The organism is Nocardia vermiculata NBRC 100427, from assembly GCF_001613265.1.
GTDB lineage: Bacteria > Actinomycetota > Actinomycetes > Mycobacteriales > Mycobacteriaceae > Nocardia > Nocardia vermiculata.
Window position 1 is genome coordinate 1 of the sequence record NZ_BDCA01000045.1, and the last position, 49,517, is coordinate 49,517.

The 49,517-nt window shown below is 65.7% G+C and carries 49 protein-coding genes, 1 tRNA gene and 2 pseudogenes; 26 read left to right on the forward strand and 26 right to left on the reverse strand.

Features of this window, described 5'->3' with window-relative positions; genetic code table 11:
* The first annotated feature begins 81 nt into the window (after window positions 1-81).
* The 4 genes from NV2_RS28950 (at window position 82) to NV2_RS28965 (ending at window position 3,706) form a co-directional block, all read left to right on the forward strand.
* A protein-coding gene (locus tag NV2_RS28950) for an IS3 family transposase (RefSeq protein ID WP_157103144.1) occupies window positions 82-1,214 on the forward strand; the annotation gives its coding sequence in 2 pieces (ribosomal slippage) (window positions 82-343 and window positions 343-1,214; 1,134 coding nt in all).
* Window positions 1,215-1,503: 289 nt separating this feature from the next.
* A complete protein-coding gene (locus tag NV2_RS28955) occupies window positions 1,504-2,886 on the forward strand; it encodes a helix-turn-helix domain-containing protein (protein ID WP_210749849.1) in 1,383 nt (460 codons plus the stop codon).
* 4 nt (window positions 2,887-2,890) lie between these two features.
* Window positions 2,891-3,361, forward strand: coding sequence for a hypothetical protein (locus tag NV2_RS28960; RefSeq protein ID WP_210749850.1), 471 nt, complete (start codon window positions 2,891-2,893; stop codon window positions 3,359-3,361).
* 39 nt (window positions 3,362-3,400) lie between these two features.
* Entirely contained in the window at window positions 3,401-3,706 is a 306-nt protein-coding gene (locus NV2_RS28965) for a hypothetical protein (RefSeq protein ID WP_067881701.1), read from the forward strand.
* Between the two features lie 227 nt (window positions 3,707-3,933).
* Here the strand turns inward: NV2_RS28965 and NV2_RS28970 are convergent, their stop codons facing one another.
* The 9 genes and pseudogenes from NV2_RS28970 to NV2_RS29005 form a co-directional block, all read right to left on the reverse strand.
* Window positions 3,934-5,634, reverse strand: a complete 1,701-nt coding sequence (locus NV2_RS28970; RefSeq protein ID WP_084475675.1) for a class I adenylate-forming enzyme family protein — start codon at window positions 5,632-5,634, stop codon at window positions 3,934-3,936.
* Window positions 5,631-5,891 (reverse strand): annotated as a pseudogene (locus NV2_RS32525) (MFS transporter); the annotation flags it as partial. The pseudogene NV2_RS32525 and the gene NV2_RS28970, both read right to left, overlap by 4 nt.
* A gap of 161 nt (window positions 5,892-6,052) precedes the next feature.
* The gene (locus NV2_RS28975; protein ID WP_084475677.1) at window positions 6,053-6,694 is read right to left on the reverse strand and encodes a Fic/DOC family protein; all 642 of its coding nucleotides are present in this window, start codon (window positions 6,692-6,694) and stop codon (window positions 6,053-6,055) included.
* Window positions 6,625-6,942, reverse strand: coding sequence for an antitoxin VbhA family protein (locus NV2_RS32015; protein ID WP_084475679.1), 318 nt, complete (start codon window positions 6,940-6,942; stop codon window positions 6,625-6,627). Before NV2_RS32015 ends, NV2_RS28975 begins: the two co-directional genes overlap by 70 nt.
* A 98-nt stretch (window positions 6,943-7,040) precedes the next feature.
* A complete protein-coding gene (locus NV2_RS28985; protein ID WP_067881578.1) occupies window positions 7,041-8,714 on the reverse strand; it encodes a class I adenylate-forming enzyme family protein in 1,674 nt (557 codons plus the stop codon).
* Window positions 8,711-10,060 (reverse strand): MFS transporter, encoded by a 1,350-nt coding sequence (locus tag NV2_RS28990; RefSeq protein ID WP_067881581.1) that lies wholly within the window; start codon window positions 10,058-10,060, stop codon window positions 8,711-8,713. The genes NV2_RS28985 and NV2_RS28990 overlap by 4 nt, the downstream gene beginning before the upstream one ends.
* Window positions 10,057-10,593 carry a 3-isopropylmalate dehydratase small subunit gene (locus NV2_RS28995; protein WP_067881584.1) on the reverse strand — a complete coding sequence of 179 codons (537 nt, stop codon included), beginning with the start codon at window positions 10,591-10,593 and terminating at the stop codon, window positions 10,057-10,059. The genes NV2_RS28990 and NV2_RS28995 overlap by 4 nt, the downstream gene beginning before the upstream one ends.
* Window positions 10,590-11,831 carry a 3-isopropylmalate dehydratase large subunit gene (locus NV2_RS29000; RefSeq protein ID WP_067881706.1) on the reverse strand — a complete coding sequence of 414 codons (1,242 nt, stop codon included), beginning with the start codon at window positions 11,829-11,831 and terminating at the stop codon, window positions 10,590-10,592. The genes NV2_RS28995 and NV2_RS29000 overlap by 4 nt, the downstream gene beginning before the upstream one ends.
* A 17-nt stretch (window positions 11,832-11,848) precedes the next feature.
* On the reverse strand, window positions 11,849-12,715 hold the full coding sequence (locus NV2_RS29005) for an isocitrate lyase/PEP mutase family protein (protein WP_067881587.1): 867 nt from the start codon (window positions 12,713-12,715) through the stop codon (window positions 11,849-11,851).
* Between the two features lie 159 nt (window positions 12,716-12,874).
* Between NV2_RS29005 and NV2_RS29010 the strand changes: the two genes are divergently transcribed.
* On the forward strand, window positions 12,875-13,663 hold the full coding sequence (locus NV2_RS29010; protein ID WP_245662823.1) for an IclR family transcriptional regulator: 789 nt from the start codon (window positions 12,875-12,877) through the stop codon (window positions 13,661-13,663).
* A gap of 245 nt (window positions 13,664-13,908) precedes the next feature.
* Complete coding sequence (locus NV2_RS29015) at window positions 13,909-14,799, forward strand: Vgb family protein (RefSeq protein ID WP_067881593.1); 891 nt, start codon at window positions 13,909-13,911, stop codon at window positions 14,797-14,799.
* 20 nt (window positions 14,800-14,819) lie between these two features.
* Here NV2_RS29015 and NV2_RS29020 read toward each other — a convergent pair whose 3' ends face one another.
* The 4 genes and pseudogenes from NV2_RS29020 to NV2_RS32890 form a co-directional block, all read right to left on the reverse strand.
* A complete protein-coding gene (locus tag NV2_RS29020; protein ID WP_067881596.1) occupies window positions 14,820-15,446 on the reverse strand; it encodes a LysE family translocator in 627 nt (208 codons plus the stop codon).
* A 93-nt stretch (window positions 15,447-15,539) separates the two neighbouring features.
* Complete coding sequence (locus tag NV2_RS29025) at window positions 15,540-16,349, reverse strand: AraC family transcriptional regulator (RefSeq protein ID WP_210749851.1); 810 nt, start codon at window positions 16,347-16,349, stop codon at window positions 15,540-15,542.
* 34 nt (window positions 16,350-16,383) lie between these two features.
* Window positions 16,384-16,884 carry an MmyB family transcriptional regulator gene (locus tag NV2_RS32885; RefSeq protein WP_307613587.1) on the reverse strand — a complete coding sequence of 167 codons (501 nt, stop codon included), beginning with the start codon at window positions 16,882-16,884 and terminating at the stop codon, window positions 16,384-16,386.
* Window positions 16,885-17,053: 169 nt separating this feature from the next.
* Window positions 17,054-17,254: pseudogene (locus NV2_RS32890) on the reverse strand (helix-turn-helix domain-containing protein); the annotation flags it as partial.
* A 168-nt stretch (window positions 17,255-17,422) separates the two neighbouring features.
* Between NV2_RS32890 and NV2_RS29035 the strand changes: the two are divergent.
* The 7 genes from NV2_RS29035 (at window position 17,423) to NV2_RS29065 (ending at window position 24,215) form a co-directional block, all read left to right on the forward strand.
* On the forward strand, window positions 17,423-18,286 hold the full coding sequence (locus NV2_RS29035; RefSeq protein ID WP_067881600.1) for an SDR family oxidoreductase: 864 nt from the start codon (window positions 17,423-17,425) through the stop codon (window positions 18,284-18,286).
* A 229-nt stretch (window positions 18,287-18,515) separates the two neighbouring features.
* Window positions 18,516-19,400 carry an alpha/beta fold hydrolase gene (locus NV2_RS29040; protein WP_067881709.1) on the forward strand — a complete coding sequence of 295 codons (885 nt, stop codon included), beginning with the start codon at window positions 18,516-18,518 and terminating at the stop codon, window positions 19,398-19,400.
* Window positions 19,401-19,541: 141 nt separating this feature from the next.
* Window positions 19,542-20,558 (forward strand): linear amide C-N hydrolase, encoded by a 1,017-nt coding sequence (locus NV2_RS29045; RefSeq protein ID WP_067881603.1) that lies wholly within the window; start codon window positions 19,542-19,544, stop codon window positions 20,556-20,558.
* Between the two features lie 156 nt (window positions 20,559-20,714).
* Entirely contained in the window at window positions 20,715-21,131 is a 417-nt protein-coding gene (locus NV2_RS29050; protein ID WP_067881606.1) for a Zn-ribbon domain-containing OB-fold protein, read from the forward strand.
* 18 nt (window positions 21,132-21,149) lie between these two features.
* Window positions 21,150-22,292 (forward strand): thiolase family protein, encoded by a 1,143-nt coding sequence (locus tag NV2_RS29055; RefSeq protein ID WP_067881609.1) that lies wholly within the window; start codon window positions 21,150-21,152, stop codon window positions 22,290-22,292.
* A gap of 150 nt (window positions 22,293-22,442) precedes the next feature.
* On the forward strand, window positions 22,443-23,276 hold the full coding sequence (locus NV2_RS29060; protein WP_067881612.1) for an SAM-dependent methyltransferase: 834 nt from the start codon (window positions 22,443-22,445) through the stop codon (window positions 23,274-23,276).
* 36 nt (window positions 23,277-23,312) lie between these two features.
* Complete coding sequence (locus tag NV2_RS29065; RefSeq protein ID WP_084475683.1) at window positions 23,313-24,215, forward strand: alpha/beta fold hydrolase; 903 nt, start codon at window positions 23,313-23,315, stop codon at window positions 24,213-24,215.
* A 28-nt stretch (window positions 24,216-24,243) separates the two neighbouring features.
* Here NV2_RS29065 and NV2_RS29070 read toward each other — a convergent pair whose 3' ends face one another.
* The 3 genes from NV2_RS29070 to NV2_RS29080 all read right to left on the reverse strand — a co-directional run bounded on the left by NV2_RS29070 (window position 24,244) and on the right by NV2_RS29080 (window position 26,257).
* The gene (locus NV2_RS29070) at window positions 24,244-24,669 is read right to left on the reverse strand and encodes a hypothetical protein (protein ID WP_067881618.1); all 426 of its coding nucleotides are present in this window, start codon (window positions 24,667-24,669) and stop codon (window positions 24,244-24,246) included.
* Window positions 24,670-24,785: 116 nt separating this feature from the next.
* Window positions 24,786-25,115, reverse strand: a complete 330-nt coding sequence (locus tag NV2_RS29075) for a hypothetical protein (protein ID WP_067881620.1) — start codon at window positions 25,113-25,115, stop codon at window positions 24,786-24,788.
* 41 nt (window positions 25,116-25,156) lie between these two features.
* Window positions 25,157-26,257: a linear amide C-N hydrolase gene (locus NV2_RS29080; RefSeq protein ID WP_067881623.1), complete on the reverse strand. Its 1,101-nt coding sequence runs from the start codon at window positions 26,255-26,257 to the stop codon at window positions 25,157-25,159.
* Between the two features lie 635 nt (window positions 26,258-26,892).
* Between NV2_RS29080 and NV2_RS29090 the strand changes: the two genes are divergently transcribed.
* From NV2_RS29090 to NV2_RS29100, 3 genes are all read left to right on the forward strand, one after another.
* Window positions 26,893-27,090, forward strand: coding sequence for a hypothetical protein (locus NV2_RS29090; protein ID WP_067881628.1), 198 nt, complete (start codon window positions 26,893-26,895; stop codon window positions 27,088-27,090).
* A gap of 336 nt (window positions 27,091-27,426) precedes the next feature.
* Window positions 27,427-27,894 (forward strand): hypothetical protein, encoded by a 468-nt coding sequence (locus NV2_RS29095; RefSeq protein WP_245662824.1) that lies wholly within the window; start codon window positions 27,427-27,429, stop codon window positions 27,892-27,894.
* Window positions 27,895-27,913: 19 nt separating this feature from the next.
* Window positions 27,914-28,567, forward strand: a complete 654-nt coding sequence (locus NV2_RS29100) for a Uma2 family endonuclease (RefSeq protein ID WP_067881631.1) — start codon at window positions 27,914-27,916, stop codon at window positions 28,565-28,567.
* A 111-nt stretch (window positions 28,568-28,678) separates the two neighbouring features.
* Here the strand turns inward: NV2_RS29100 and NV2_RS29105 are convergent, their stop codons facing one another.
* Window positions 28,679-29,431: a glycoside hydrolase family 19 protein gene (locus NV2_RS29105; RefSeq protein ID WP_067881634.1), complete on the reverse strand. Its 753-nt coding sequence runs from the start codon at window positions 29,429-29,431 to the stop codon at window positions 28,679-28,681.
* Between the two features lie 823 nt (window positions 29,432-30,254).
* On the reverse strand, window positions 30,255-30,779 hold the full coding sequence (locus tag NV2_RS29115; RefSeq protein ID WP_067881640.1) for a hypothetical protein: 525 nt from the start codon (window positions 30,777-30,779) through the stop codon (window positions 30,255-30,257).
* Between the two features lie 127 nt (window positions 30,780-30,906).
* Between NV2_RS29115 and NV2_RS29120 the strand changes: the two genes are divergently transcribed.
* From NV2_RS29120 to NV2_RS29135, 4 genes are all read left to right on the forward strand, one after another.
* Window positions 30,907-31,497 (forward strand): TetR/AcrR family transcriptional regulator, encoded by a 591-nt coding sequence (locus NV2_RS29120; protein WP_067881643.1) that lies wholly within the window; start codon window positions 30,907-30,909, stop codon window positions 31,495-31,497.
* Between the two features lie 402 nt (window positions 31,498-31,899).
* Window positions 31,900-32,958 (forward strand): alcohol dehydrogenase catalytic domain-containing protein, encoded by a 1,059-nt coding sequence (locus tag NV2_RS29125; RefSeq protein ID WP_210749852.1) that lies wholly within the window; start codon window positions 31,900-31,902, stop codon window positions 32,956-32,958.
* 28 nt (window positions 32,959-32,986) lie between these two features.
* On the forward strand, window positions 32,987-33,802 hold the full coding sequence (locus NV2_RS29130; RefSeq protein ID WP_067881650.1) for a mycofactocin-coupled SDR family oxidoreductase: 816 nt from the start codon (window positions 32,987-32,989) through the stop codon (window positions 33,800-33,802).
* Between the two features lie 66 nt (window positions 33,803-33,868).
* Window positions 33,869-35,113, forward strand: a complete 1,245-nt coding sequence (locus NV2_RS29135; protein ID WP_067881711.1) for a cytochrome P450 family protein — start codon at window positions 33,869-33,871, stop codon at window positions 35,111-35,113.
* Between the two features lie 3 nt (window positions 35,114-35,116).
* Here NV2_RS29135 and NV2_RS29140 read toward each other — a convergent pair whose 3' ends face one another.
* Genes NV2_RS29140 through NV2_RS29150 form a run of 3 tightly spaced genes read right to left on the reverse strand, consistent with a single transcriptional unit; the run spans window position 35,117 to window position 38,246 of the window.
* On the reverse strand, window positions 35,117-35,698 hold the full coding sequence (locus NV2_RS29140; RefSeq protein ID WP_218019037.1) for a TetR/AcrR family transcriptional regulator: 582 nt from the start codon (window positions 35,696-35,698) through the stop codon (window positions 35,117-35,119).
* A 20-nt stretch (window positions 35,699-35,718) separates the two neighbouring features.
* Complete coding sequence (locus NV2_RS29145; protein WP_067881656.1) at window positions 35,719-37,326, reverse strand: AMP-binding protein; 1,608 nt, start codon at window positions 37,324-37,326, stop codon at window positions 35,719-35,721.
* Window positions 37,323-38,246, reverse strand: a complete 924-nt coding sequence (locus NV2_RS29150; RefSeq protein WP_067881658.1) for a crotonase/enoyl-CoA hydratase family protein — start codon at window positions 38,244-38,246, stop codon at window positions 37,323-37,325. Before NV2_RS29150 ends, NV2_RS29145 begins: the two co-directional genes overlap by 4 nt.
* 256 nt (window positions 38,247-38,502) lie before the next feature.
* Here NV2_RS29150 and NV2_RS29155 point away from each other — a divergent pair, with 256 nt between their 5' ends.
* Window positions 38,503-39,345, forward strand: a complete 843-nt coding sequence (locus NV2_RS29155) for a mycofactocin-coupled SDR family oxidoreductase (protein WP_067881661.1) — start codon at window positions 38,503-38,505, stop codon at window positions 39,343-39,345.
* Window positions 39,346-39,486: 141 nt separating this feature from the next.
* On the opposite strand, the gene NV2_RS29160 is transcribed toward NV2_RS29155, so the two are convergent.
* Window positions 39,487-40,614, reverse strand: coding sequence for an NDMA-dependent alcohol dehydrogenase (locus NV2_RS29160; RefSeq protein WP_067881664.1), 1,128 nt, complete (start codon window positions 40,612-40,614; stop codon window positions 39,487-39,489).
* Window positions 40,615-40,899: 285 nt separating this feature from the next.
* Between NV2_RS29160 and NV2_RS29165 the strand changes: the two genes are divergently transcribed.
* On the forward strand, window positions 40,900-41,763 hold the full coding sequence (locus tag NV2_RS29165; protein WP_210749853.1) for an alpha/beta fold hydrolase: 864 nt from the start codon (window positions 40,900-40,902) through the stop codon (window positions 41,761-41,763).
* Window positions 41,764-42,046: 283 nt separating this feature from the next.
* Window positions 42,047-42,355, forward strand: a complete 309-nt coding sequence (locus tag NV2_RS29170; RefSeq protein WP_067881667.1) for an SH3 domain-containing protein — start codon at window positions 42,047-42,049, stop codon at window positions 42,353-42,355.
* A gap of 161 nt (window positions 42,356-42,516) precedes the next feature.
* Here NV2_RS29170 and NV2_RS29175 read toward each other — a convergent pair whose 3' ends face one another.
* From NV2_RS29175 to mihF, 3 genes are all read right to left on the reverse strand, one after another.
* Entirely contained in the window at window positions 42,517-43,458 is a 942-nt protein-coding gene (locus NV2_RS29175) for an AraC family transcriptional regulator (protein WP_067881670.1), read from the reverse strand.
* A 384-nt stretch (window positions 43,459-43,842) separates the two neighbouring features.
* A tRNA-Leu gene (locus NV2_RS29180) sits at window positions 43,843-43,928 on the reverse strand.
* A gap of 107 nt (window positions 43,929-44,035) precedes the next feature.
* Complete coding sequence (mihF, locus tag NV2_RS29185) at window positions 44,036-44,350, reverse strand: integration host factor, actinobacterial type (protein WP_067881673.1); 315 nt, start codon at window positions 44,348-44,350, stop codon at window positions 44,036-44,038.
* Window positions 44,351-44,767: 417 nt separating this feature from the next.
* On the opposite strand from mihF, the gene NV2_RS29190 reads away from it, so the two are divergent.
* The 3 genes from NV2_RS29190 (at window position 44,768) to NV2_RS29200 (ending at window position 47,447) form a co-directional block, all read left to right on the forward strand.
* Entirely contained in the window at window positions 44,768-45,397 is a 630-nt protein-coding gene (locus NV2_RS29190) for a PaaI family thioesterase (RefSeq protein WP_067881676.1), read from the forward strand.
* Window positions 45,398-45,499: 102 nt separating this feature from the next.
* The gene (locus NV2_RS29195) at window positions 45,500-46,855 is read left to right on the forward strand and encodes a M20/M25/M40 family metallo-hydrolase (protein WP_067881679.1); all 1,356 of its coding nucleotides are present in this window, start codon (window positions 45,500-45,502) and stop codon (window positions 46,853-46,855) included.
* Between the two features lie 40 nt (window positions 46,856-46,895).
* Window positions 46,896-47,447 carry a YbhB/YbcL family Raf kinase inhibitor-like protein gene (locus tag NV2_RS29200; protein ID WP_067881682.1) on the forward strand — a complete coding sequence of 184 codons (552 nt, stop codon included), beginning with the start codon at window positions 46,896-46,898 and terminating at the stop codon, window positions 47,445-47,447.
* Window positions 47,448-47,501: 54 nt separating this feature from the next.
* On the opposite strand, the gene NV2_RS29205 is transcribed toward NV2_RS29200, so the two are convergent.
* A complete protein-coding gene (locus NV2_RS29205; RefSeq protein ID WP_067881685.1) occupies window positions 47,502-49,334 on the reverse strand; it encodes an AMP-dependent synthetase/ligase in 1,833 nt (610 codons plus the stop codon).
* Window positions 49,335-49,517 lie beyond the last annotated feature (183 nt).

Sequence of the window (49,517 nt, forward strand, 5' to 3'; positions counted from 1 at the left end):
TTGACTGGAGCCCGGTGAGCAGGTCCGGCGGTTGTGAGAGTTCTGATGCGCCAGAATGGGCGCAGGAGGATAGATCACGACATGGCACGACGACGTCACACACCCGAGCAGGTCATCCGGAAGCTGCGTGAGGGTGAGAAGCTGCTCGGGCAGCAGTTCCCGATCGAGGACGTGTGTAAGCATCTCGAGATTTCCGAGGCGACGTGGCATCGCTGGCAGAACCAGTACGGCGGCATGAAATCCGAGGACGCCAAGCGACTCAAAGAACTCGAGCGTGAGAACGCCCGGTTGAAGAAAATGGTCGCTGATCAGGCCCTCGACATCGACCTGCTCAAGGAGATCGGGCGGGGAAACTTCTGAGCCCCGACCGTCGCCGCAGGGCCGTGCAGGCCCTGCAGGATCGGTTCGGGGTGTCCGAACGCCGTGCGTGCCGGGTGGCCGGTCAGTCCCGGTCGGTGCAGCGGCGCCCACCGACCGTCGATGAGACCGAGCGGGTGCTGCGGGAGCGGTTACGTGCGATCTCGCGAGCGCATCCACGATGGGGCTGGCGCAAAGCTCACGCGTTCTGCCGGGCCGAGGGCCTGGTGGCCAACCGTAAACGCACGCAACGGCTCTGGCGTGAAGAAGGGTTGAAGCGTCCGGTGCGGGTACGCAAGAAGCGCCGGGTCGGGACCGGTCGGCATCAACGGATGACCGCGTCGTTTCCGGACCAGATGTGGGCGCTGGACTTTCAAGTCGATGTGACCGTCGACGGCCGGCAGGTACGGTTCCTCAACGTTGTCGATGAGTTCACCCGCGAAGCCCTGGCCACCCGCGCTTTCCGATCGTGTACCGCCGACCAGCTGATCGGCGTGCTCGACGAGATCATCGCCACGACCGGCCGCAAGCCTGCGCACATCCGCATGGACAACGGGACCGAGATGACCGCGCATGCCATGCGTGATTGGTGTCGGTTCACCGGGGTCGGTGCCGCGTTCATCGACCCGGCATCGCCGTGGCAGAACGGGATCTGCGAGTCGTTCAACGGCCGATTCCGCGACGAATTCCTCACCTGCGAGGTCTTTCACTCGCTCACCGAGGTCCAGGTACTTGCCGACGACTGGCGCAACGAGTACAACAGCTACAGACCGCACGGATCGCTGAACTTCCTTACCCCCGAAGCGTTCCGGCAGCAGTGGTCACCGACCGAGTTCAACCAACCGAAACTCGCATAGCCGGTGGACCCGCAACCGGGGCCCAGTCATGGTGTGCCAAAACTCCAGCGTCGCTGTCATTGCGCGGCGGACAGGAAGCGGCAGGGTCTCGCTCATGGGTCACCTCACGGGCTGGTGGGACGGGTGCTGGACCACCAGGCTCGGCAACGATCGCGGGGAGTCGAGCATCGGGCGGCTCTCTCACCATCGCCGCGCACCGTCATCGGAGTGAAGGCGATTGGGGTATACCGCAGTCTCCCCTGGGATACTGTCCACACCACCGGACTCCCATTAGGGGCAGCATTTGGATATGCAGGTTACGTGGACCGGCGCAGAAGCCACCGAACTCCGGCGCGCACTCGGGATGACACAGTCGAAGTTCTCGACGATCACCGGAGTCGGTGTTTCGACTATCAAGAAGTGGGCGCAACGCGGTGCATGGGTGACTCTCTCCGAAGACTTTGCCCGGATCATGGACACGACGCTGGCCCGCGCAACCGTCGAGCAAAAGGCGCGGTTCACAGCCGCTACCGACCTGAGAGGGCAGAACCCGGCCGCCGGTGCAACACCGTCGTCCTGGCACACGTCGCATACGACAGACTGTGTAACTGCGACAGCGGAACTGGCCCGCAAAGACCTGACAATGGATCGACGCCACGCCACACAGGCGCTTCTGGGAGTCACGGTTGGGGCCGTCCTGCTCGAAACGGTGGAGCGATGGTTGTTCTTCGACGACGCTCCGCGGCAGGCGGACAGGCCGATGGGACTGGGCATAGAAGAGGTTGAGCAGCTCGAAAACGTAGCTCGATCTTTCCGCGATTGGGATGACCAGTTCGGCGGCGGGCTACGGCGCAAGGCAGTCGTCGGCCAGCTGGCGGAAGTGAACGAGATACTGCGGGAGCGGCAGCCCGTTCGAGCGGAGAAACGGCTATGGGGAGTGTTGGCGCAGTTGGCCGAGACCGCAGCAACGATGAGCTGGGACTCCGGCCAGCAGGCCACAGCCCAGCAGTATTATGCGCTCGCCGCCCGCGCAGCGAACCGCGCGGGCGATCCTGCGTTTTGCGCGTTCGCGCTTGCCGGAATGGCGCGGCAACTTCTGGGGCTCGATGGCGACGCGGGAGCGGCCGACGCTCTCGAACTGGTCCGGATCGCCCGCGACCGTGGGGCAGGCGAACTTACGCCAACGGTCGAGGCGATGCTGTACACGCGCGAGGCCTGGGCCATGAGCAAACTCGAACGGCCATCAGGGTTCCGGCGCGCATGTGAGCAGGCGAAGGAAAGGTTCGCGGATTCAAAGCCTGCGACAGATCCGTTCTGGGTGCACTACTTCGATGCAGCGGAGCTAGCGGGAACAATCGGCGGTCGTCTGTTGGACATGTCGCGCCGGAAACCTGTCTTCGCAGGTGATGCAGCCGACCATATCGAACTGGCCGTGCAATCGCGGCGTCCGGATCGGATCCGCAGCACCGCGCTGGATCGTCTCGGGCTCGCAGAGGCCCACGTTATCCGGGGCGAGGTGGAGGAGGCCTGCCGAGTGGGCCATGATGCGTTGGACGTCGTTGAACGGACCCGGTCCGATCGGGTTCGGGTCAAGGTCGGCAAACTCTACAAACGAACAGAGCGGGCGAAGGGAAATGTCGCGGTAGCTGAACTACGCGACCGAATGCGCCCGTTGGTCAACGCACAGGAGTGAGCTAATGCGGGTCGCTGTCACCGGGCACATGAACATCACTGATGAAACCGCGTTGCTGGTGCGTGAGGAGATCACACGGCGTCTCGCCAAGGTTCCCGATTTGGTGGGCGTGAGCTGTATCGCCAGGGGAGCTGATTCGGTGTTCGCACAAGCCGTACTTGACGCCGGTGGCCAGCTCGAAGTGGTGCTGCCCTCCCGGAACTACCGCAAGGCCAAGGTGAAACCCGATCACGCACCCGTGTTCGATGAGCTGGTGGCACGTGCGGCCGAGATTCGGGTGATGGACTTCGACGAGGCCGGCCGGGATGCGTATGAGGCGGCGAACGAGGCGCTACTCGGGGCGACCGATCGACTGGTCGCGGTATGGGATGGGCAGGGTAGCGAGGCTGGGGGCACCGGCAGCGTGGTGAAGCTGGCGCGGGAGCTTGGGGTGGCGGTGGATGTGGTGTGGCCTGAAGGTGCAGCGCGGGCTTGACGACTGCTGATGCCGGGCCGGTCCTTCAGAATGTTGGACATGACCGGCGATCCTCTTCATGTGCCCTTAGCTGAGCTGCGAGAAGCGTTCGACATCGTCTTGAACCATATCGAGGCTGCTACGAAGAGCTCTGCCGTCGACTTGGAGGAAGACTACTTCTGGTCTATCCCACCTGCCACGCAGTACGACGTCTACGACAGTCCAGCAGATCTGACGATCGGTCAGCTCTCCGAGTCATGGCAGAACATCAAGGACCTGCTTGCCGATCCAGATCACGTCGTCGGATACCACCTCGTGTGGCTGGCCGATGTTCTCCGAGCTATGGGCCACAGAGCCACCGGCTAGGGACACAGAGCCAGCACAGCGTAAGGGGTCCAGCACGCACGACTCAGTATGTTCACGATTCCGGGTTCGTAGCGGCGAAGGAAGTGGAGCGCTGTTAATGCCCGAAAGGGGCCGCCTCGGCTGCCGTTGGTCTCCTGGTCCGTACCTGGACCCGAGGGCAAGCACCCGCTGGTTCCATCGACGGGTGTTCTTCCAGATCACCATGATTCGACACAACCCAGACGTTGTCATACGGCCCGGGACGCGGCGTGTAGATCACGTAGTGCCCCGCGACGAATCTTGCCGGTTTGTGTTTTCGGCAGATCCGTAACAATCTCCACCGCCTTGGGACGCTTGTAGGGTGCGAGGCGATCCCGAGCGAACGAGATCAGCTCGTCGGCGTGCGTGCTGTATCCGCCCTTGAGAGATACGTACGCGGCAACCGACTCACCTCGGTACTCGTCGGGTTTGCCTACCACCGCAGCTTCTAGCACGGCCGGGTGCTCGTAGAGGACATCTTCGACCTCGCGAGGCCACACCTTGTACCCGGATACTTTGATCCGGTCGACCAGGTAGACCCAGCCCTCTTCATCCACGATCGCGCTGTCTCCAGTTCGGAGGCGCCCCTCTGCAAGGGCGACCTCGGATTCTTCTGGTTTACGCCAGTATCCGCGAACGACCTGGGGGCCGGCGATGACGAGTTCGCCCTGGCCGCCGGGGGCGACGGGATTGCCCTGTGGGTCAACGATACCGACGGCTACTCCAGGGAGCGGTAGTCCGATGGATAGGGTGCCACTGTCCTGGTCGATTGGCGCGCTCGTTCCGGGCGGGACCGCCGTGACCGCCGACGAGGTCTCGGTCATGCCGTAGGCGTTGTGAATGTAGTGGCCGAAGCGTTCCTGGAAGCGGGCGACCGTGCTCGGTGGGACCGGGGCACCCCCGCTGTACAGCGTTTTGATGGTGGAGAAGTGTTCGGCGGTGGCGTAATCCGAGTTCATCATCGCGTTGAAAGCGGTGATGGAGCCGATGGTGTAGGTGACGCCGTGTTCGCTCATCGCGTCGACAGCTACGTCTGTGGTGAAGCGGCCGGTGAAGACCAGGGCGGTTCGTTCGGTGAGGGCGAGGGCACCGATGACGACGGCTCCGGTGATGTGGAACAGCGGGGCGAGGGCGTAGACGACGCCGCCGGGGGTGATGCCGGCGAGGGTGGAGAAGCTGGTGGTTACCGCGCGTACATTGGCGTGCGAGTTCATCGCGCCCTTGGGTGGGCCGGTGGTGCCAGACGTGTAGGCGAGAAACGCCAGGTCGCCGGCATGCACCTGGACCGGCGGGGGTTTCCGGCCGGCGTACTCGTGGGCCACAGTGAGCAGGTCGGGTGCTTCGGCAGGATAGCCCGCGGACCCCTCACCAGCAGCAACGGTTTCGGATTTGAAGACACGGGGATCGTCGCGGGACTGGAGGTCCCACTCCGCGGTGCCGAGCACCCACCCGACTGTGGTGCCTTCGACGTCCTCCCGGACCTGCCGTACGTCGCGGTCGGTGGTGATGAGCCCGACCGGTTCAGCATCGCTCACCAGTTCCCGAAGTTCCCGGCCCCGATACATCGGATTGAGCAGCAACGCGATCGCGCCGAGCTTCCACAGAGCAAGCAGGACGAGCGCGTATTGCGGGATGTTCTGCAGGTGAATGCCCACCCGCTCACCGTGTCCCACACCGCGTTCCGCGAAAGCAGCCGCGAGCGCGTTGGCAAGGTCGTCGGCCTCCCGCACCGTGAGTGTGGTGTCGAAGTAGGCGAGGGCCGGAGCCTCGGGTTCGTGTTCGACCCGGTCGTTCCATGCGGCAATCAGGGTGGCGAACTGTTCGGGCGCGTCTCTCAAGGGGGACGCCCCGTCCGCCGCACCCTCATCAAATGCGGCGGACGGGGCATTCCCGGTGTTACCGGTGGTCATGCAGGGAGTTCCTTTCGGCTGGTTTCGCGGATGGTGGCGACGGTGAGCAAGCCGATCGCACAGACGCCCATCACCCAGTAGGCGGGTGACATCGCGTTGCCGGTCGATTCGACGAGCTGGGCGGCGACGTAGGGGGCGGTGCCGCCGGCGGCGATGGTGCCGATATTGAAGCCGAGGGAGACGCCGGTGTAGCGGACGGTGCGGGGGAAGAGTTCGGTGAACAGCGGGAAGGCGGGGACCTGGACGACACCGTTCAGCCCCGAACTGCGCGCCGTGGCGGATTCCCGCGACGATGTGAAATTGATCGACCTCGAGCGGCTGTATCGGGGTGACTGACACCTGACGACTACCGCAATCGGGCGAGAACAGTGAAGTAGCTACGAACGCCGAGACAGCAACGAATGACGTGCGTATCGGGCTACTCCGGCTGGACCAGTCGGTCGAGTAGGCCGCGCAGCGGCCTGTTGTCGCCGACCAGCGAGAGTCTCGACGCTGTGGCGTTCTCCACCGGATCGAGTAGGGACCAATCGATCGGGTGGCCTGCCTGGCGGGCGAGTTGGCCGAAGAATGCACGCTGAGCGCGGCCGTTGCCTTCGCGGAACGGGTGGATCGCGTTGACTTCGGCGAGGAAATGGGTGAGGCGGTCGACGAATACTTGCCGGGTTGCTCCGCGGAGGAAATTCTCGGCCGCAAGCTGTCCGAACACCTGCGCGGCATAGGAGCCGATATGGGATGGCAGGCAGAAGGGTTCTGTGCGTGCGATGCCGATGGTTCGGACTTCTCCCGCCCAGGGGTAGATATCGCCGAAGATGTCGAGGTGGAATGCGCACAGGTGTCGTAGATCGTAGCCGCCCGGCAGTATGCGGATTCGCAGGTCGGCCAGCGCCGCGTAGGTGAGGTCGGCCTCGGCGCGGCGTAGCTTTTCTTCGTCGGTGATGCCGAGCCGGTTTCTCAATACACCTGATTCGGGATCGAGATAGGGGTCTATTGTCACGTCGCGCCGTGCAGTTCGCGAACCATTTGACGCATCTGCTCGGTGCTGATCTCGCCCCGCGACCATCGGGCCGTGATGTCGTCGGCTTCAGGACTGGGGGTCAGACCTTCGGCGCGTACCGACGCCCTGGCCTCCGCGGTCGCGCGAGTACGCTCGGCGGTCAACTCCTCGAAGACTTCGACAGGGATCATCACGGCTTCGGTCTTGCGTCGTGAACCGACTCCGACCGGTGTTCGGTCGCCGTGGCGGAATCGATCGAGCATTCGCGGTAGCCGCTCGCGGGCTTCCCTAACTGACCACGTCTCGATCAACATACTTAAAGTGTACCCGAACGTGTACACGTTCTGGATGGTAGAGGCCTTCTGCTTTTCAAGTCCCTCAGGCTGCGCCGTTGTCGCCGATCAGCTGGAACTCATTGTGTCCGGATGTCTTGCAGGTGCTCGCGCAGCGCTCGTCGGCGGATCTTGCCGGTTTGTGTTTTGGGTAGGTCGGCGAGTATTCCCACGGACCTGGGCCGTTTGTAGGGCGCGAGGCGTTCCCGGGCGAACGCGATCAGCGCGTCGGCGTCGGCGGTGTGGCCGTCTTTCAGAGAGACGTAGGCGGCTACCGACTCGCCTCGGTATTCGTCAGCAACGCCCACGACAGCAGCTTCGAGTACGGCCGGATGTTCGTAGAGGACGTCTTCGACCTCGCGTGGCCAGACCTTGTACCCGGACACGTTGATCTGGTCTTTGATCCGGTCGACCAGATACACCCAGCCCTGTTCGTCCACGATCGCGCTGTCACCGGTTCGGAGGCGGCCTTCGGGTAGGGCGGCTTCGGATTCGTCTGGTTTGCGCCAGTATCCACGGATGACCTGTGGGCCGGTGACGACGAGTTCGCCTTGGCTGCCGGGTGGGAGGGGGTGGCCGTCGGGGTCGACTATCTCGACGTTCACTCCCGGGAGCGGTAGTCCGATGGAGAGAGTGCCGCTGTCAGGGTCGACCGGCGCGCTCGTTCCGGGCGGGACTGCGGTGACTGCCGAGGAGGTTTCGGTCATGCCGTAGGCGTTGTGGATGTAGTGGCCGAAGCGTTCCCGGAAGCGGGCGACCGTACTCGGCGGAACCGGCGCACCCCCGCTGTACAGCGTCTTGATCGACCTCAAGTGTTCCGCCGAAGCGTATTCCGAGTTCATCATCGCGTTGAAGGCGGTGATGGAACCGATCGTGTACGTGACGCCGTGCTCGCGGATCGCATCGACCGCGACCTCGGTGTGGAAGCGGCCCGTGAAGACCAGGGCTGTGCGTTCGGTGAGGGCGAGTGCGCCGATGACGACCGCTCCGGTGATGTGGAACAGCGGGGCCAGGGCGTAGACGACGTCGCCGGGGGTGATGCCGGCGAGTTCGGCGAAGCTGGTGGTTACCGCGCGGACGCTGGTGTGCGAGTTCATCGCGCCCTTGGGTGGGCCGGTGGTGCCGGAGGTGTAGGCGAGGAAGGCCAGGTCTTCGCCGTGTACCTGGGTTTGCGGGGGGTGTTTGCCGAGGTATCGGTGTGCCAAGCCGAGTAGGTCGGGTTCGGCGGGGGCGGGTTCGCCGTTGAAGATGCGGCGGTCGTTGCGGCACTGGAGTTCTGATTCGGCGGTGCCGAGTACCCAGCGGACCGTGCTGTCGGCGACGTCCTCGCGGACCTGCGGTACATCGCGGTCGGTGGTGATGATCCCGACCGGTTCGGCATCGCCGATCAACTCCCGGAGTTCGCGGCCGCGGTACATGGGGTTGAGCAGCAGGGCGGTGGCGCCGAGTTTCCACACGGCGAGCAGGACGAGCGCGTATTGCGGGATGTTCTGGAGGTGGATGCCCACTCGTTCACCGTGGCTCACGCCGCGGTCGGCGAAGGCGGCCGCCAGGGCGGTGGCGAGGTCGTCGGCCTCGCGGACGGTGAGGGTGGTGTCGAAGTAGACGAGGGCGGGGGCGTCGGGTTCGTGCCGGACCCGGTCGTGCCAGGCCGCCGCGAGGGTGTCGAGTTCTTCTTGGGAGCGGGACGCCCCGTCCGCCGCACCCTCATCAAATGCGGCGGACGGGGCATTCCCGGTGTTACCGGTGGTCATGCAGGGAGTTCCTTGCGACTGGTTTCGCGGATGGTGGCGACGGTGAGCAAGCCGATCGCACAGACGCCCATCACCCAGTAGGCGGGTGACATCGCGTTGCCGGTCGATTCGACGAGCTGGGCGGCGACGTAGGGGGCGGTGCCGCCGGCGGCGATGGTGCCGATGTTGAAGCCGAGGGAGACGCCGGTGTAGCGGACGGTGCGGGGGAAGAGTTCGGTGAACAGTGGGAACGCGGGCACCTGGACCACGCCGTTCAGCGCCATATAGAAGAAGTAGACGATGCCGATGACGAGGATGCTGGAGGTCGCGCCCATGATCATGAAGGCGGGTAGCGCTATCACGACGTAGGCGAGGTAGCCGCCGATGAGGACCGGCTTGCGGCCCCACCTGTCGGTAGCCATGCCGCTGAGCGGAAAAGTGAAGCAGGCCAGGGCAATAGCGATGGCCGAGAGCCAGTACACGGAGTCCTTGGAGAAGCCCAGGTCGTTGATCAGGTAGACGCTGAAGTAGGTGAGGCCGATATAGCCGGAGCCGTTCATGGCGATGGCGACGCCGACGACGCGGGCGACCGACCACGGGTTCTTGGTGACGGTGTCGAGCAGCGGACTCTTGGTGACCTGCTGTTTCTCGGCCATCTCCTCGAATTCGGGAGTGTCCTCGAGCTTCATCCGGACGCGGAGACACACCCAGGCCAGAGGCAGTGCGAGCAGGAACGGGATACGCCAGCCCCACGACTCCATCTGCTCGTCCGTGGTGAGCAGGGCGACCACGCCGACGACGGCAGCGGCGACAGCGAAACCGAGGGTGGAACCGACGGGGGTGAAGGAGCCGAAGAAACCGCGACGGCCGGGCGGTGCGGATTCGGCGATATAGGTTGCGGCGCCGCCTACTTCACCACCGGCGGAGAAGCCTTGGGCGAGGCGGACGAGGACCAGCAGGACGGGGGCGAGGACGCCGACGGCCGAATGGGTGGGGAGCAAGCCGAGGATACCGCAACCGATGCCCATGCTGATCACGGTGATGACAAGCGCGGAGCGGCGGCCGCGACGGTCGCCGAGACGGCCGAAGAAGATACCGCCGAGCGGACGGGCCACGTAGGCGACGCCGAAGACAGCCAGGGTCGACAGGATCGACACCGCGGAATTGTCGGAGGGGAAGAACAGGGGTGCAATGGTGACCGCGAGGAAGCCGTAGACGGCGAAGTCGTAGTACTCGATGAGGGTGCCGACACCGCCGGCGATGGCGGCGCGGCGGGCCACGGGGTTCGACTTCTTCGCTGCGGTCACCGGCAGCGGGCCGGAGGGGTGGAGGCCATCGGATTCGACGCGAGGTTCGAGATTCGTCATTGAGCTTCTTGTCTTTCGCGTGCGTGCTCGGCGAGCAGGAGTTCGTACGAGCCACCGGCTTCGATGACCTTGACGGTCCGCGGGCTCGGCGGAGTGCCGACCAGTTGTTTCCCCTCGGGCAGGCGCAGGGCGGCGGCGCGCCAGTCGAGGGCCACGGCGTCACCGACATTCACTGCGGTCGCGGCGCCGGGGATCGTGATCAACGGCATGCCGTTGAAGGTTTCGCCACGCCAGAAGCCGGGCGAGAAGGATTCCGCGACGATCGCCGAAATTCCCGCGTTGCGCAGGGCGACCATGGGTGGATAGTGCGGGTGGCCGTAGCCGAAGTTGCGTCCGCCGACGATGATGTCGCCGGGCCGGACGCGTTCGGTGAAGGTGGGGTCGTAGGCCTGCATGCATACCGAACGCAGGTGCTCGGGGTCGTAGGACTTGATGTTGGAAACGCCGACGACGAGGTCGATATCGAAATCGTCGCCGAAGATCCAGGCGACCTTGCCTTCGATGAGGTCGGGCGGTGGGGAATAGGCGCTCACTGGATCGACTCCTGGATCGTGCCGGTGAGGGCGCTGGCGGCGACGGTGTAGGGGGAGCCCATGTAGATATTGGCGTCGGGGCTACCCATCCGCCCGGAGATGTTCAGCACGCCGGTGGAGATGCAGTTCTCGCCGGGTTGCAGGGGTTTCTGGTACCCGAAGCAGAAGTCGCAGCTCGACATATTGATCTGGGCACCGGCAGCGCGCAGGACATCGAGGAGACCTTCGCGCTCGGCCTGCTCGAATACCTGCTGCGAGGTGGGAACGACATTGAGTTCGACACCGGGAGCGACTCGGCGTCCGTCCAGTACCAGGGCGGCGGCGCGCAGATCTTCGATGCGGCCGCTGGCGCAGGAGCCGATGAACGCCTTCGTGATCGGGGTGCCGGCGAGTTCCTGCGCGGTCTTGGTGTTGACGGCGCGAGCGGAACCGGGGAGCACCACACGCGGGGTCAGGGTCGACAGGTCGATGGTGTGGCGGGCCGCATAGGTGGCGTCGGCGTCGGGATAGACCGGATCGAAGCTGCGGCGGGCGACCTTGTCCGCGTAGGCCAGTGACAGTTTGTCGGGCTCGAAAACCGCCGAGACCGCGCCAGTGAACATGGCCATCCCGCACAGCCCCTGACGGTGGTCGATGGCCATCGAGCGGGCGCCGGGGCCGCCGAATTCCATCACCTGATGCGCGCAGCCGTCGGCGCCGACCATATCGATAATGGTGTGCACCAGGTCGCGGCTGTCGACGCCGGGCGGGAACTCGCCGACCAGGTCGAAACGGGTGGTCGCGGGGATGTCGACGAAGACCCGGCCGGTCACCCACGCTTCGATGAGGTCGCGGCGGACACCCCAGCCGAGCGCGCCGAACGCACCGATACCGCTGATATGACCGTCGAAGTGGACGAGGAACTCACCGGGGATCGCCAGGCCGAGTTCGGCGGTGAGCTGATGACCGATGCCGCGGCCCTCGTGCAGTTCGAGGCCGTAGAACTCGCACCAGTCGCGGGTGACCTGGTGGACCTCGGATTCCTTCTCGTTGCGCTTGGTGAGCATGTGGTCGATGAAGACGATGTAGCGGCTGGGGTCGGTCAGTTCGGTGATTCCGAAGTCTTCGCGCATCTGCCGGAACATCACGTCGGTGTAGCCGGGGAAGTCGTAGGCGATCATGCGCGCGGGTTGCGCCGGGTGGTTCTCGCCGGCGCGGACCGTGTCCTGGCAGGCGCGGCCCAGGATTTTCTCCGTCATCGTGAATCCCACGGCGGTCACTGCTCCTTCGCGGGGAGGTACTTGTTCTGCATGGCCTCGACCTCGGGGAAGCCGATCAGTTCCACGAATTCGTGGTGCTGGAGATGATCGGCGCTCACCTGGGCGGGCGCTTCGCCCGCGGCCAGTCGCTTCAGGGTTTCGCGAGCGGCACCGGCTACGGCCATCAGGATCTGGGTGGGCAGCAGGGCCAGGCGGACGCCGATCTGGTCGAGGATTTCGGGGGTGAACTCGCGTTCGGTCCAAGTGGAGGCCGTGAGCGTGGCCATCAACGGCACACCGACCTCCTCGTGGCAGCGCTGCCACTGCTCGGCACTGTCGAAGGTCTTGGTGACCGGCATGATCATGTCGGCGCCGGCCTCGACGTAGGCGTGGGCGCGGCGGATGGCGTCCTCACCGCGGGCGTCGGTGCGGGCGATGAACAGGACGTCGTCGGGGATGGAATCGCGGACGGCGCGGATCTTGCCAGTCGCCTCGGCGACGGTGATCAGGTCGACGGGGTCACCCACACAGATGGGACAGGACTTGGGGGAGACCTGATCTTCCATGAACATGCCGCCCACACCCGCATCCACGAACTTGGTGGCAGTACGGGCGGCGTTGACGGCATTGCCGTAGCCGGTGTCGATATCGGCGACCAAAGGCAGCTTGGAGCATTCGCGGATGGTGCGGACGGCCTGGAGGTTCTCGGTCTGGGTGTAGAGCTCGGCGTCGGGCAGGCCCAAGGCCGCGGAGACCGCGAAACCGGACGCGCACAGTGCGGTGAAGCCGGCCTGCTCGGCGAGGCGGGCGGTCAGGCCGTCCCAGACGCCGGGGGCATAGACGAGGCCGTTCGAGGTGAGATCTTTCAGGGTCGTGCTGCGCACCGGTCCACTCTCCGTTTCGCATTGCGGAATGGATTTCGTATTTCGATACGAGGACGGTAAGGTGGCTCAGGTCACAAAGTCAACCCCCGTCGGTGGGATTGTTCGTAAGGTGACAACACCGATCACACGATCAACGGAAGCGAGTGAGAATCAGTGGCTGTGCCCATCGAGCACGAAGCATCGGTCGGCCGTGATGTCGTGGGCGCTGTCCTCAAGGCATGCACTTTGCTCGAACATTTCGGCGCGGAGCGGCCCGTCTGGACCTTGAACGACCTCACCTCGGCCAGTGGGATGAACAAGACGACCGTGCACCGACTGATGGCCACCCTGATCCACGCCGGCTGGGTAGCACGCACCGAGGACGGCTCCTATCGGATCGCGATGCCGGTCTTCGAAATCGGTGCCGCCGCGCTCGCGGAGCTCGATATCCGTTCCGCGGCAAAGCCGTTCATGTCCGAGCTGGCAACGACGTTCGGCAACACCGCCTACCTGATGGTGCCCGCCGAGCAGGGGGCGGTCTGCATCGACCTGCTCGAGGGACGCAATTCCCTTGTCGTTGCGGGGATCAACATCGGTTCGGTGATGCCCTACCACGCCGCGGCGGGGCCGATCGTCATGCTCGCGCATTCCCGGGCGCTGCGCGAGGAATGGGTCAGGGCCGACCTGCCCGCGATCACCGAACGAACCACCACCGATGTGGACGATCTCGTCGAACGGCTCGACGAGATCGTGAAATCGGGTTACTCCGTGAGTAATTCGGACTATCTGCCCGGGGTGGCAGCGGTGGGGGCCCCGATCCTGGGGCGAGACGGTTCGGTGGTTGCCTCGATCAGCGTCGGCGGACGGGCCGAAGAGTTCGAAGGACAGACACTGACAGTCAAGATCGAGAAGGTGCGCGAAGCGGGAGCGCGCGTCACCAGGATCGTTCAGGCGTTACCGCGCGGCTGAACTTCCTCTCGGCCTGGATCAACGCAGTTGGGCGGTGTTGATGACCACCGGCACCGGCCCCGGAGCCTTCACGGTTTCTCCGCCGGTGGCTCGCACTTCCCCCGCCTGCAACCTAAGTATCCACCGCTGGAAAGTGCCGCGGGCTGATACCTCTTACCGGCGGCGGCAGGGTAGTGATCTTGCCACCTTCATTGCCTGCCTGGTAGGCACCTCGAGACCGAATAACAAAGCCGGGAAGGGTATCAATGACGCACAGTGCCGACAGGGGCATCGTCCAGGAGCTTCCGGTGGCCGACGCTGAGGCGGGCCCCTACGGAATCACCGCGGGCCCCGATGGCGCGCTCTGGCTGACCCTGGTCGACAGCGGCGAGATTGCTCGCCTAACCGTCGACGGAAAGCTCGACCGGTATCCGGCCGGCCCCGCCGGGTGCCGACCGACCGTCATCACCGCGGGTGTCGACGAGGCGTTGTGGTTCACCCGATACGGCGACGACCACCTCGGGCGGATCACCACCGGTGGTGTGGTGACGTCGTTCGAACTGTCTTCGGGCAGTGGTCCGTACGGTCTCTGCTCGGGGCCGGACGAGGCCATGTGGTTCACCGAGATGAACACCAACCGGATCGGCCGCATCACCACCGCAGGGCAGCTCACACACTTCGACCTCCCGGTGCAGGGGTCGTTTCCGTCGGTGATCACTCGTGGTCCCGACAATGCGCTGTGGTTCACGCTCAACCAGGCCAATGCCATCGGCCGCATCGACCTCGACGGCAGCATCACTCAGTTCCCGCTGCCCGACGCGGGCGCACCGGTGGGGATCACATGTGGCGCGGACGCACTGTGGTTCGTCGATATCGCCGCCGGCCGGATCGGCAGTATCGATCCCGACGGCACGATACGAATGTTCCCGTTGCCCGACCCGACCGCCAAACCGCACGCGATCACCGCGACCGCCTCCGGTGACTGCTGGTTCACCGAATGGGGGGCGAGCCGACTCGGCCGGATCGACGCCGCCGGCGTCATCACCGAATTCGACCTCCCCACAACGCCGTCCGAACCGCACGGCATCACTGTGGGGCCCGACGGCGCGGTCTGGGCGGCACTGGAAATCGGAGCAGCCGCCCGCATCGCGCCCTGACCCCAGCATCCGTTACACCGTCACCGCATCACCGCCACCAGGAGAATCCCGGCCCCCAGGGCGATGAGTGCGACTCCGGACGCGCGTTCGAGTAGCGGAAGCGCTCGCGCGAATCGGGTCAGAACGACCTGGTTGCCGATGAGGACGGCAATGAGAAGGTCCCACAGCAGCACGACCGTCACCATCCAGATCCCGTACCCGGCAAGATGTCCCGCGCTCGTTCCGGCGACGAGAACGGCGGCGAGACTGGCGTAGAACAGGGCGTTCTTGGGGTTGAGTGCGGCGGACGCGAACCCGGTTACGGCAAGTTTCCACCAGCGTGCGGCGGTGCGAACAGGGACGCCGGGCGGTGCCGATTCGATCGCTGTGGAACCGGCCGAACGCAGGAAGCGGGTGCCGAGGTAGACGAGGAACCCCGCCCCTGCGATCTGGACGGCGGTGAATGCGAGGGTGCCGGGCCGCAGAATCGACAGGCCGGCGAACGCCGCGGCAATGAAGACGGCGTTCGCGGCAGCGATGCCCGCGCACGCCGCGGCCGCGCGGCGCCATCCGGTGGCCATCGACGAGTGTGCGATGAGGAAGAAGTCGGGGCCGGGGGACAACAGGGCAAGGAAGTGAGCCCCTGCCACGGCGGCGAATTGGTTCATTGTTCCTCTGTGCTCGGCGACTACGGACCGAGTCACTGTGCCGAAGCCGCCGCAGAGTGTCTTGAACGATATTGCGGTGCCACCGCATTCCTTTCAGCGAGTGATGCCTGCGCGGTATTCACCGGGGGTCACGCCGGTATGCGATTTGAAGACGCGGTGGAAGTGACTCTGGTCGGCGAACCCGAGGTCGTTCGCGACCTCCGCCAGGTCGTCGCCCGCACGAAGGCGGGAGCGCGCGGCGATGACGCGTTCGTTGATCTGCCAGGCGATGGGAGGCAGGCCGGTGGCAGCGCGGAAGCGCCGAACCAACTGGAACCGGCTCAGGCCCGTATCCACGGCCAGGTCGCCGAGCGAGACCTGCATAGTCGATGCACGCAGGCGTTCGAGAATCGGCGCGATGGTGCGGCCGGAGCCGCCGGTTGCGCTTCCCGCGATCAGGTGAGCGGGTGCGGTCAGAATGTCGCCGAGAACGGTGACGAGCAGTTCTTCCTTCTCCCGCGGGGCGGTGGCGGAGAACAGCACCTCGTTGAGCCGGCAGAACGCCGCATAGCGGCCGGTCTCGGTGATGACCCGGGCGGGACGCGCGGGCCGGTCGGCCGCGGCGGCGAGTTCGGGCAGGGATTCGGCCAGCCATCTCCTGTCCACATGCAGCATCTGATAGCTCCACCGGCCTTCGACCGGATTGCAGGCGTGAACCCGGTAGGCGGGTATCACCACGAGGCTCTTCGCCGTCAACAGCACAGGACCGTCGGATGCGCCGGTGAAGATGCTGTGCCCCTCGTCGACGGCACCGATGGACACCGCATCGTGGGCGTGCGGCTTATAGCAGGACACGGTGCGGCAAGCTCGTCTGCTCTCCAGAAAGGGGAGCGAATCCTCCCGCCAGAACTCAGCCTTCGGCACCGCCGTCAGCCTGGAAGAGTCGACGGTTTCGTCCCTATGGCGCATGCGTGTTCGAGTTCGGTGGCGGGGTCAGTGTCCAGCTAGCGAGCAGGGTCAGCGCCTGGTGAGAGGAGGAACCGGGTTCGGTGGTGTAGACGTAGACAGTGCTGTGCGGGTCGCCTGGCAGCGTGAGGGTTTCGTAGTCGACAGTGAGATCTCCGACGACCGGGTGGCGTAGCCGTTTCGAGCCGTGGGTGCGCTGGTAGACGCGGTGCTCGTCCCACCAGCCGGGGAATTCGGTGCTGCTGGTGCGTAGTTCGGCCACGAGGTTCCGGGTCGCCCGATCGTGGGGGTCGGCGCCGAATTCCAGGCGCAGGCTCTCCACTGCGGCGCGGGCTTGGAGTTCCCAATCGGCGAACAGGGCTCGGGCTTCGGGGTCCAGGAGCAGCCAGCGGGCGTAGTTGCGCTCGGCCGGCGGGCGGGCATCGAAATCGGCGAACAGCGCCCGCGCCATCCGGTTGGTGGCCAGGATGTCGGTGCGGCGGCCCAGGATCATCGCCGGTTCTCCGTCGAGCGCGTCGAGGAGTTGGCGCAGCCCCGAGCGGACCCGCTGTACCGGGCGTGAGCGTGAACCTCGCGAGGCCGGCCGCTCCGATCAGATGCTCGAGATGTGCGCGGCCGGCGGCATCGAGTTCCAGCGCCCGCGCGAGCGCCTCGAGCACGGACGCGGACGGGACGATCCGGCGGCCCTGTTCGAGGCGGGCGTAATAGTCGGTCGAGACACCGGCCAGTAGCGCGACCTCTTCACGGCGCAGGCCCGGCACGCGCCGGATCCGTGCGTCCGCGGGTAGCCCGGCGCGCGCGGGGTCGCATTGGCTGCGTGCGCGGCGCAGAAAATCGGCGAGCTCCTGGTTCCTCTCGGGCATGACTTCAGTCTGCCGTGTACGGCAAATTTCGCCTGGACCGCTGCGTCCTAGGTTGGCCCGTCCGCGGCTGCGCAGGGCACGCTACGGCCGCACGAGGCGGCGGATTCCCGGCCAGTGTGGTGTGCACCGCGGTCGGACAGTTCGGCCGTACTCCGGAGAGGACTTCGCATGAACTACCCCAGCAACCGCCCGGCCACCTGGTTCGTCACCGGCACCTCCCGCGGGCTCGGCCTCGAGCTGGTCACCCAACTGCTCGAGCGCGGCGACCACGTGGCCGCTACCACCCGCTCGGCCCGACAACTGACCGACGCCCTGCAAGCCCGTGGCGCCGACACCGGCGGCCTGCTCGCCCTCGAAGTGGATCTGCGCGATCCGAGCCAGGTCGACAAGGCGGTGACGCAAGCGACCGAACGCTTTTCAACAGTTGATGTCGTGGTCAACAACGCCGGTTATGGTTTCCTCGCCGCAGTGGAGGAGACCAGCGCGGAGGCAGTGCGAGACCTGTTCGAGGTGCAAGTCGGCGGTGTGTGGAACGTGCTGCGCTCGACCCTGCCGGTGCTGCGGGCGCAGGGCGGCGGCCACATCGTGAATGTTTCCTCGGTACTGGGTTTGGTCTCGATGCCCGGCTGGGCGCTCTACTGCGCGGGCAAGTATGCCCTGGAAGGGCTGTCGGAATCGCTGGCCGCCGAGGTGGCCGAGCACGGGATCACGGTCACCATCGTGGAGCCCGGGTACTTCCGCACCGACTTCCTCAGCGGCGAATCGCTGCGGCTGCCCACCGAAACCACCGATGCGTATCCGGCCGTGCGTGAGATGGTCGCGGATCATCTGCGGATGGCGGGCAGTCAGCTCGGCGACCCGGTCAAAGGTGCCGAACAGATGATCGCCGACGTGGTGGCCGGGGGCGGCGAGTTGCGCCAGGTGCTCGGTTCGGACTCGCACGCCTACGCGACAGCGAAGGTGAACGCCCTCACCGCCACGCTCGACGCCGCACGACACCGGGCACCGTTGACCGATTTCCCCAGCGCCTGAACGGTTCCGACGGATCGCGGCGCGGGGCAAAAGTGTCCTTCGCCGGGTCGGTCCGGAGTCGGCGGCGAGCGCCTCGAGGTCGTGCCCGGACCCAGGAATGCTGCGCCACCGGACGGCCACGGGCCCCGCTGAGCAGTTCGCCGGAGGCCGGTTGGACCCGCGCTGCCGATCCAGCCTCACTCTGCCGGTTATATGGTCCGAGGACGAGCCTGCGGCGAAGGAGATGACGATGGCGGTGACGGCGGAGGCATCGGTGACGGTTCCCGGATGGTTCACCGAGGCGCTCGCGCAGGTGCCCGAACATCGTGAGGTCGAGATCGACGGTGCGGCGATTCATCTGCGTTGCTGGGGTCGGGCGGGGACACCCGGCGTGGTTCTGGCGCATGGCGGGTCGGCGCATTCGGGCTGGTGGGACCACATCGCTCCGTTCCTCGCGACGACGCACCGCGTGGTGGCACTGGATCTGTCCGGGCACGGTGACAGTGGCCTGCGGTCCCGGTATCCGGTCGAGCAGTGGGCCGACGAGGTGATGGCGGCCGCGGCGGCCGGGGGTATCGCGGGACGGCCTTACATCATCGGGCACAGTATGGGCGGTCGTATCACCGGTGTGGTGGGTGCCCGGCACCCGCACGAGGTGGCGGGCCTGATCATCATCGATTCACCGTTCCAGGAGCCGTCGGAGGAATCCATCGCCGGGCAACTGGGCCGTCCCCCCAAGATCTACCCGACCCGGGACGAGATCTGCAGCCGGTTTCGCACCGTGCCGGGACAGAAGGTTCTGCTCCCGTATGTGGCGCGGCATGTGGCCGGGGAATCGGTGCGCCGGACCGATGAGGGGTGGGTGTGGAAGTTCGATCCCGACATGCTGCGCAAACGTCTCGTCGACGGGAACATCCCACCACTGGATCCGCTCCGGACCGCAGACACCCGGGTGCTCTACATCCGGTGCGAGCACGGATTGGTCGACCGAAACCGGGCCCGGGACATCGCGCGATTGTTCGAACGGCCCGCGACCATTGTCGAATTGGCCGATGCCGGACATCATCCGATGATGGACCAACCGCTTGCACTGGTCGCGACGCTGCGCACCGCGCTGGCCCAGTGGGGCTCGTAACCGCACATCGGACGCGGAGCACCCCGGCCGATCCGAACCAGCAGCTAATATGTAGCAATTGACCGGATCGTAGGACTGCGATGACGGAAGCTCCGCACCTCCGGATCGCGTCCGGACACCAGCGGAAGTGAGCCCGCAACCATGTGCACTCGCGTGATCTGGCCCGACGCCGCCGGCGCCGTCCTGGTGGGCCGCAATATGGACTTCCACAAGGACCTCGCCACCAACCTCTGGAAACAGCCCCGCGGCGTCACGCGGGACGACGGTGTCGAGGGCAAGCTGGCCTGGACGTCGAAGTACGGCAGCGTGATCGCGACCGCGTTCGACATGATCTCAGTCGACGGGATGAACGAGGCCGGGCTGGGCGGCCACGTGCTGTGGCTGGCCGAATCGACGTACGGGGCCTACGAGAGTTCGCGGCCTGCTCTGAGCCAGGCAGTGTGGCTGCAGTACTTCCTGGACAATTTCGCCACGGTCGCCGAGGCGGTCGACTGGATCCAGGCGACCGACGTGCAGGTCGTGCAGATGCCCGATCCGACCGGGGGCACGCCGCCGACTATTCATCTGGGGCTCGACGATGCGAACGGAGATTCCGCGATCATCGAGTACATCGAGGGCCGACCGAAGGTCCACCACAGCAGCGACTACCACGTGATGACCAATTCACCCCCGTACGACCAGCAGTTGGAACTGCTCGCCCGCTGGGAGGGATTGGGTGGCGATCAGCCGCTGCCTGGTGACACCCAGGCCGAACATCGCTTCGCCCGCGCGGCCTACTACTCCGCTCGGCTTCCGCAGCCGAACAGCCGAGTAGAGGCGATTGCCGGCATGTTCAGCGTGATCCGCAATGCCGCGCAGCCGTTCCGCATTCCTGATCCAGGCAAACCCGATGCCTCGCAGACGATCTGGCAGGTGGTGCTGGACCTGACCGGCAAGCGTTATGTCTACGAGTCAACCACTCACCCCAACATCGTGTGGGTGGATCTGGCCGATCTCGATTTCACCGCGGGCGGTCCGCAGCTGAAGCTCGACCTGCAGAGCGGCCTGTCGCTCGAAGGGGGCATCGCCGGCAATGTGAGCGACAAGTTCGAGGACACCGGCCCGATGACTTTCCTGTCCTTCGAGCTGCTGCGCCGGGCGGGGGATACGGGCCACTGAGCCGCATCCGTTCCCGGCGGCCCCAAGGGCATGTGTGCCGCCGTCCCACACTGCGGAAGTGTCGTATAACTCTTGCGAGAATGTTATTCTCGCAAGAGTTGGGCGGCCGTATGTCACACGTTCGCCTCGAAGCGAACGAACGACGGAGGTCGGCACATGGCGAAGGCGCTCGCGCCCGAAGTCTCCACATGGCCAGCGGATGATCCACAGCTGATCGGCAGCCGGTGCGCTGCATGCGAAGCGGTCACCTGGCCACGGCAGGACTGCTGCCCGCGCTGCAGCAGTCTGCGCATGTCCGAGCAGTTGCTGCAGCGCCACGGCACGCTGATCGCCTGGACGACACAGGGTTTCGTTCCGAAACTGCCATACGCAGGCAAGGAGACTGCCGAGGCGTTCGAACCGTTCGGCATCGGATTGGTGCAGCTGGGCGACGACGTCCGCGTGGAAGTCAGGCTCACCACGGCCGATCCCGCCGAGCTGACGGTCGGCCGAACCATGGCACTGCGGTTAGTTCCGTTCTACGTCGACGAGTCCGGCGACGAAGTCGTGACCGTTGCCTTCGAGCCGGTCTGAAACAAGGTAGGAGATTCGATGAACGACGTCGCCATCATCGGCGTGGGCCTGCACCCGTTCGGTCGTTTCCAGAAGACGGCAATCCAGATGGGTGCGGAGGCGATCCGTTCCGCGCTCACCGACGCGAACGTCGAATGGAAGGACATTCAGTTCGGATTCGGCGGCAGCTACGAGGTGAGCAACCCCGATGCGGTCACGCGGCTGGTCGGCTTGACCGGCATCCCGTTCACCAACGTGTTCAATGCTTGTGCGACCGCAGCGAGTTCGATCGAACAAACCGCGGAGGCGATCCGCTCGGGACGCTACGACATCGGGATCGCGGTCGGCCTGGACAAACATCCGCGCGGTGCGTTCACCGACGATCCGGCGAAGCTCGGCCTTCCCGGCTGGTATGCGGAGAACGGTCAGTTCGTCACCACGAAATTCTTCGGCATCAAGGCGAATCGCTACCTGCTCGACCACGGCATCTCGCAACGCACCTTGGCCAAGGTTGCCGCCAAGAACTTCCGCAACGGCGCATTGAACCCGAATGCGTTCCGCCGCAAGCCGATCTCCGAAGACGACATCCTGAACTCGGCGATGCTGAACTATCCACTCACGCAATACATGTTCTGCGCACCCGACGAAGGAGCGGCCGCGGTGGTGATGTGCCGCGGTGATCTCGCCGAGAGCTACACCTCCAAACCGGTCTATCTGCGCTCGACCGCGATTCGGACCCGGCGCTACGGCGCCTACGAGGTACACAGCACCTGGGCCGCGATCGACGAGGACGTGTCACCGACGGTGTATGCCTCGCGCGCCGCTTTCGAGGCAGCGGGGATCGGACCGGAGGATGTCGATGTCGTCCAGTTGCAGGACACCGACGCCGGTGCTGAGGTAATTCACCTGGCCGAGAATGGATTCTGCGCCGACGGTGAGCAGGAGAAGCTGCTCGCCGAGGGCGCGACCGAGATCGGTGGCCGGCTGCCGGTGAATACCGACGGTGGTCTGATCGCCAACGGAGAACCGATCGGGGCCTCCGGGATTCGCCAGGTGTACGAACTGGTGCAGCAGTTGCGTGGCGAGGCCGGTGATCGTCAGGTGCCCGGAAACCCTCGGGTCGGCTACGCCCAGGTCTACGGTGCGCCGGGCACTGCCGCGGCCTCGGTATTGAGCCTGTAGAACCACGGCCTGTCCCGGCGGGCGCAGCCGCGTGCGTGCCCCGGGACGGGTCGAGGTTGTTCACTGCGACTTCTCCACCAGCGGCAGCGACGGGAAGGTGGTTAACTCGATACCGATCTCGAGGCGAACCGAACCGGCAAGGAGTGCAGCGTGGCACACGATGCGATATCTGATCTGAAACAGGATGAACCACACAGCGCTCGCATCTACGACTACTTCCTCGGCGGTCAGGACAACTACGAGGCGGACCGGGCCGCGGCCGCGCAGATCGAGCGGGCCATCCCCAACGTGCGGATGGTCGCCCGGGACAACCGGGCATTCATGGCGCGCGCCATCGCATATCTCGGCCGCCAGGGGATCCGGCAGTTTCTCGACATCGGTACCGGAATCCCGACCGAGCCGAATCTGCATCAGGTCGCCCAGACGTCGCATGCCGACGCGAGGGTGGTTTACGTGGACAACGACCCGATCGTCCTCGCGCATGCACGCGCATTGCTGAAGGGCACGCCAGAGGGGCGGACCTGTTATGTGCACGGCGATGTGACCGAGCCGGACGCCATTCTTGCAGCGCCTCCCTTGCGCGAGGCGCTCGATTTCGACCAGCCGATCGCTGTGAGTCTGATCGCGCTGTGTCATTTCGTGCCGGGTGAGCGGATCTACGAGATCGTCGACACGCTGATGGCTCCGTTGGCTTCCGGGTCGTATCTGGTGATGACACATCTGACAACAGATTTCGATCCCGACACCGTCGAGGGAACTGTGAGCGCCTACCGCGCGAGCGGAATCGAGATGGAGGCGCGCAACCGCGCCGGGGTGGCTCGCTTCTTCGACGGTATGACCGTCATCGAGCCGGGGATCGTCGCCATCGAAGACTGGACCAGCGACGACAACGAGCCGGAGCAGACCGATGCCGTGATCCCACTCGGCAGATCCGCACAACGCCCGCCCGCCGCCGGGTATGCGGTGATCGGGCGTAAGAGCTGAGCTAACGGCGGTTCGCGCACTAGGCAGGTGTATTCGATGGCAGCAGGGACCACTCCGCAACGGGTCGAGTTCGATCTCGATCAGCTCACTGTGCACGCGCTGACGTGGGGAAACCCGAGAGACAGGCTCGGATTGTGCCTGCACGGATACCCGGATACCGCTTGGACCTGGCGGTATCTCGGGCCCGCTCTGGCCGCCCGCGGATATTACGTCGTCGCGCCGTTCACCCGCGGATACGCGCCGTCCTCGGTGCCCGCCGACGGTGATGTATCGGTCGGCTCCCGCGTCGCCGATGCGCTCGATATCGCCGAGCGGGTCGGAACCGACGACGCCGTCGTGATCGGTCACGACTGGGGCGCCTTCACCGCCAACACCCTTGCCGCCCTGCGCGAATCACCGTTTCGAGCGTTCGTCGCGCTCGCGGTTCCACCGCTGGCCGCCGTCACACTCACCCGAGAGACGTTCGCGTGGCAAGCAATACAGGTGCTCGCGCAGTCGGTGAACAGCTGGTACATCCTCGTCAATCAGATACCAGCGCTTCCCGAACGGATTTTCACGCCGATGACCGCGCTGCTGTGGCGTCGCTGGTCTCCGGGTTACGACGCCACCGCCGATCTCGCCCACCTCGCCGAATCCGCACCGCCGGAGCACCGCTCCGCGATCGTCGACTACTACCGGCATCTGGTGCGCCCACGGTCACGTTGGGCGCGGCATCGCGAATTCGACCGTCTCCTGATGGCCCCGCCGATCCACCCGATGCTGCAACTACACGGCTCCACTGATGGGTGCCTGCGCCCGAGCCTGTTCCGGGATCTGGATCGCCGGTTGCCCGCGCGCAGCCGCGTGGTTCGCATCGACGGCGCGGGGCACTTCCTGCACCTGGAAGATCCCGAGTCGGTGAACAGGGAGATCCTGGACTACCTGGCCGCGGCGGATTGATCACCTGTTGCGAGGTGAACTCGCTCGATCACCCGACCCGGAACGTGGCGAGGCCCGGGGTGACCGTACCGGCGTACATCGGGAGCAGGATCACCGCGACCTGCCCCGGCCCGGTGTTCAGTGTCGCCGCCGGCGGGATCCCATTGAGGCCGTCGGACAATTGGGCCCACCCCGTCGCGCCGGTGGTCACATTCCACCACCGCACCTCCGAGGACAACAGGCAGCCCCACCCGCCCGCTTCTGCTCCGGTGATCACGGCGGAGCCCGGTCGATCGAGGACGACCCCGCAGTGGATGGGCGGCACGTCGAAACTGCCGTTCGGGTTGCCGAAGGACGCCGGATTCACCTGGAACGGCACCGCCACCGGATCCGCACCCGCCATGCCGGTGGCCGACAGACCCGCCACGACGAGTCCTGCCACACCGATTCCGAGCCGTCGAACGATATTCGACATCGCGCACTCCTCACTCGAAGGACCCGACCCGATCGGTGTCGACCTTACGCCCCGTGAGCAGCGGATCGAACCCCGTCGGCGCGTGCACCCCGAACCGCTGCGGCGCGCGACTCCGGTCATCGACCACCTCGAGCGAGCTGCTCGGCGCCCATCGGTCGTCCAACTGATGCGCGGCGCGTGGTGGTGGATACGCTGTGTGGTGGCTCCCACGAAATCCGGCTGGAGTGATTCGCCGCGGGCTGTAGCTGGGCTCCGAGAAACGGCGTGACCGCGGCGATATCGGCGATGACGATTCCGGCGGGCTGATCGGCGGGCCTGCCCTTTGCGCCGTTGACGATCCCCGGCCCTATGCCGAATATCGCGTACGGCAGCGGCGGCACCACGGGCTTCCCGTCGGCGAGCGCTTGCGCGGCACGCGGTACGGCCTCGGTGATCGAAATGAGCATCGTAATCTCCTTCGGCGGGCCGCCGATAGCTGCCGGCCCCGCTACCCCGCCTTCGCCAGTAGCGAATCGCGTATCTCGGTAACGAGATGCTGGACCGGTTTCGTCTCACCAGCGGCCTTCTTCGCCGCTGCCACAGCCTTCCCGAGAAGTTCGGCTTGCTCGATCGAAATGATATGGAACGCAGGGCGTTTCTCGAAAGCGTCGTTCACGTTACCGACCAGTCCGCCCTCGAGGGAGAGCCTGCTGTGTAAGTCGAGTTCGGCGACGCCTGAGCCCGGGCTGAAGTCGAGGTCGTTCAGGTCCACCCACACAATGTTGGGCGCGGTGGTCGATTCGAACACGTAGCGGCGGTGGGTCAGGTCGCCGACCGTCTGCCACAGGGTCTGGGAGGCGTCGGGCTTGCCCGGGTCGGGGACACGGAACGGCTGGGCGGCGTTTCGGATGATGCTGAGCATCGCCGCGATGGCTTGCACCTGCGTCTTGGGCTGCGCTTGGTTCTTCACGTAGTACAAGGCGCGGGCGAACCGATCGCGGGCATCGCATGTGCCCGGCAGCGGATCGTCGCCTCCCAAACCCTCGAATTTCTCGACCAGTTCGAGTTGCTTGTCGTAGGTCGGGGAATTCGTCATCACGAGGTAGTCGCGGCTGTGGAAGATGTTCAGTTCGCCGTCGATGTATTCGAAGATCACCGAGTCGCCGGTGGCGTCGTCGAGCGCGAGGTGGATGGCCGGGTGGCTGCCGCCGGTCGGGTCGCTCATCGGGACGACCTGCGGATTGTGTTGCCGTGTCCATTCCACGGCGGCGGCGACGGTGGGGAAGTTGTCCAGGTAGTACTGCAACCACACCGACATCGCGAGCTGCGGGCGTGACGGATCGGGCTCGCCGTAGTCGGATTCGGCCAGCCACAGCACATGTCCGGCGAGGCCCTTCTCGTTGATTCCGTCCGCGGACAGGATGTCGTAGACGCCGCAGACGACACTGCCGTATTTCGCCGTCCACCGGAGTTGGCCGTCGACGCGATCATCACGGTCGATGCCGCGTGGCAGCTTCCAGATGTTGGTGTGCAGTTCCTGATGGAAGTCCATATTGCGGCCGACGACGACCGCTCCGCCGGCATCCGGCCAGATCACACGAGTACACATGAACGGAATTCACTCTCCTCGACGTGGGTCCATCGCCCGGGAACGGGCCGGTTATCGCAGGGAGAAATCGTGGCGTCATCGTAGATCAGTTCGTCCCGGTGGGCGCGGATCTACAAATGTCTGGTGCGGCCTCGCCTGTCGCCTCCCGTGGCAGCGAGGTGGCGCGAGGAAGGAAACAGGATGTCCACCATGCCTGCAGTTCCTCCGGCGCCCGTCGGATCCGCGACGGTCGATCCCTTCATCTGGACCAACGACACGGCCCGTCTGATCGGCTTTCTGGTCGAGGTGTTCGGCGCGATCGAGGTTCCCGAGGCTCGGACCGCCGATACCGACGGACTTGTTCTGCGTTCCGAACTGCAAATAGGCGATTTCGACACTCACGATCGCCGACCGCAAACTGGACTGGCCGTGTACGCCCACCTTCGTCCGCGTCTACGTCGACGATCCGGCCGCCACACTGAAACGGGCCGCCGCACGCGGTGCGCGGATCGTGACCGAGCCGACGGATTTCTGGGGCGACGTGCTCTCCCGCTTCGCCGACCTGCGGCACGCACTCGGACCGCAGAGCCACCGAATCCGCACGTATAGTCGAGGGCGTAGAGAATCAGCGAGAGGTACAGCGCGCCAGGGGGAGAGTGTGGCGCTGGAACGACAAGCGCGCCACCGGAATAATCGAGACCGAAGACGGTTCACATGTCTGGTTCGGCCTGGACTCGCTGGGTGAGCACAAGAATTTCGGGGACGTTGCCATCGACGACGTGGTCGAAGTGGAATACGAGAAAGTTGAACAGGATTCACACGACCTCCGGGCCGTCAAGATCACTTTGCCCTGAGCCTTCCGGTAGAGGTAGAGGCTCTGCTCGAGCGAGATGCGAGCAGAGCCTCTACCTCTGCGATCAAGCACTGAAGCAGAGCCGTTACGATGGCCCGCCGACCTGCTGTACACCTACCTGCGTGCGGAGGCGCGGGGCGATTTCGGTCCGTCCGCCGGGCCGCTGTACGAGCACATCAAGGCGATGCGTCCAGCCACCCAAACCGCCGATACGAATGAGTCTGCGGCCCAAGCACTTTTGCCAGGACCGCAGCGTCGAGGGGCTGTCCCGGCTCGATGTGGGCCAGTTCTATGGCGGCACCGAGGGCGGCGCGCTCGTGAAAACCCAGGCGGCGATGTGCACAACATCCGCTACACCGACGTCACGACCCTCGGTCGCACCATCGTCGGGATCGACGAGTTCGTGAAGTACAACTTCGCGTTCTTCGATGCCATCCCGGATTGGCGCTACGACCCGCTGCCGAACCAGGTGTATCCGGACGTGACACCAGAGGGGCCCGGGCGCACCGTTATCCGTTATATGGGTAGCGGTCACTGGACGGGCCCGCTGCGGTCGTATCCGTACGACGAGTCGACACCGGTCATCTACGGCAACGGCCGTTTCGTCCAGTGCCCCGCCGTGGACCGGTACCACTTCAACGCCGAGGGTCTGCTGGAAGAAGGGGCAGACCCTCTACGACTTCCTGGACGCCACCCAGCGCGGCGGTGTACTGCCACGAGACGACAGTTGGCAGTTCCGGGCACAGATGGCGGCCTCGAAGCTCCCTGCACTGCTGGCGCAGTTCGGGAAGTAGCGCCGCTGTAGTCGAACTACGATTGCGGGCATGTCGATGCCGCGGTCGGAACGCCCGGACCTTCCCGAGTACATGACGTGGGAGGAACTGGAACGGTTACCAGAGGAGATTGCGCGCCAGATCGAACTCTGGGACGGCCGGGTGGTGTGGGTCCGGCGTGGGCCTGCCGAACATCAGGCATTCACCCGGCGGGTCACGAACGCATTCGAGCGCTGCGCCCGCACAAGCATGTCCGAGCGTCCCGAAACCTGTTGGCGGGTGGAGTCGGAAACCAACGTGTTCCTCTCCGCGAACGGCAAATCGAACTTCCTCACCCCGGACTTCCTCGTCTACCGCTGCCTGCCCTCGCCCTATCAGGATGTCCGAGCCGCCGACACCGTGCTGGTCGGCGAGGTGTTGTCGCCGTCGAACACCCAATCCGATGTGGAGGCCAAGAAGGCGCGCTATGCGACCGCCGGAATCCCGTGGTACTGGGAGGTCACACTGGCGCGGGAGATCAGCGCCGTTGCCACCGTGCGCGCGTACGGCCTGGAGACCGGGCACGGTCGTCTCCCGGAAGGTGTGCGTCCGCTGCGCTCCGCCAACTACATTGTGACGGGGGAATGGAGTGCCGGCGACGAGGCTGCAATCGCGATCGGCTTCCCTTTCCCGATCGATGTTCCCTGGTCCGAACTGGACTTCTGAGCAGCGCCGACCGTCATCGCCCGGCGTGGATGTGGAACGCACCCCAGGGCCGCAAGGCCGGTTCACGAGCTGAGCCGGCGATCACGGTCGCCGGTCGCGAAACCACTTGGGTCACGGGCATTTCAGGATTTCACACGCCCGGGCGAAGTGGTCGCGCCGGACGTCGCGGCCATGCGAACCGCCGTTGATGATCTTCGAGACGGGGTCGATGCTCGCCGGATCCTTGGGGTTGGTCTTGTCGGCGACGTCGTTCAGATTGTGGCTGGTCCAGTACCAGGCGGCCGTGGCGAACGCGTACTGCGGGTCGGCTACCAGCTCCGGGTGGTTGACGAAGTCGACACCCAGCGCCTGGCTCGCGAGCTCGTAGTTGTGACGTCCGGTCAGCTGCAGGCCGCCCCGTCCCTTGTACTTTTGGCCGTCGCCGGGCTGAGTGTTGCCGAGATCTGCGCGGCCGTTGTAGTCGCTGCCGTCGCTGTACTCGGTCAAGGTGTCGAAACCGGCGGTTTCCTGCCCGACCTGGGCAAGGAATGCGGCCGCACGCTGCGGTGTGTCGATACCCGCCTCGGCCATCGCGGCGTTGATATCCGGAAGCCATGCGGTGACGTTCGCCTGATCGGCACCGGGCAGTGCGGCGGGAGACGCGACGGCCTGGGGAGCCGGGGCGGCCGCCTGAACTGCAGCGGGCGCCTCCGTTGCGGGGGCGGGCGTCGACAGTGCTGCCAGCCCGACCGCCGGTGGCGTGGACGGCTCGTTGCCGCTGGCGGTGGTGACGATGGTCGTGACCGCGGCGGCGGCCAGGGTCGCGGCGCCGGCAGTGCGGACCACGGATGCCACTGTCTTGCGGCGTGCGGATGTGGAGGACATGCGCTGTGTTTCCTGTTCTCGGCTGTTCGGCCGTATTCGGGCATGCGTCGGACAGCGAGGCGGCTCGGAAGGAACTCGCCTCTGCACGATGTGTTGTGGGGGAGGACCGACCCGGTACGACCGAACTGCTGCGATCCTGCGGGCGCTGCGATGTACCGCGCCTCGACTCGAGTCGGGCGTGCGTCCTGCCGCGATCAGTCCGCCGGCCGGGTGCTCACGCCGAAGGCGCGGCCCAATGTGGCGACGGTTTCAATTGGGAGACACGAATTGCGATTCGCTGTACATATTCGAACCAGACAGCCGAATATATTTCAATACGATAACGCTCAGGCATCACGGCGGCAACGATGAGGCGGCCGGGACGACTGGTCGACACCTCCCAGACATGCCATCGTCATGCCTTTGACCAGCTAATATTCGTTAAACTATGACCCTGGCCACGATGTGCGAATCTGTATCGCAGGTCACGTCTGCGTCACGAAAGCTGTCACATTTCGGGCCGGCTCCACGCCCGTCTGCCGCCGCCCGAGACCGGCTTCATCGCACCGAGCGGCCCGGTTGTAGCGCCGGGTGGTACGTCGACACCTGTACCTGGACCCCGAACCGAATCCGCATCAAGTCGCACCGGATGCCCGGCTGGTGCACGTCGACAACGGCCTGTCGCGCACGCGCACACTGCCGACCGGGCCGCCGGACGGTGCCACCTGCCGTGACGAGGCGGACGTGAACGAACGGGGCCGGATTACGACCGCGTCTACGACATCCCGCCACACTCACCGCTCCGAACCCACTGCGGGATAACGTATTCGGGCTTCCGCACCGGTCAGGGGACCGACGCCGTCGCCACAGAAGACGTTCTGCTAGTGGCGCGTTCGGCGAGGCGGCGCAGCAAGCGGACACGGCGCGTCCACCGGGCGGGGTCCGCGACGGAGCCGGTGAGACCGCGTTCTGCACGATCCAGACAATCCTCCAGGAGGGCGTCGTGCATCCACCGGTAGGCCAAGGGCCACGCCAGTCGCGCCTGTCCGCGAACGTTCATGGTGAGCAGGTGAACCAGATCGGTGCCGCCGGGGGTGGGGCGGACGGTGAATTCGTGGAAGCCGTGGAAGCCACGCGGCCCCGTGAAGCGGAAGCGCACCCAGTGGCCGGGGACATACTGCTCCACCGTGTACCGGATCGGACCGTGTCCACCCGCCGCGCCTGCGCCGAGAGCGCGGTCGAACCGCATCGCGGGCCAGTTCTGGACCGGCCAGAGTTCATCGCCCTCGCCGGCGAGGCTGTCCACCAGCGCGCCGACTGCTTCCACCGGTACAGGTAGGTGACGTAGGTGGATGTTGACAACGGCCATGATCCGGATCCTTCTGTCGGGACTGCTCGGCGCTGCAGCCCGCCGGCGCGCCGCACTGGGGCGGTAAGGCCGACCAGCGGTATTAGAGAGAAATCTCTACAACAAATTAGAGCATATTCTCTACTACATGGGAAGGCCACCGAGGCACGATGCCGATCGGCTGCTGGATGTCGCCGCCGAACTCCTCGCCGCGGGCGGCCCGGCCGCTGTCACGATGTCGGGAGTAGCCAAAGCCGCCGGCGCGCCGAGCGGATCGGTATATCACCGCTTCCCGGATCGCCCGGCACTACTGGCCGCACTGTGGTCGCGCGCCCTGCGGGGATTCCATGACGAGCTGCTCGCCACGCTGAGTCTCGAAGAACCACAGGAAGCGATCCGCCGCAGCGCCCGTGCGAGCCTCGAATGGGCCCAGCGCAATCCGCGTGCAGCGCACGTGCTGCTCACGGGAGCAAGGGAACTCGATGAGCAGAACTGGAGCGAACAGGCGCGCGCCGATACCGCGCGAGCCAACGCCGCACTACGCGCCGCACTCGACACCCTCGCCGAGGGCGGCGACGACACCGACCCCGAGATGGCCGACCGGGCCCTGCTCGCGGTGGTCGACCTACCCTACGCCATGATCAAGCGATACCTGAGCGTCGGCCGGCAGATCCCCGACTACGCGCCCGAACTCGCGGAACAGGCAGCCGCAGCACTGTTCACGATGCGGCGGAGTTAGCGAGCCGACATCGCCTCGGTGCACTACGACGGCCCCGGATCTGCGGAGGGCGGTTGGTCACATCGACCAGGACAGCTGCGGCGTCGGCGAAGTCCGCCCGGCCGGTTGACGCTACCGATTCCCGCTCACCGAGACCGGTCGGCGTCGTGCCGCGGTCCCGGGAGACATTCGAACCGCACCCACAGACTATCTATTGACGCAAATGTAGCCGATGGCTACAGTGAGGCCAGTCACATGCCGGATGGAGAAGATCGCCGCACAGTTTCGTTCGCGCACGCCACTCGGCACTTTCGGAGCCGACCGGCAGTCGCTTCGACCTCGCCGGCCGAGACATCGGTTGGCTAGTCACTGTCGAAGGTCTCGACCCCGCCGACCTGATCGACGATCCGGAAGGGAGCACTCATGTCACGAACAATGCGGGCCTATCGAATCACTCGGTGGGGCCAGGCCCCCGAAATCGTCGAGGTTCCCGTTCCTGATCCAGGATCCGGCGAAGTCGTCGTGCAGGTGGCCGGGTGCGGGCTGTGTCATTCCGATATCGGCATGACGCAGATGCCACGGGAGGTCGGGGAACCTCGTGGCTGGCAGATGCCCTTCACCCTCGGACACGAGACCGCCGGGCGCGTCGCCGCGCTCGGCCCCGACGTCACCGACTTCGCCGAGGGGGACCCGGTGGCTCTGGTCTCACCCGCGTCCTGCGGCCACTGCTGGTATTGCACACGGGGCCAGGACAGTTCGTGTCCCAATGGCGCTTCCGGCCGCGGCTACGGGCAGGACGGCGGCCTCGCGGACTACGTGCGGGTGACCAGTACCCGTGGCCTGATCAAGCTGAATACGCTCGACCCCCGCACCGCGGGCCCGCTCACCGACGCCGGCGCCACCGCGTACCACGCGGTCCGGCGAGTGCTGCCGCGTGTCACACCGGGCGGAGTCGCGGTGGTGATCGGTGCGGGCGGGCTCGGTTCCTTCGCGGTGCAGTACCTGCGCATTCTCACCGCCGCGCGGGTCGTCGCGGTCGACACCAACCAGGCGCGGCTGGCATTCGCCGCCGAGCTGGGCGCGCACGACGGTCTCGGTGCGCAGGGCGAGGCCGTCGCGGAGACACTGCGGGAGATGAGCGATGGCCGCGGCGCCGACGCCGTCCTCGATTTCGTCGGCGCGGACGCGACCATCGCCGCGGGCACCGCCGCCACCCGACCCGGCGGCGCCTACGGACTGATCGGTGCCGCCGAAGGCACACTCGATCAGCCCTGGTACGGGGGGCTTCCCAAGGACGGCGAGATTTTCACCTTCCAGGGCTCGAACATCGCCGACCTCCAGGACGTGATCGGACTGGCCGAATCCGGTGCGATCCGAAACGAGGTGCAGACGTTCCCCTTCGAGGACGTCGCGGACGCCTATCACCAACTCGACGCCGGCACCCTCCGCGGCCGCGCGGTCGTGGTCTTCGACAACAGCTAGCAGAAGCGGCACACAGGGAGACAGAGATATGACAACCAGCCGTCGATTCGAGGGCAAGGTCGCGTTCATCACCGGCGCGGCACGGGGACAGGGTCGAGCCGAGGCGGTCCGGCTCGCGGCAGAAGGCGCGAACATCATCGCGATCGACGCCTGCGCAGAATTCACGACCACGCCCTACGCCGGGGCGACCGAAGACGATCTCGCCGAGACCGTCCGGCTCGTCGAGACCCAGGGCCGGAAGATCGTGGCGCACAAGGCCGATGTGCGCGATGTCGAGGGACTGTCGACGGCCCTCGGCGACGGCATCGATCAGCTGGGCCGGCTCGACGTGGTCGTCGCCAACGCCGGGATCTGTTCGGCGGCACTGTCGTGGGAGGTCACCGCCGAGCAGTGGCAGGAAACCATCGACGTCAATCTGACCGGCACCTTCAACACCGCGAAGGCGGCGATTCCCTATCTGATCGAGCAGGGCACGGGCGGTGCGATGGTGTTCACCAGCTCGATGTCGGGCCTCAAGGGCACTCCGCTGACAAGCCACTACGTCGCCAGTAAACACGGTGTGACCGGACTCGCCAAGGCGATGGCGAACGAGCTCGGCGAGTACGAGATCCGCGTCAACACCGTGCATCCCGCCGGAGTGGACACCGGCATGGACATGAGTTCGATGCTCGAGCTGCTCGACAAATACGCGACGACGCTCGCTCCGATCTACATGAACACTCTGCCGCAACCGAGTGCACAGCCGGAGGACATCGCGGCGGCCGTCGCGTGGGTGTGCTCGGACGAGGCCCGATACATCACCGGCGCACAGATTCCGGTGGATCTTGGCAACCTCAATCGGTAGCGGTCTGCCCACGCGTCTGCACAGCTCTACGGCAAGGACACCCACCTTCCGCCTAACATGCATCCGATGACAATTGACGACCAACGGTCGGGCCGAGCTCCGCACGGTTCACCGATCGGCACCGATGGCCCGCGAATTCCGTTGTACGCACCGGAGTTCGCGGTAGATCCGCACAGCACCTACCGCGCCATGCGTGAACGGTACGGGCCCTTGGTTCCGGTGGAGGTAGCACCGGGCGTGCCTGCCACGCTGGTGATCGATTACTACACCGCGGTGCGGATCTTCAACGACCCGAACCATTTCCCCGCCGATCCGCGCTCCTGGCAGCAGAACATTCCTTCGGATTGCCCGGTGCTTCCCCTCATGGGGTGGCGGCCGAACGCACGACGGAACGACGGCGACGCCCACACCCGTTACCGGCAGGCCATCGTCGCGGGCCTCGCGAAAGTCGATCCGTACAGCGTGCACGACACGGTGGCTAAAGTTGCTGTCCCGCTGGTCAACTCGTTCTGCGGCGACGAATCCGCCGATCTGATCGGGCAGTACGCGTTTCCACTCACCTTCGCGGTATTGAACGCTGTGCTGGGTTGTCCGACCGAGATCGCGCAACGTGCGGCCGGCGGGATGGCCGCAATGTTCGAGGGCGTTGACGCGGAGCGCGGCGCTGCGGTGCTCATGGAGTCACTTCTGGAACTGGTCGAGCTCAAGCGAACCGAGCCCGGCGACGACGTCACGACACGAATCATGCGCCACCCGAGCGACCTGAGCGAGTCCGAAATCGTCAATCAGGTGGCCACGCTCTATGGAGCGGGTATCGAACCGCTGCAGAATCTGATCGTCAACGCACTACGCCTCATCCTCACCGACGAGCAGTTCGGGGACAGTGTGATGAGCGGAAGCATGTCGACCCGCGATGCTCTCGACGAGGTGCTGTTCAACGATCCACCGGTTGCCAACTTCTGTTTCACCTTCCCGAAACAGCCGATCCTCATCGGCGACACCTGGTTACCGGCCCACCAACCCGTCGTCATCAGCATGGCCGCCTGCAACACCGACCCGGTGGTCGGCACGAACCAGCACGCGGGCAATCGCGCGCACCTGGCATTCGGCGGTGGCCCGCACGTGTGTCCGGCCAGTTCGTTGGCCTACCTGATCGCTGAGGACGCCATCGACCAGTTGCTCGACGCCCTGCCCGAGATACGCCTGGCGGTGCCGGCCGCGGAGCTGACCTGGCGGACGGGCGCGTTCCACCGGGCGTTGACCTCCCTGCCGGTCACCTTCCCGGCATCGCCTCCGCTTGCGCCGGTATAGCCGTCACCCGGCCCGAAGCCGGGCGACGTTGTTCAGCCAATCCTCGACGACCCGGTCGGCGAGGGTTTGATCGGATCGCATGATACGGGTCAGTTCGAGCCCGCGAACCAACGCCAGCAGCGACTCGAAAGCGGTGCGCGCCGCGTCCGGATCACGGATTCCTGCGTGCCGGTGGAAGAGCACACGCAGTGCCGCTCCCAGCCGCCGTTCCGCCGGCAGCAACGCTGCACGCAACTGCGGGTCGGTGCGGGACACGGCCCACAGTTCGATGGCGGCTTGAAAAGGTGGTCCGGTCATCGCCGATCGGATCGCGTGCACCATCTCGGTCAGGGCGTCGGGTCCGTCACCGAGGTCTGCGACCAGTTCCCCGAAGTTGCGCAGGCGCATGTCGGCGATGTGGTGAATCGCGGCGACGAGCAACTCCGACTTCGAGCCGAAATGGTGCAACAGCGCACCCCGCGATACCCCCGCTTCGTCCTGGATCCGCTGGGTCGTGGTGCCCGCGTAGCCGTAGTCCACCAGACATCGGATCGTGGCGTCGAGAAGGGCCTCGTGCGTTCTCGCGTGTTGCTCTCTGCGCGTCACCCCACTCGCGGGCTTTCGGTTCACAACGGCCTGAGCTCCCCGCTGGTGATCTGATCGCGGAGGCGGAATTTCTGGAGCTTGCCCAGCGCGGTCACCGGAAGGCTTTCAGCGATGTACCAGGATTTGGGCGTCTTGTGCGGTGCGAGACGTTCCCGGAGGTAGTGGTGCAGTTCCTCCGCTGTCGGGGCCGGTTGTGCTGGGACCGGTCGGACGACGGCGGCCACGCTCTCGCCCCATTCCGGGTCGGGCAGGCCGAGCACGATCGCGTCGGTGACCGCGGGGTGCGCGGCCAGGATCTCTTCGATCTCACGTGGGTAAATGTTCTCCCCGCCGCGGATGATCATGTCCTTGAGCCGCCCGGTGACCCGCACGTATCCGCGGGCGTCCATCGTGCCCAGGTCGCCAGTGTGGAGCCGCCCGTCGGCATCGATCGTCTGCGCGGTCTCGGCCGGCATATCGAGGTAGCCCGACATCAGTTGGTATCCGCGCGCGCAGATCTCGCCCTCGACCCCGACGGGCTGCACCACACCGGTGCCGGGATCGACCACGGATACTTCGACCTGGGGAAGCGGTTGGCCGGCCGTGAACATGTTGTCCTCGCGGCTGTCGCTCGGACGCGTCTGGCAGATGATCGGACTCGATTCGGTCTGGCCGTAGACCGCACTGGCCGTGGCGCCGCAGACCTTCGCCCAGCCCTCGACCAGTACCGGGGGGACGGCATCGCCTCCGGACATCACGACCCTCAGCGCACCGAGATCGAAACCGGCCAGCCCGGGATGTGCGAGCAGGGCCGCCAGCATGGCGGGCACCCCACCGAATACCTCGGCGCGGTAGTCCTGGAGTGCCTGCAGCATCGTCGACGGGTCGAAGATCTCGGCGACGACGACGGTGCCCCGGTGATGTATCGATCCCATCACGGCCAAACCGCAACCCGCAGTATGAAACAGGGGCAAGGCGGTGGCAAAGGTCGCCCCGGGGGACGCGTCGCAGCGATCGCGCACGAAGGCGGCATTGGTGACCATCGCCCGATGGGTGAGTACCGCCGGCTTCGCACTGCCGGTAGTGCCGGAGGTGAACTGTATCTGGGTAGCAGACCAGGGATCGACCACCGGCAACTCGGTCCGTTTTCCGGTGCAGCGCACCTCGTCGAGCCAGCCGTCGAAGGCAGTGGCCTCGCGCACCGTCGGCACCGCGGGCAGCACGGCCCGGGCCAGTGCCGCCATATCGGTGCCGCGGAAGCTGTCGACGAAGAAGACTCCGACCGCGTGTGACCTGTCGAGTGTGTATTCGAGCTCCTGTTCGCGCAGTGCGGGATTGATGGTCACGAGCACCAGCCCGGCGAGTGCGGCTCCGTACTGCAGCACGAGCCACTCGGGGACGTTCGGCGCCCACACCGCGATGTGTTCGCCCGGCCGGAAGCGGTCGAGCAGCCAAGCTGCCGCACGCTCGGCATCGTCGCGAAACTCTGCGTAGGTCCAGGCCCGGGCATCGCGTTGCGGAGCCACCGATACGAGAGCGAGCTTGTCCGGTACCTCGGTAGCGGCCTGCTGCAGAAGCTCCCCGACTGTCGTATCGAGAACAGGCCGACTGGTGTCCATCGGCCACAAGGATTCGGTCAGTGCTCTCATCGGCCCGTCTCTTCCGCCGGGGCCGCCTTCTCGTCGAGTTCTCTTTTCATTCGGGCGATCTCGTCCTCGGTGGGGACCTCGCCTCCGCCGTCGGGAATGTGACGGCCGGTGTCGCGCCACCGAACCGCGGAGTCGAAGCCGTATTTCTGCGCGAAGTCGACGAACCAGCGCCCCTCGGGGGAGTGGCGGGTGATGCCGTCGAAGAGCACGGCGAGATTCTGGGTGGTTTGCAGCCCCATGTTGTCGTACGCCTGGTTGATCATCATCTTCTGCATGACCAGCTGGTTGATCGGGATACCGGCCATCCGATCGACGAGCTCTTCGACCGCGGTGTCGAGTTCGGCCGCGGGAACCGCGTCGATGATCAGACCCCACTCCTTGGCCTGGACACCGTCGATGGTGTCGCCGGTGAGCAACATGCGTTTGGCACGTTCGGCACCGAGACGATAAACCCACATCGCTGTCGTCGGACACCCCCACACACGTGCGGGCATGTATCCGATCCGGGCGTCCTCGGCCATCACGACCAGGTCACAGGAGAGCGCGATATCGCTGCCGCCGGCAACGGCGTACCCGTGCACCTTCGCCACTGTCGGCTTCGCCGAGCGCCAGAGTGAGAAGAAGTGGTCGGTATTGGCCTTCATCATCCGGAAGTCCTTGATCGGATCCCACACCGCACCCTGGTGTTCCGCACCGCCTTCCGCGTAGAGCTTCAGGTCGTAACCTGCACAGAACGCGCGTCCTGCTCCTTGAATCACGATGACACGCACCGAATCGTCGGCATTCGCCTCGGCGACAGCGTCATCGATCTCGCGGGCCATTTCGGCGGTGATCGCATTCAGCCTGTCCGGGCGGTTCAACGTGAGGTAGGCACGATGCTCACGTACTGCGTACTCGACCGTGTTTCCGGTGAAAGTCATGGCGGCGTCCCAACTTCGGCAGCGATGGTGCGGGAACACTTTCACAGTCCGTTTGGACTGTCAACGGATCCGACCTGGTCGCACGGCCGGAAGCGCCTGAGGCAATCGCGACGCAGTAGGGGAGAAGCCATCCGACCACCTGGACACCTGTCTGACCATCGTTGTAGTCTCGCTCGGCGGCTGGTGAAGCCGCGCTGTTGGCCCCGGCCGATGCCGCCGGTGGTCATCGCCCGACACGACGATCGAAGGTTTTCGGATGAGTGATACGAACGAGCCGCTGATAGGACAAGTGGCTCTGGTAACGGGGGCCGCCCGAGGACAAGGACGCGCGCATGCGGTGCGGCTGGCCGCTGCGGGCGCCGACATCATCGCCGTCGACGCATGCGCACCTGTATCGGACACCATCACCTACCAAGCGGCTACTCCCGAGGATCTCGCGGAGACCGGGCGGTTGGTGGAGGCCACCGGCCGCAAGGCACTCACCCGGGCCGTCGACGTCAGGAATCTGGCGGAGCTGCAGACACTCGTGTCCGACGGCATCGCCCTGTTCGGCCGCCTCGACATCCTGGTCGCGAATGCCGGCGTGCTGAGCTGGGCCAGGCTGTGGGAAATGAGTGAAGAGCAGTGGGACACCGTTGTCGATGTCAATCTGAGCGGGGCGTGGCGCACCGTCCGGGCCGCCGTACCGGCGATGATCGAGGCAGGTAACGGCGGCTCGATCATCATCGTGAGTTCGTCGGCAGGGCTGAAGGCGACTCCCGGAAACGGGCACTACGCAGCCTCGAAGCACGGTCTGGTCGCATTGACCAATACGCTGGCGATCGAAGCCGGCGAATTCGGGATCCGAGTGAACTCGATTCACCCGTACTCGGTGGACACACCGATGATTCAGCCGGACACCATGATGGAGATGTTCGGCAAGTATCCGACATTTCTGCACAGCTTCCCGCCGGTCCCGCTGAAGCAGGCCTCCGACGGGCAGAGCGGCTTCATGCCGGCCGAAGATGTCGCCGAGGTGGTGGCATGGCTGGCGGGCCCGGGGTCCGGTGCGATCACCGGTACTCAGATTCCCGTTGACGCGGGGGCACTCAAATTTTGACCGGCCCGATTTCGACCTCGTTCTGAGGGCGCACCACATCGAGTGCGGAGGCCGGGGAGAAGATCTCGCTGATGCCGCGGCGTTCGTCATACCGGCGACGCCGCGGCGGGCACGAGATGATGCTGGGTTCTCGCGTGCGGCTCAGCGATCGTCGTCGGTGTAACGGATGATCCCGCGAATGTTTCTGCCCTCGAGCATGTCTCGGTATCCGTCGTTGATCTGGTCGAGTCGGTACTGCCGGGTGACCATATCGTCGAGATTCAGCTTCCCCGCTGTGTACATCGCCAGTAGCCGGGGAATGTCGTAGTGCGGATTCCCGCCGCCGAAGATGGTGCCCTGCAGTCGTTTCTGGAGAAGCGACAGCATCGCCAAATTCAACGTGGCTTCGTTCTCGATCAGGCTACCCATCGCCGTCACTACGCAGGTGCCTCCCTTCGAGGTGATGCCCAGCCACGTGTCGATGTCGCTACCTCGCGCCTCCCCGACGGTGACGACGACCTTCTTGGCCATGCCCCCTGCTGTGATTTCCGCACACGCAGCAGTGGCTTCCTCGATGGTGGCGTACGCGTGAGTCGCTCCGAACTTCAGGGCTTGTTCGCGCTTCCACGCGACAGGATCGACCGCGAATATGTACCGAGCCCCGCAATGCACCGCGCCCTGCAGTGCGGCGATTCCGAGTCCGCCGATACCGATGACGGCGACGTCCTCGCCCGGGCGGATATCGGCAGAGCGGGTGGCCGACCCGTATCCGGTCGTGACTCCACATCCGACCAAGCAGGCGACTTCGAACGGGACCGAGGGATCGATCTTGACGACGGAACTCTGGTGGACCACGGCATAGGGGGAGAAGGTACCCAGCAGGGTCATGGGGTAGACGTCGTGCCCGCCGGCGGTGACTCGGTGTGTGCCGTCGGTGACCGACGTTCCGGCCAGCAGTAGCGCGCCGAGGTCGCAGAGATTGCGCATCCCGGCCTGACACGACGGGCATCGGCCGCACGACGGGATGAACGACAAGACCACATGGTCGCCCACTGCGAGATCCTCGACATCGGGGCCGAGTTCGACGATGACACCGGCGCCTTCATGTCCCCCCAACACCGGGAACCCCGCCATGGGAATGCCTCCGGTCACCAGGTGGTGGTCGGAGTGGCACATACCCGCCGCCTCCATCTGCACTTTCACCTCGTGCCGGCGAGGTTCATCGATCTCGATCTCCTCGATTGCCCAGGGCTGGTTGAACTCCCAGATGAGAGCACCTTTGGTCTTCATCGCTACTGCCTTCGTGACGGGCCGGCACCGCGGTTGGATCCGGGGAGCCGAGTGGTATGGAAGATGTAGGTTCCCAGTCGCACCGACCGCTCGGGCTGTTCGCGAGCCGAAGCCGCGGCGCGGCGTGGAGAATTCGATCCTGACACGCGTATGGACTCGTGTCCAGGTTTCCTACCGGAGGGCGGAACGCCGGGTCGGCAAGTGTGGTATTCGCGTCTCCGGCACACCGAGGGGCCGAGCCGCACAGCGTGCGGCCACGCCGTCTCCGCGACGGGAACGCGCGATGTGGTAGGCGTTGTCAGCGTGTGGGAAGAACGCATCGTGTCCGGCGACGTCGAACTGTTCGTTGCGTGTGCCGGGAACACGGTGGACCCGCCACTGCTGGTCGTGCACGGTGGGCCCGATTGGGACCACAGCTACCTGCGGGAGCCTCTCGCCGAACTGGCCGGCACCCATCGCCTGCTCCTGCCGGATCTGCGGGGGTGTGGACGCTCTGCCCGCGGCTTGCCCGTCACGGCCTACAACCCGGACGCAGTGATTTCCGACCTGCTGGCAATCCTGGATGCGTTCGGCCTCGAGGCCGCCAATGTACTGGGCTTCTCCTATGGTGGCCTGCTCGCACAACGACTCGCGGTGACCGCGCCCGAGCGGGTGGACCGGTTGATCATCGCATCCAGCAGTGTCCTACCGGTTCCCGCCGATGCCTTCGAGGGCTGCCCGGAAAGACAGGAGCGTCGCGAAGCAGAACTCGAGGTCTGGTCGCGGTCTGCGCTCGGACCGGAACGCACCCGCGCCGCCGCGGCGGCCGGTGCCCGGGTCAATGTTTGGCGTGCCGACGCGCTGCCGCACTATCTGCAGCGGCTGGAAGCAGTGCGGTTCTCGGCGGAATGGGACCGAGCACGCGACGCGGGAACGTTGAAATCCCCCCGCATCGCCGACCCGATCCAGGCGCTCTCGGCAACCGCGGTGCCGATACTTCTGCTGCACGGTCGCCACGACATGATCTTTCCGGCGGAACTGGTCGAGCGCACTGCCGCAGCACTTCCCAACGCCGAAGCTGCAGTGCTCGAGGAAGCCGGCCACATGGCCCACATCGACCAACCTCGGCAATGGCTCGCCGCTATCCGGAAGTTCCTGCACCGCCGATGATGGTGCTATAGACCTTCGCTGCTGTAGTCAGGCTGCCCGGGTTCGGTAGCGGCCTGGTGCGGTCCCGAATTCGCGTTTGAAAGCCTTGGCGAAACCGCACACCGTATCGCCGCCCGGCGATGCCGTCCTACCAAGTCGCGCCGATCTACGGTTTGCGCGCCCGATCTACGGCTTCGGACGGATGGCTTCAGGACCGGATTGCGCTCCCGAAATCCGTTGGCGACTATCAGCTGTCACTTTCCGCGTGGCAGTAGTACGAACCATTGGAAGGAAGCCGGAAACGATGACCAAACTTGCACGAGTCGCGACCCTTGCGGCATTGGTCGGCGGTGTTCTGGCCGGGATCGCCCCGACCGCTTCAGCCGATACGGTGAAGGTGAAGACACTGGAAACGCTCACGGTGCGGGCCAATGCCGACGACAACTCTCGCGCCGTCGGCACCATTCCCAAGGGCACAACATTCAAGACAAGCGACCTCATTCACGGCGGGGGGTCGTACAAGGCATGCGGCTACAAGGACTCGAACTGGACCGCAGTCAACTGGAATGGCGCCAAGGGCTGGGTCGTCCGCTCTTGCGTTATGCCCCTGTAGTCCGGGCTACGCCGGTCCGGTGATATTCCGGTCGGCGGGTCCGCCCGCACAGGGCACAACAGGGATCGTTCGCCCGCCGGGGCCGGCAGATGCCAACCCGGCGGGTGGCTGTAGGCCTTACTACTCGGCCGGGGCGGGAATGCACTGCCGGGGCCGCACTGTCAGTTCTGGCGATCACTGTCGACTCCGCCTGTGTGACGCTGACGGAACTCACGCGGCGACATGCCGTAGCGAACCTTGAATGCGGCGGAGAACCAATTCGCGGTGAGACCGGTCCGGGCGGCGATGTCGGTGATCGTCATGTCTTGCGCCCTGCTGTTTTTCAGTAGTTCCCGGCCCACCCGCAGTGCTTCTTCCCGTCGCACATCTCGATAGGAGGTGCCCGCACGCTGCAGCGCGGTGCGAAGTTGCCGCGGCGACCAGCCGAGTGCGTGTGCGACCGAGGGCAATCGCACATCGTCCGCACCGATGCAGGCGCGCACATGCCGTCGCACGGCCTCAACCGTCTCATCTGGGTGTGTTCGCGGCGGCTGGTTGTCTCCTACCGCGAGCATGCACAGCAGTTCACTGATCCGATCGCACGCGACGTCGAATTCGCGATCATCGAGTTCGGCCCGCTCGGCGTGCACGCTCCGGATCAGAGTCTGGGTGACGCGGCCGAGACCGGTATCCAGATTCAGGGCGGTACGACGTGGGCCGTCCGCCGCGACGGCGTGATCGACCTCGACGCGCGGCAGTTGCAGGGCCAGTGCGCTGGCGCCGGGTCGGATCCAGCACACCTGATCGGCCCCGAACAGCATGGCGTGTCCCGGCGGAGCGGCGATCACGTCATTGTCTCGACCTACGACGAAGGAGCCCTGCTGGGGGAGTACCAGCCAGTAGAAACCAGCGGCGGGTTCGCGCCTGACATGCCCCGGGGTCCGAAAGCTGACACGTCCGTCGGGTTCGTCCCACCGCAGCAGGCTGTAGGTGCTCGTCTGCTGCGCGGTCAGGCGGGAAGTCCACTCACCGAGGTGGCGTATCCGATGACCCATCGGCACAAAGGTGTTGATGAGTTCTGCCCATTCCTGGGCATGATTGACGATCAGTCGGTCGTACTTCACCGGGCACGTCCAACCCGGTTCGAACGAGGCTCACGGTAATGGCGGAAACCTGACGTCATACCGACCCCCTCCTGGTCTCGGCTCGACAAACACCAAGGCCCGATAAGCGGTGCCGCACAATCCAACGCGGAAGCCTCCATCAGGGCACCGTAAACCTTATCGACGCCCGGCAATGCCATCACACCGAGTGGCGGCGCGAGCTGGAAAAGCTTGCGCGGTATGACGATTCACGTTCCAACAACACTTCTTGTCGGACTCTCGGAGTCTTCCCAGCTCGGCAGGACATAAACCTGACCTGAGGTGATTTGCAAACCACACTAAAAAACGTCGTCCGTTGTACCTGCAGTACTGCAGGTACAACGGACGACGTAAATGTACCGATTGTGTCCGGAGGGGGACTTGAACCCCCACGCCCGTTAATAGGGCACTAGCACCTCAAGCTAGCGCGTCTGCCATTCCGCCACCCGGACCGGTGGTGCTCAGCAAGATTAACGGATCAATCCTCGAGGTCCAAATCACGGGTATTCGTGCAGGTCGGCGAGGAGGTTCGGGCTGCTGAGCGCCGCCTTCGGCTGGGTCAGTTCTTCAACGCTTCGAGTAGCGCGGAACGCTGGCGCGATCCCAGGCCACCGATGCGGCGATCGACGGGGATGTCGGCATCGTCCATCAGCTTGGCGGCCTTGACGGGACCGATACCGGGCAGGGCCTTGATGACCGCGGCGACCTTGGTCTTTTTGACCAGGTCTTCCTTGTCGGCACGCTCGAGCACCTGGGCCAACGAGACCGAGCCCTTGCGAATCTGCTCGATCAGCTCCGACCGCGCCTTACGGACCGCGGCCGCCTTGGCCAGCGCTTCGGAGCGTTGCTCGGCGGTCATGGTGGGAAGTGCCATGTCTCTAACCTTTCACTCGTTCGCTGGAACTCAACGGCACCGATTGAACATCACCGGCAGCCCGCTGATGGGTCGACACACCGCGAGGATAATCGCCGTTCGACCGCAGTGCCGCCCGTTCACCCCCGCCGAATGCGGAATATTTGCCGGTGAGGGAATTGATGGACCGTCCGGTTCGTCGATCCGGGGCCGATTCGGGACCGGCGGCGCAGCACCCGCCGCGGGGTGCAGGGTGTGCCGAAACCGTTCCTGCGCCGGACTTTTGGATCCCGCTACGCGATCATGCACGCCATTCACGGTGTCCGCCCAGTGAGGCACCCACAGGTATCCGGGCCCTGACCGGGCATTATGAAGAGCCGAAGATCACGATTCCATCATTGGACATCTGTCCATCAAAACCGGAGAGCAAGGACGCGCGTGCAGATCACACTCGAGGACATCGATTCCGCCGAAATCGAACGCCGCGCCGCGCTGTACGGGCCGCTCACCGAAGCCGTGCGGGAGCTCGTGGACGCCACGATCCGCACCGAGGTCGACGACCAGGAGATCCGCGAGGTCGAGACGCTCGTGCGCGCCGCGACGGCACGGCTGCGCCGCCGCCAGCTCGACGGCGCGTTCGGAGTCCGCCACACTGCCGCCGGAAAGGTCCTCACCTGGGGAAATGCTGCGGTCGGGTTGCGTAATGCGATTGCGCCGCCGTTGGTCATCCACCGCGATGAGCTCGGCCGGCGGCACTGTGAGGTGACGCTGGGCGCCGCCTACGAGGGCCCGCCCGGACTGGTGCACGGCGGGGTGTGCGCGCTGATCCTGGATCAAATTCTCGGGATGACCGCAGCGGTCGGCGGAAAACCGAGGCTGACCGGCACCCTCACGATCACCTACCGGGCCGGCACCCCGCTGGGGCCGATCCGCCTGGATGCGTGGGTCGAGCGGGTCGAGGGCATCAAGACCTACGCCGCCGGCTCCATCTCCGCGGGCGGGACCATCACCGTCGAAGCCCACGGCGTGTTCATCGCCCCGCGCGGCACCCGGGACACATCCGAGTAGCGCCCGGCCCCGGCTCGTTGCGACGGTCGCCCGGGCGGGCCGCGTACGGCGACCGGCAGCCGGTGGTGATCGGTGCCCCACGATGCGTGGTAGGAAAGTGGCGTGACTGGTTCCGGGGAAGAACGCGCGTACAGCTGCCGTGCGGAAGCCGAAGTGGTCGGGTTGGTCAGCAAGCTGATCCAGTTCGATACCTCCAACACCGGGGTGCTCGAAACCACCAAGGGTGAGCGCGAATGTGCGCAGTGGGTGATCGAGCAGCTGCACGAGGTCGGCTACACGACCGAATACGTGGAGTCGGGTGCGCCGGGCCGCGGCAACGTGTTCGCGCGACTGCCGGGTGCCGATCCCAGCCGCGGCGCGCTGATGTTGCACGGGCATCTGGATGTGGTTCCGGCCGAGGCCGCCGACTGGAGCGTGCACCCGTTCTCCGGCGCGATTCGCGACGGCTACGTGTGGGGCCGCGGCGCGATCGATATGAAGGATATGGTCGGCATGATGCTGGCGGTGGCACGCCAGTTCAAGGCCGAGGGCACCGTGCCGCCACGCGATCTCGTGTTCGCCTTCCTCGCCGATGAGGAGAACGGCGGCAAATGGGGTTCGCAATGGCTGGCCGACAATCGGCCGGACCTGTTCGAGGGAGTCACCGAGGCGGTCGGTGAAGTCGGCGGGTTCTCGCTGACGGTGCCGCGGCGCGACGGCACCGAGCGGCGGCTGTATCTGGTGGAGACCGCGGAGAAGGGGCTGGGCTGGATGCGGTTGCGCGCCAAGGCGCGTGCCGGGCACGGCTCGTTCCTGCACGACGACAATGCGGTGACGATCCTCGCCGAGGCGGTGGCGCGGCTGGGTAACCACACCTTCCCGCTCGTGCTCTCGGATTCGGTGGCCGAATTCCTGGCGGCGGTGAGCGAGGAAACAGGTATCGAGTTCGATCCCGACAGCCCCGATATCGAGGGCCAGCTCGCCAAGCTGGGCACCATTTCCCGGATCATCGGCGCCACGCTGCGCGATACCGCCAACCCGACCATGCTGCAGGCCGGCTACAAGGCCAACGTGATCCCGCAGACCGCGGAGGCCACCGTCGACTGCCGGGTGGTGCCGGGGCGGCAGGCAGCGTTCGAACGCGAGGTGGACGAGCTGATCGGCCCGGACGTGGAGCGGGAGTGGATCACCGAACTCGACTCCTACGAAACCACCTTCGACGGCCACCTGGTGGATGCGATGAATGCGGCGATCCTCGCCCACGATTCGAACGGGCGCACCGTGCCCTACATGCTGTCCGGCGGAACGGATGCGAAAGCGTTCGCGCGCTTGGGTATTCGCTGTTTCGGTTTCGCGCCGCTCCAGTTGCCGCCGGAACTGGACTTCTCCGCGCTGTTCCACGGTGTGGACGAGCGGGTGCCGGTACCGGCACTGGAATTCGGCGCCCGCGTCATGGAGCATTTCCTGTTGCACAGCTGACGATCGACCGACTACCCGACGAGCAGAAAGGACGGTCCACGTGCCCGACTATTCGTACAATCCGTACGCGGCGCTACCGCAACTTCCCGAATTCACCCTCACCTCCACCGACGTCACCGACGGTCAGCCCCTGGCCAACGAACAGGTCAGCGGCGTGTTCGGCGCGGGCGGCAAGGATATTTCGCCGCAGCTGTCGTGGAGTGGTTTCCCGGCCGAGACCAGGAGCTTCGCGGTCACCGTTTTCGACCCCGACGCCCCGACCGCGTCGGGCTTCTGGCACTGGGCCGTCGCCGACATTCCCGCGTCGGTCACCTCACTGGACTCCGGTGCGGGCAGCGCCGGTGAGGGCAGCGAGGGCGGCGCGCTGCCCAGCGGTGCGGTGCAGTTGCGCAACGACGGCGGATTCGCCGGTTTCGTCGGGGCGGGCCCGCCGCCGGGACACGGCTATCACCGCTACTACGTGGTGGTGCATGCGGTGGACGTGGAGTCGCTGGGGATCGGTGCGGACGCCAGCCCGGCGTTCCTGGGGTTCAATCTGTTCTCGCATGCGATCGGGCGCGCGATCCTGGTGGGCACCTACGAGCAGAAGTAGCAACACCGCGGGCGGGTGGTGACCGGAGTCCGGCACCACCCGCCCGCCGCACGTCTAGAGGTTGTGCACGCCGTCGGGGGCCGGATCGGTGTAGAGCTCGGCGATATCGGTGGCGTATTCGGTGGCAATGGGGGAGCGCTTGAGCTTGAGGGTGGGTGTCAGTTCCACCCCGCCGGGTTCCCAGGCGCGGTCGAGGATGCGGAACCGTTTGATCTGCTCGACGCGGGCCAGTTTCGTGTTACCGGCGACGATCGCGGCGCGCACCTCGTCCAGGATCTGCGGATTACCGGCCAGGGTGGTGAGGGCGGCATCGGGCATGCCGAGCGCCTTGGCCCGCACGGCGGCGGTGTCGGTGTCCAGCACCACGAGTGCCGCGATGTAGGGGCGAGCTTCACCGATGGCCACGACCTGCCCGATCAGGGAGGACTGCGCCTTGACCGAATTCTCGATATTGGTGGGGGACAGGTTCTTCCCGGCCTCGGTGATGATGAGTTCTTTCTTGCGGTCGACGATGGTGACGTAGCCGTCGCCGTCGATTGTTGCGATATCGCCGGTGTGCAGCCAGCCGTCGGCGTCGAGGGCGTCGTTGGTCTTGTCGGGCATCTTGCGGTAGCCGTGGGTGACGATGCCGCCACGGATCAGTAGTTCCCCGTCTTCGTCGAGGCGGATCTCGGCGCCCTCGACGACGCGGCCCACCGAACCGGGGCGCGGCTTGTCGAGTTCGGTGTAGGTACCGACGCCGGTGGTTTCCGACATTCCCCACACCTCGCTGACCGTGAAGCCCAGCCCGAGCAGGAATTCCAGCGTTTCGGGTGGGATGGCGGCGGCACCGGAGGAGGCGACGTCCAGCTGGTCCATGCCGAGGGTGGCGCGCAGTTTCGACAGCACCAGCGCGTCGGCGATCTTGTGCTGTACTGCCAGCAGCGGGCCACCGCCGCTACCGGACAGGCGCGCGCGGGCGGTGGCGACGCCGACCCCGATCGCCCATTGGGCGAGCGTCTTCTTGACCGGGCTGGACTCGGTGGCGATGGCGGCGTCGACACCTGCTTTGATCTTCTGCCACACCCGCGGCACGCCGAAGAAGAAGGTGGGTCGGGCATCGGGCAGGGCGGCCGCGATCTCGCGGGCGTCGGGCACGCAGGTGATGGTGACACCGGTGAACAGGTTGAGGCAGTGCCCGGAGATACGGTCGGCGACGTGCGCGGCGGGTAGATACGACACGGCACGCGAGTCGATGTCGGCGACGAGTGCGCCGGTGGTCAACGCCACGATCTGCGCGACGACGTTGGCGTGGGTGATCTCCACGCCCTTGGACGGGCCGGTGGTGCCGGAGGTGTAGATGAGGGTGGCGAGGTCCTCGGGTCGCACCGCCTGCCAGGCGGCGTCGAAGTCGAAATCGTCGGCGGGATCGTTTTCCACCTGTTCCAGGGTGAGTCCGCCGTCGGGTGCGGTGCCGTCGACGACGATCAGATGCTCGAGGCTCACCCCGGAGGTGGTGATCGGCGCCAGGAATGCCTGTTCGGTGACCACGACGCGGTTGTCGGCGTTGCCGAAGACGTGCGCGATCTGCTCGGGGGAACTGGTGTTGTACACCGAGAAGGGGGTGGCACCCAGATGCAGTGCGGCCGTGTCGACGAGGTTGAACTCGGGCCGGTTGGTGAGCATGATGCCGACGGTGTCGCCGTGTCCGATACCGAGTTTCGCCAGCCCGGCCGCGATGGCGCGGACCCGGCGCGCATAGTCGGCCCAGGTGATCTGCCGAGTGCCTCCGACGGTGCGTAGCGCCACCTGATTCGGGCGCAGCGCCGCGGTGTGCTGGAAGGCCTCGGTCGCGGTACGGACCGCGGCGCCGTTCTGGTGGGTGAAGGCGAGTTCAGCTGTTGTCATAACCCTTGTCCCGGTCGGTGCACGAACCATCACACCTGCGGCGTGACGTGGATCACCCATCCTAAACAGGAAATCGGACATCGGCAGGGCTCTTCCGGCCGGTAGGAGTTTGCGGCCGGGAACGATGCGGGCCCGGACCTCCGCACGGAGATCCGGGCCCTGACTCGGTGTCGCGCGGGGCGG

Excerpts from the sequence above, each read along its gene's own strand:
- NV2_RS28955 (WP_210749849.1), top strand. The coding sequence starts at position 1,504 with ATGCAGGTTACGTGGACCGGCGCAGAAGCCACCGAACTCCGGCGCGCA.
- NV2_RS28960 (WP_210749850.1), top strand. The coding sequence starts at position 2,891 with ATGCGGGTCGCTGTCACCGGGCACATGAACATCACTGATGAAACCGCG.
- NV2_RS28965 (WP_067881701.1), top strand. The coding sequence starts at position 3,401 with ATGACCGGCGATCCTCTTCATGTGCCCTTAGCTGAGCTGCGAGAAGCG.
- NV2_RS28970 (WP_084475675.1), bottom strand. The coding sequence starts at position 5,634 with ATGACCACCGGTAACACCGGGAATGCCCCGTCCGCCGCATTTGATGAG.
- NV2_RS28975 (WP_084475677.1), bottom strand. The coding sequence starts at position 6,694 with ATGGTCGCGGGGCGAGATCAGCACCGAGCAGATGCGTCAAATGGTTCG.
- NV2_RS32015 (WP_084475679.1), bottom strand. The coding sequence starts at position 6,942 with ATGTTGATCGAGACGTGGTCAGTTAGGGAAGCCCGCGAGCGGCTACCG.
- NV2_RS28985 (WP_067881578.1), bottom strand. The coding sequence starts at position 8,714 with ATGACCACCGGTAACACCGGGAATGCCCCGTCCGCCGCATTTGATGAG.
- NV2_RS28990 (WP_067881581.1), bottom strand. The coding sequence starts at position 10,060 with ATGACGAATCTCGAACCTCGCGTCGAATCCGATGGCCTCCACCCCTCC.
- NV2_RS29000 (WP_067881706.1), bottom strand. The coding sequence starts at position 11,831 with ATGACGGAGAAAATCCTGGGCCGCGCCTGCCAGGACACGGTCCGCGCC.
- NV2_RS29015 (WP_067881593.1), top strand. The coding sequence starts at position 13,909 with ATGACGCACAGTGCCGACAGGGGCATCGTCCAGGAGCTTCCGGTGGCC.
- NV2_RS29020 (WP_067881596.1), bottom strand. The coding sequence starts at position 15,446 with ATGAACCAATTCGCCGCCGTGGCAGGGGCTCACTTCCTTGCCCTGTTG.
- NV2_RS32885 (WP_307613587.1), bottom strand. The coding sequence starts at position 16,884 with ATGATCCTGGGCCGCCGCACCGACATCCTGGCCACCAACCGGATGGCG.
- NV2_RS29035 (WP_067881600.1), top strand. The coding sequence starts at position 17,423 with ATGAACTACCCCAGCAACCGCCCGGCCACCTGGTTCGTCACCGGCACC.
- NV2_RS29040 (WP_067881709.1), top strand. The coding sequence starts at position 18,516 with ATGGCGGTGACGGCGGAGGCATCGGTGACGGTTCCCGGATGGTTCACC.
- NV2_RS29045 (WP_067881603.1), top strand. The coding sequence starts at position 19,542 with ATGTGCACTCGCGTGATCTGGCCCGACGCCGCCGGCGCCGTCCTGGTG.
- NV2_RS29050 (WP_067881606.1), top strand. The coding sequence starts at position 20,715 with ATGGCGAAGGCGCTCGCGCCCGAAGTCTCCACATGGCCAGCGGATGAT.
- NV2_RS29055 (WP_067881609.1), top strand. The coding sequence starts at position 21,150 with ATGAACGACGTCGCCATCATCGGCGTGGGCCTGCACCCGTTCGGTCGT.
- NV2_RS29065 (WP_084475683.1), top strand. The coding sequence starts at position 23,313 with ATGGCAGCAGGGACCACTCCGCAACGGGTCGAGTTCGATCTCGATCAG.
- NV2_RS29070 (WP_067881618.1), bottom strand. The coding sequence starts at position 24,669 with ATGTCGAATATCGTTCGACGGCTCGGAATCGGTGTGGCAGGACTCGTC.
- NV2_RS29075 (WP_067881620.1), bottom strand. The coding sequence starts at position 25,115 with ATGCTCATTTCGATCACCGAGGCCGTACCGCGTGCCGCGCAAGCGCTC.
- NV2_RS29080 (WP_067881623.1), bottom strand. The coding sequence starts at position 26,257 with ATGTGTACTCGTGTGATCTGGCCGGATGCCGGCGGAGCGGTCGTCGTC.
- NV2_RS29100 (WP_067881631.1), top strand. The coding sequence starts at position 27,914 with ATGTCGATGCCGCGGTCGGAACGCCCGGACCTTCCCGAGTACATGACG.
- NV2_RS29105 (WP_067881634.1), bottom strand. The coding sequence starts at position 29,431 with ATGTCCTCCACATCCGCACGCCGCAAGACAGTGGCATCCGTGGTCCGC.
- NV2_RS29115 (WP_067881640.1), bottom strand. The coding sequence starts at position 30,779 with ATGGCCGTTGTCAACATCCACCTACGTCACCTACCTGTACCGGTGGAA.
- NV2_RS29120 (WP_067881643.1), top strand. The coding sequence starts at position 30,907 with ATGGGAAGGCCACCGAGGCACGATGCCGATCGGCTGCTGGATGTCGCC.
- NV2_RS29125 (WP_210749852.1), top strand. The coding sequence starts at position 31,900 with ATGTCACGAACAATGCGGGCCTATCGAATCACTCGGTGGGGCCAGGCC.
- NV2_RS29130 (WP_067881650.1), top strand. The coding sequence starts at position 32,987 with ATGACAACCAGCCGTCGATTCGAGGGCAAGGTCGCGTTCATCACCGGC.
- NV2_RS29135 (WP_067881711.1), top strand. The coding sequence starts at position 33,869 with ATGACAATTGACGACCAACGGTCGGGCCGAGCTCCGCACGGTTCACCG.
- NV2_RS29145 (WP_067881656.1), bottom strand. The coding sequence starts at position 37,326 with ATGAGAGCACTGACCGAATCCTTGTGGCCGATGGACACCAGTCGGCCT.
- NV2_RS29150 (WP_067881658.1), bottom strand. The coding sequence starts at position 38,246 with ATGACTTTCACCGGAAACACGGTCGAGTACGCAGTACGTGAGCATCGT.
- NV2_RS29155 (WP_067881661.1), top strand. The coding sequence starts at position 38,503 with ATGAGTGATACGAACGAGCCGCTGATAGGACAAGTGGCTCTGGTAACG.
- NV2_RS29160 (WP_067881664.1), bottom strand. The coding sequence starts at position 40,614 with ATGAAGACCAAAGGTGCTCTCATCTGGGAGTTCAACCAGCCCTGGGCA.
- NV2_RS29170 (WP_067881667.1), top strand. The coding sequence starts at position 42,047 with ATGACCAAACTTGCACGAGTCGCGACCCTTGCGGCATTGGTCGGCGGT.
- mihF (WP_067881673.1), bottom strand. The coding sequence starts at position 44,350 with ATGGCACTTCCCACCATGACCGCCGAGCAACGCTCCGAAGCGCTGGCC.
- NV2_RS29205 (WP_067881685.1), bottom strand. The coding sequence starts at position 49,334 with ATGACAACAGCTGAACTCGCCTTCACCCACCAGAACGGCGCCGCGGTC.